This is a genomic window from Mesorhizobium temperatum, from assembly GCF_002284575.1.
In the GTDB taxonomy this organism is placed as follows: Bacteria; Pseudomonadota; Alphaproteobacteria; order Rhizobiales; family Rhizobiaceae; genus Mesorhizobium; species Mesorhizobium temperatum.
Genome location: NZ_NPKJ01000068.1, coordinates 219816 through 277486 on the forward strand (window position 1 = coordinate 219816; position 57671 = coordinate 277486).

51 protein-coding genes and 1 tRNA gene (2 of these 52 cut by a window edge) are annotated in these 57671 nt (G+C 63.5%); 29 read left to right on the plus strand and 23 right to left on the minus strand.

All coding sequences use genetic code 11. From position 1 onward, the window contains the following. Positions 1–1175 carry the 5' portion of a primosomal protein N' gene (locus tag CIT26_RS27465; RefSeq protein ID WP_095495465.1) on the minus strand. 1009 nt of this gene lie to the left of the window's left edge, so only the first 1175 of its 2184 coding nucleotides appear in the window; the start codon lies at positions 1173–1175; its stop codon lies off the left edge, out of view. A gap of 90 nt (positions 1176–1265) precedes the next feature. On the opposite strand from CIT26_RS27465, the gene fsa reads away from it, so the two are divergent. After that, positions 1266–1919, plus strand: a complete 654-nt coding sequence (fsa, locus tag CIT26_RS27470) for a fructose-6-phosphate aldolase (protein WP_095495771.1) — start codon at positions 1266–1268, stop codon at positions 1917–1919. 92 nt (positions 1920–2011) lie between these two features. Here fsa and lptE read toward each other — a convergent pair whose 3' ends face one another. Together lptE and leuS are read right to left on the minus strand one after the other, a co-directional pair. Beyond that, positions 2012–2599, minus strand: coding sequence for an LPS assembly lipoprotein LptE (lptE, locus tag CIT26_RS27475; protein ID WP_095495466.1), 588 nt, complete (start codon positions 2597–2599; stop codon positions 2012–2014). Next, positions 2586–5210 (minus strand): leucine--tRNA ligase, encoded by a 2625-nt coding sequence (gene leuS / locus CIT26_RS27480; RefSeq protein ID WP_095495467.1) that lies wholly within the window; start codon positions 5208–5210, stop codon positions 2586–2588. The genes lptE and leuS overlap by 14 nt, the downstream gene beginning before the upstream one ends. 145 nt (positions 5211–5355) lie before the next feature. Between leuS and CIT26_RS27485 the strand changes: the two genes are divergently transcribed. Together CIT26_RS27485 and CIT26_RS27490 are read left to right on the plus strand one after the other, a co-directional pair. Next, positions 5356–6036 carry a YggS family pyridoxal phosphate-dependent enzyme gene (locus CIT26_RS27485; protein ID WP_095495772.1) on the plus strand — a complete coding sequence of 227 codons (681 nt, stop codon included), beginning with the start codon at positions 5356–5358 and terminating at the stop codon, positions 6034–6036. A 123-nt stretch (positions 6037–6159) separates the two neighbouring features. Then, a complete protein-coding gene (locus CIT26_RS27490) occupies positions 6160–7209 on the plus strand; it encodes an aldo/keto reductase (protein WP_095495468.1) in 1050 nt (349 codons plus the stop codon). A 54-nt stretch (positions 7210–7263) separates the two neighbouring features. Here CIT26_RS27490 and CIT26_RS27495 read toward each other — a convergent pair whose 3' ends face one another. Then, the gene (locus CIT26_RS27495; RefSeq protein ID WP_095495469.1) at positions 7264–8172 is read right to left on the minus strand and encodes a LysR family transcriptional regulator; all 909 of its coding nucleotides are present in this window, start codon (positions 8170–8172) and stop codon (positions 7264–7266) included. Positions 8173–8310: 138 nt separating this feature from the next. Between CIT26_RS27495 and CIT26_RS27500 the strand changes: the two genes are divergently transcribed. Further along, positions 8311–9492 carry an MFS transporter gene (locus CIT26_RS27500; RefSeq protein WP_095495470.1) on the plus strand — a complete coding sequence of 394 codons (1182 nt, stop codon included), beginning with the start codon at positions 8311–8313 and terminating at the stop codon, positions 9490–9492. 46 nt (positions 9493–9538) lie between these two features. After that, complete coding sequence (locus CIT26_RS27505; protein ID WP_095495471.1) at positions 9539–10573, plus strand: aldo/keto reductase; 1035 nt, start codon at positions 9539–9541, stop codon at positions 10571–10573. A gap of 248 nt (positions 10574–10821) precedes the next feature. On the opposite strand, the gene CIT26_RS27515 is transcribed toward CIT26_RS27505, so the two are convergent. Continuing rightward, complete coding sequence (locus CIT26_RS27515; protein WP_065011174.1) at positions 10822–11094, minus strand: usg protein; 273 nt, start codon at positions 11092–11094, stop codon at positions 10822–10824. Positions 11095–11399: 305 nt separating this feature from the next. Between CIT26_RS27515 and acs the strand changes: the two genes are divergently transcribed. Further along, positions 11400–13355 carry an acetate--CoA ligase gene (acs, locus tag CIT26_RS27520; protein WP_095495773.1) on the plus strand — a complete coding sequence of 652 codons (1956 nt, stop codon included), beginning with the start codon at positions 11400–11402 and terminating at the stop codon, positions 13353–13355. A 59-nt stretch (positions 13356–13414) separates the two neighbouring features. Here acs and CIT26_RS27525 read toward each other — a convergent pair whose 3' ends face one another. From CIT26_RS27525 to CIT26_RS27535, 3 genes are all read right to left on the minus strand, one after another. Continuing rightward, a complete protein-coding gene (locus CIT26_RS27525) occupies positions 13415–14683 on the minus strand; it encodes an SAM-dependent methyltransferase (RefSeq protein ID WP_095495473.1) in 1269 nt (422 codons plus the stop codon). A gap of 432 nt (positions 14684–15115) precedes the next feature. Continuing rightward, a complete protein-coding gene (locus CIT26_RS27530) occupies positions 15116–16477 on the minus strand; it encodes a pilus assembly protein (protein WP_095495474.1) in 1362 nt (453 codons plus the stop codon). Positions 16478–16820: 343 nt separating this feature from the next. Then, positions 16821–17690: a transglutaminase-like domain-containing protein gene (locus CIT26_RS27535; RefSeq protein WP_095495475.1), complete on the minus strand. Its 870-nt coding sequence runs from the start codon at positions 17688–17690 to the stop codon at positions 16821–16823. 173 nt (positions 17691–17863) lie between these two features. Between CIT26_RS27535 and CIT26_RS27540 the strand changes: the two genes are divergently transcribed. Beyond that, the gene (locus tag CIT26_RS27540; protein ID WP_095495476.1) at positions 17864–18529 is read left to right on the plus strand and encodes an HAD-IA family hydrolase; all 666 of its coding nucleotides are present in this window, start codon (positions 17864–17866) and stop codon (positions 18527–18529) included. A 142-nt stretch (positions 18530–18671) separates the two neighbouring features. On the opposite strand, the gene CIT26_RS27545 is transcribed toward CIT26_RS27540, so the two are convergent. Continuing rightward, entirely contained in the window at positions 18672–18911 is a 240-nt protein-coding gene (locus CIT26_RS27545) for a DUF1674 domain-containing protein (RefSeq protein ID WP_095495477.1), read from the minus strand. Positions 18912–19035: 124 nt separating this feature from the next. On the opposite strand from CIT26_RS27545, the gene htpX reads away from it, so the two are divergent. The 4 genes from htpX (at position 19036) to purH (ending at position 25148) form a co-directional block, all read left to right on the plus strand. Beyond that, positions 19036–20052, plus strand: coding sequence for a zinc metalloprotease HtpX (htpX, locus tag CIT26_RS27550; protein WP_095495478.1), 1017 nt, complete (start codon positions 19036–19038; stop codon positions 20050–20052). Positions 20053–20102: 50 nt separating this feature from the next. Continuing rightward, complete coding sequence (locus tag CIT26_RS27555) at positions 20103–21437, plus strand: RsmB/NOP family class I SAM-dependent RNA methyltransferase (RefSeq protein WP_167391547.1); 1335 nt, start codon at positions 20103–20105, stop codon at positions 21435–21437. Between the two features lie 138 nt (positions 21438–21575). Beyond that, positions 21576–23300 carry a heparinase II/III family protein gene (locus CIT26_RS27560; protein ID WP_095495480.1) on the plus strand — a complete coding sequence of 575 codons (1725 nt, stop codon included), beginning with the start codon at positions 21576–21578 and terminating at the stop codon, positions 23298–23300. Positions 23301–23531: 231 nt separating this feature from the next. Then, a complete protein-coding gene (purH, locus tag CIT26_RS27565; protein ID WP_095495481.1) occupies positions 23532–25148 on the plus strand; it encodes a bifunctional phosphoribosylaminoimidazolecarboxamide formyltransferase/IMP cyclohydrolase in 1617 nt (538 codons plus the stop codon). A gap of 44 nt (positions 25149–25192) precedes the next feature. Here the strand turns inward: purH and CIT26_RS27570 are convergent, their stop codons facing one another. Beyond that, a complete protein-coding gene (locus tag CIT26_RS27570) occupies positions 25193–26572 on the minus strand; it encodes an MFS transporter (protein WP_095495482.1) in 1380 nt (459 codons plus the stop codon). A gap of 91 nt (positions 26573–26663) precedes the next feature. Then, positions 26664–31448 (minus strand): NAD-glutamate dehydrogenase, encoded by a 4785-nt coding sequence (locus CIT26_RS27575; RefSeq protein ID WP_095495483.1) that lies wholly within the window; start codon positions 31446–31448, stop codon positions 26664–26666. 135 nt (positions 31449–31583) lie between these two features. Between CIT26_RS27575 and CIT26_RS27580 the strand changes: the two genes are divergently transcribed. The 3 genes from CIT26_RS27580 (at position 31584) to CIT26_RS27590 (ending at position 33032) form a co-directional block, all read left to right on the plus strand. Continuing rightward, on the plus strand, positions 31584–32147 hold the full coding sequence (locus CIT26_RS27580; protein ID WP_095495484.1) for a peroxidase-related enzyme: 564 nt from the start codon (positions 31584–31586) through the stop codon (positions 32145–32147). A gap of 113 nt (positions 32148–32260) precedes the next feature. Further along, positions 32261–32590 carry a hypothetical protein gene (locus CIT26_RS27585; protein ID WP_206072821.1) on the plus strand — a complete coding sequence of 110 codons (330 nt, stop codon included), beginning with the start codon at positions 32261–32263 and terminating at the stop codon, positions 32588–32590. Positions 32591–32708: 118 nt separating this feature from the next. Next, on the plus strand, positions 32709–33032 hold the full coding sequence (locus CIT26_RS27590) for a YciI family protein (RefSeq protein WP_095495485.1): 324 nt from the start codon (positions 32709–32711) through the stop codon (positions 33030–33032). A 9-nt stretch (positions 33033–33041) separates the two neighbouring features. On the opposite strand, the gene CIT26_RS27595 is transcribed toward CIT26_RS27590, so the two are convergent. Then, complete coding sequence (locus CIT26_RS27595; RefSeq protein ID WP_095495486.1) at positions 33042–33656, minus strand: LysE family translocator; 615 nt, start codon at positions 33654–33656, stop codon at positions 33042–33044. A 396-nt stretch (positions 33657–34052) separates the two neighbouring features. Between CIT26_RS27595 and CIT26_RS27600 the strand changes: the two genes are divergently transcribed. Beyond that, positions 34053–34721, plus strand: coding sequence for a DUF1062 domain-containing protein (locus CIT26_RS27600; RefSeq protein WP_095495487.1), 669 nt, complete (start codon positions 34053–34055; stop codon positions 34719–34721). Between the two features lie 18 nt (positions 34722–34739). Here CIT26_RS27600 and typA read toward each other — a convergent pair whose 3' ends face one another. After that, positions 34740–36569, minus strand: coding sequence for a translational GTPase TypA (typA, locus tag CIT26_RS27605; RefSeq protein ID WP_095495488.1), 1830 nt, complete (start codon positions 36567–36569; stop codon positions 34740–34742). Positions 36570–36769: 200 nt separating this feature from the next. Between typA and CIT26_RS27610 the strand changes: the two genes are divergently transcribed. Then, complete coding sequence (locus CIT26_RS27610) at positions 36770–37048, plus strand: hypothetical protein (RefSeq protein ID WP_095495489.1); 279 nt, start codon at positions 36770–36772, stop codon at positions 37046–37048. A gap of 274 nt (positions 37049–37322) precedes the next feature. Here CIT26_RS27610 and CIT26_RS27615 read toward each other — a convergent pair whose 3' ends face one another. Next, positions 37323–38897, minus strand: coding sequence for an alkaline phosphatase D family protein (locus CIT26_RS27615; RefSeq protein WP_095495774.1), 1575 nt, complete (start codon positions 38895–38897; stop codon positions 37323–37325). A 279-nt stretch (positions 38898–39176) separates the two neighbouring features. Beyond that, the gene (locus CIT26_RS27625) at positions 39177–40460 is read right to left on the minus strand and encodes an MFS transporter (protein WP_095495491.1); all 1284 of its coding nucleotides are present in this window, start codon (positions 40458–40460) and stop codon (positions 39177–39179) included. A gap of 82 nt (positions 40461–40542) precedes the next feature. Between CIT26_RS27625 and CIT26_RS27630 the strand changes: the two genes are divergently transcribed. Further along, positions 40543–41148, plus strand: coding sequence for a TetR/AcrR family transcriptional regulator (locus tag CIT26_RS27630; protein ID WP_206072825.1), 606 nt, complete (start codon positions 40543–40545; stop codon positions 41146–41148). A gap of 45 nt (positions 41149–41193) precedes the next feature. Further along, a complete protein-coding gene (locus CIT26_RS27635; RefSeq protein ID WP_095495775.1) occupies positions 41194–41787 on the plus strand; it encodes a hypothetical protein in 594 nt (197 codons plus the stop codon). 263 nt (positions 41788–42050) lie between these two features. Here the strand turns inward: CIT26_RS27635 and ppa are convergent, their stop codons facing one another. The 6 genes from ppa to CIT26_RS27675 form a co-directional block, all read right to left on the minus strand. Further along, on the minus strand, positions 42051–42584 hold the full coding sequence (ppa, locus tag CIT26_RS27645; protein WP_095495493.1) for an inorganic diphosphatase: 534 nt from the start codon (positions 42582–42584) through the stop codon (positions 42051–42053). A 314-nt stretch (positions 42585–42898) separates the two neighbouring features. Beyond that, the gene (locus CIT26_RS27650) at positions 42899–43405 is read right to left on the minus strand and encodes a GNAT family N-acetyltransferase (protein WP_095495494.1); all 507 of its coding nucleotides are present in this window, start codon (positions 43403–43405) and stop codon (positions 42899–42901) included. A 117-nt stretch (positions 43406–43522) separates the two neighbouring features. Then, complete coding sequence (locus CIT26_RS27655) at positions 43523–44161, minus strand: TPM domain-containing protein (protein WP_095495495.1); 639 nt, start codon at positions 44159–44161, stop codon at positions 43523–43525. An 8-nt stretch (positions 44162–44169) separates the two neighbouring features. Further along, positions 44170–45051 carry a TPM domain-containing protein gene (locus CIT26_RS27660; protein ID WP_095495496.1) on the minus strand — a complete coding sequence of 294 codons (882 nt, stop codon included), beginning with the start codon at positions 45049–45051 and terminating at the stop codon, positions 44170–44172. A gap of 4 nt (positions 45052–45055) precedes the next feature. Then, complete coding sequence (locus CIT26_RS27665) at positions 45056–45847, minus strand: TPM domain-containing protein (protein WP_095495776.1); 792 nt, start codon at positions 45845–45847, stop codon at positions 45056–45058. A gap of 216 nt (positions 45848–46063) precedes the next feature. Then, positions 46064–46696 (minus strand): LemA family protein, encoded by a 633-nt coding sequence (locus CIT26_RS27675; RefSeq protein ID WP_095495497.1) that lies wholly within the window; start codon positions 46694–46696, stop codon positions 46064–46066. Between the two features lie 164 nt (positions 46697–46860). Here CIT26_RS27675 and CIT26_RS27680 point away from each other — a divergent pair, with 164 nt between their 5' ends. From CIT26_RS27680 to CIT26_RS27705, 6 genes are all read left to right on the plus strand, one after another. Then, a complete protein-coding gene (locus tag CIT26_RS27680; RefSeq protein WP_095495498.1) occupies positions 46861–47109 on the plus strand; it encodes a hypothetical protein in 249 nt (82 codons plus the stop codon). 7 nt (positions 47110–47116) lie between these two features. Beyond that, complete coding sequence (gene pdxY / locus CIT26_RS27685) at positions 47117–48001, plus strand: pyridoxal kinase PdxY (RefSeq protein ID WP_095495499.1); 885 nt, start codon at positions 47117–47119, stop codon at positions 47999–48001. Then, positions 47998–48753 carry a DUF429 domain-containing protein gene (locus CIT26_RS27690; RefSeq protein ID WP_095495500.1) on the plus strand — a complete coding sequence of 252 codons (756 nt, stop codon included), beginning with the start codon at positions 47998–48000 and terminating at the stop codon, positions 48751–48753. The genes pdxY and CIT26_RS27690 overlap by 4 nt, the downstream gene beginning before the upstream one ends. 275 nt (positions 48754–49028) lie before the next feature. Beyond that, complete coding sequence (locus tag CIT26_RS27695) at positions 49029–49673, plus strand: carbonic anhydrase (RefSeq protein WP_095495501.1); 645 nt, start codon at positions 49029–49031, stop codon at positions 49671–49673. Positions 49674–49682: 9 nt separating this feature from the next. Beyond that, positions 49683–50093, plus strand: a complete 411-nt coding sequence (locus CIT26_RS27700; protein WP_095495502.1) for a hypothetical protein — start codon at positions 49683–49685, stop codon at positions 50091–50093. Between the two features lie 84 nt (positions 50094–50177). Further along, the gene (locus CIT26_RS27705) at positions 50178–52232 is read left to right on the plus strand and encodes a M3 family metallopeptidase (protein WP_095495777.1); all 2055 of its coding nucleotides are present in this window, start codon (positions 50178–50180) and stop codon (positions 52230–52232) included. Positions 52233–52559: 327 nt separating this feature from the next. Here the strand turns inward: CIT26_RS27705 and CIT26_RS27715 are convergent, their stop codons facing one another. Both CIT26_RS27715 and CIT26_RS27720 read right to left on the minus strand, forming a co-directional pair. Beyond that, a complete protein-coding gene (locus CIT26_RS27715) occupies positions 52560–52874 on the minus strand; it encodes a DUF167 family protein (protein ID WP_095495503.1) in 315 nt (104 codons plus the stop codon). Between the two features lie 11 nt (positions 52875–52885). Continuing rightward, positions 52886–53176 (minus strand): YggT family protein, encoded by a 291-nt coding sequence (locus CIT26_RS27720; protein ID WP_023800489.1) that lies wholly within the window; start codon positions 53174–53176, stop codon positions 52886–52888. Between the two features lie 164 nt (positions 53177–53340). On the opposite strand from CIT26_RS27720, the gene CIT26_RS27725 reads away from it, so the two are divergent. The 5 genes from CIT26_RS27725 to CIT26_RS27745 all read left to right on the plus strand — a co-directional run. Next, positions 53341–53416 (plus strand) — tRNA-Ala (locus CIT26_RS27725). A 539-nt stretch (positions 53417–53955) separates the two neighbouring features. Beyond that, positions 53956–54738 carry an SDR family oxidoreductase gene (locus CIT26_RS27730; protein ID WP_095495779.1) on the plus strand — a complete coding sequence of 261 codons (783 nt, stop codon included), beginning with the start codon at positions 53956–53958 and terminating at the stop codon, positions 54736–54738. Between the two features lie 343 nt (positions 54739–55081). Beyond that, positions 55082–55996, plus strand: coding sequence for a sugar phosphate isomerase/epimerase family protein (locus tag CIT26_RS27735; protein WP_095495504.1), 915 nt, complete (start codon positions 55082–55084; stop codon positions 55994–55996). Between the two features lie 45 nt (positions 55997–56041). Then, positions 56042–57076: an ABC transporter substrate-binding protein gene (locus CIT26_RS27740; RefSeq protein WP_095495505.1), complete on the plus strand. Its 1035-nt coding sequence runs from the start codon at positions 56042–56044 to the stop codon at positions 57074–57076. Between the two features lie 267 nt (positions 57077–57343). After that, a protein-coding gene (locus CIT26_RS27745; RefSeq protein ID WP_095495506.1) for a sugar ABC transporter ATP-binding protein crosses the window boundary here: on the plus strand, positions 57344–57671 show its 5' portion. Its footprint extends 1211 nt past the window's final position; the window shows 328 of its 1539 coding nt (coding positions 1–328); its start codon is at positions 57344–57346; the stop codon falls past the right edge of the window.

The following is a 57671-nucleotide window of genomic DNA, read 5'->3' on the forward strand; positions in this document are numbered from 1 at the left end:
CGCATGTCGATCGTCTTCAGGTCGGGAAGCGCCGCCTCGGCGAAGCGCGCCGAAAGCACCGCCCGATGATAGCGGCCCTGGCTCGCATTGACCCGGCTTTCGACCGACGGCGTCGCCGAGGCGAGCACCACCGGAAAGCCGCCGATATGGCCACGCACCACCGCCATGTCGCGGGCATTGTAGAAGACGCGGTCCTCCTGCTTGTAGGCCGGGTCGTGCTCCTCGTCGACGACGATCAGCCCGAGTTCCCTGAACGGCAGAAACAGCGCCGAACGCGCGCCGGCTACCGCGCGCACGCCACCTTCCGCCACTTGCCGCCAGACACGCTCGCGCATCCTTGGCGGCAGGTCCGAATGCCATTCCGCCGGCTTCGCGCCGAACCGTTCCTGGAAGCGATCGAGGAAGGCGTGGGTCAGCGCGATCTCCGGCAGCAGGATCAGCACCTGCTTGCCACGGGCGAGCGCCGCCGCGACCGCCTCGAAATAGACCTCCGTCTTGCCCGATCCGGTCACCCCGTCGAGCAGCGTGACGCCGAATGTGCCGGCCGCGACATTGGTGCGCAGCATCTCGGCCGCATCGCTCTGGTCCGGCATCAGCGAAGACTGGGCGTAGCCCGGATCGGGTGCTGCGACCACCGGTCGCGGCGGGATCATGACCGTCTCGAACACGCCTTGCGCTTTCAGCCCGTCGATGACCGTCGACGACACGCCGGCCGCATGCGCCAGCCCGGACCGCGTCCAGGCGAGCCCGCCTTCGGCCGTTTCCAGCACGCGCATCCTCGCACCCGTCATCCGGTCGGGTTTGGCGAAGGTGCGTTGCAGCCCTTCGATCCACGGTTCCGGGTCGAAGGCCTCTGGCGCCCGCAGCAGCATGCGCGCCACCATGCCGGGCGGCGACAGCGTGTATTGCGCGATCCAGTCGACGAAGCGGCGCATAGCGCGGTCTATAGGCGGGCAGTCGAAGACCTGCTCGATCGGGCGCAGCTTTTTTGCGTCGACCTTTTCGCCGGTGCCGTCCCAGACGATCCCGGCAACCTGGCGCGGACCGAGCGGCACGCGCACGATCGAGCCCGGCACCACGCACATGCCGGCGGGCACGGCATAGGTGTAGGGCCGCTCGGCGGGCATCGGCACCAGCACCGATGCGGCCGCGACAAAGGGCGAATCTTCCATCATGAGGCGTGACCTTGCCCTGACTTTCGTCTAGATCAAAGTCCGACCCCAAATGTGCATGACACGCACATGAAAAATCTTCAGGAGACCGTCATGAAATTTTTTGTCGACACCGCCGATGTCAAGGAAATCCGTGAGCTGAACGATTTGGGGCTGCTCGACGGCGTCACCACCAATCCCTCGCTGATCCTCAAATCCGGCGGCAAGATCGCCGACGTCACCAGAGAGATCTGCGAGATCGTCAAGGGCCCGGTCTCGGCCGAAGTCGTCGCCACCGAATACAAGGACATGATGGCGGAGGCCAAGATCCTGGCCAGGATCGCCGACAATGTCTGCATCAAGGTGCCGCTGACCCTCGACGGCCTGAGGGCCTGCAAGGCCATCCGGTCGGACGGCCGCATGGTCAATGTCACGCTGTGCTTCTCGGCCACCCAGGCGCTGCTCGCCGCCAAGGCCGGCGCCTCCTTCATCTCGCCCTTCGTCGGCCGCATCGACGACAGCGGCTGGGACGGCATGGAGCTGATTGCGGATATCCGCACTATCTACGACAATTATGATTTCCAGACCGAGATCCTGACCGCCTCGGTGCGCACGGTGAACCATGTCAAGCAGGCCGCACTGATCGGCGCCGACGTCATCACCGCCCCGCCGGCGACGCTGAAGGCGCTGGTCAAGCACCCGCTAACCGACAAGGGCCTGGAGCAGTTCCTCGCCGACTGGGCCAAGACTGGCCAGAAGATCGGCTGAAATCAAGACGTCGCGTTCCGGCAGAAAAGGCCGAGCAATCGGCCTTTTCTGCGCCAGGGATAACCGGAACGTCTCGATCCAGGCCGAAAAGTTTAACCCGCCACCGTCTTGCCGTGCTTGACCAGATTCTGGGCGATCGACAGGCGCAGCAGGTCCGCCAGTTCGCGCGCCGCGCGGTTTTCGGCGTCGATTTGCGCCCGGTAGGAGGCAAACTCCTGACGAGGCCTGTCGAAGGACGATGCTATCGAGCGCCTGCCGGTCGCGATCGTCGTGCCGGTCTTGGCGTCGGTCAGCACATAGTTTGCGGTCAGTGTCACGGTGCCCGCTGTTGGCTCGTCGTCATCGGTCGTGACCTGCACGGTTGCAGCGGATTCAACAAGTTCGGTAACGCCGAGATCGAGCGAATAGGCGGGCGAAGCCGGCTCGCCCGCACCCTGGCCGAGCGCGAAGATCAGATTGTTGCGAACCTGCTGGGCGTAGCGGGTGTTGACCGGCTTGACCGAGATGGACCCGAGTTCGGCGGCAGCCCCGACTTGCGAGCCGGCCGACAGCGGCGCGCTCGAATAGAGCGGGCGCACCGTGCAGGCCGAAACCAGCGCAACCGAAGCGACCAGGCCATACAGCGCGATACGGCGCAGCAAATGCGTCACTTCTATCTTCCTCGGATCAGGCAACGACATTGACGATCCTCTGCGGGACGATGATCACCTTGCGCGGTGCCTTACCTTCGAGCGCTTTCTGCACGAAGTCGAGAGCCAGAACCGCTTTTTCGACGGCACCTTGGTCCGCGTCGCGGGCAATTGTCAAATCGCCGCGCTTCTTGCCGTTGACCTGGACCGGCAGCACGATCTCGCTGTCGACGACAAGCGACGGATCATAGACTGGCCAGGGCCGTTCGGCGACCAGAAAGGTGCCGCCGAGCGTCTGCCAGCATTCCTCGGCCAGATGCGGCATCACCGGCGCAATCAGATGCACGAGGATGTCGACGGCTTGCCGGCACGCAGCCTTGAGCGCCGGATCGGCCTTGCCTTCAGCCGCCTCGTTGAGCGGCGTGGTAAGCGCATTGGCGAGCTCGTAGATGCGGGCGATGGCGCGGTTGAAGGCCAGCTTTTCGATATCCTCGCCGACTGATTTCAACGCCTTGTGCGCGGCCTTGGAAACAGTCCCTGCCTCGCCCTCCTTCGCCGCTGCCGGCTGGACTGCAGCAAGCGATTCGGCAGCCGTCGACACCAGGCGCCAGATACGCTGGATGAAGCGGTGCGCGCCGGCAGCACCCTCGTCGGTCCATTCGACGTCACGCTCGGGTGGCGAGTCCGACAGCATGAACCAGCGCGCGGTATCGGCGCCGTAGCCGTCGGTAATCTCTTCCGGGCTCACCGTGTTCTTCTTCGACTTCGACATTTTTTCGAGCGGGCCGATCACCGCCTCTTCGCCGGTCGCGATTTCGTGGGCGCGGCGTTTGCCGTCGACGTCCTCCAGCCGAACCTCGCTGGGCGCAAGCCAGCGGCCGTTCGAGCCACTGCCGACCCGATAGGTCTCGTGCACCACCATGCCTTGCGTAAACAGGCCCTTGAATGGCTCGGCCAGATCGACATGTCCGGTCTCGCGCATGGCGCGGGTAAAGAAGCGCGAATAGAGAAGGTGCAAAATGGCGTGCTCGATGCCGCCTATATACTGGTCGACCGGCAGCCATTCGGTAGCTGCCTTGGGATCGGTCGGGTCGTTCGCCCAGGGCGCGGTAAAGCGCGCGAAATACCAGGACGAATCGACGAACGTGTCCATCGTGTCGGTTTCGCGGCGTGCATCCTTGCCGCATTGCGGACATTTGACATGCCGCCATGTCGGATGGCGGTCGAGCGGATTGCCCGGCCGGTCGAACTCGATATCGTCCGGCAGCCTGACCGGCAGGTCCGCCTTTGGCACCGGCACCACGCCGCAATCCTCGCAATGGATCATCGGGATCGGGCAGCCCCAGTAGCGCTGGCGCGAAATGCCCCAGTCGCGCAGGCGGAAGTTGACCTTGCGCTCGGCCATCGGCCGATTGCCGATGATCTTTTGTTCCAGCAGCTTGGCCACCTCGTCGAATGCCTGATCAGGCTTCATGCCGTCGAGGAAGCGCGAATTGATCATCACGCCATCGCCGACATAGGCCTCGTCGATGATCTGGAAGTTTCCCTGATTCTCGCCTTCCGGCATCACCACCGGAATGACCGGCAGGCCATATCGGTTAGCGAAGTCGAGGTCGCGCTGGTCACCGGACGGGCAGCCGAAGATGGCGCCGGTGCCGTACTCCATCAGCACGAAATTGGCGACATAGACAGGCAGCGTCCAGTTCGCGTCGAACGGGTGGACGACGCGGATGCCGGTATCGAAACCCCTCTTCTCGGCTGTCTCCAGTGCCGCCACTGAAGTGCCCATATGGCGAACCTCGTCGATGAACTTGGCCAGCGCCGGATTGCTTTCGGCCGCCTTCTTCGCCACCGGATGATCAGCTGCGACCGCCATGAAGGAGGCGCCGAAGATGGTGTCGGGCCGCGTCGTGTAGACCTCCAGCTCATCTTCGCCATCGACTGGAGTGGCCAGCGGCCAGCGGATCAGCAGGCCTTCCGAACGGCCGATCCAGTTCGCCTGCATCAGCTTCACTTTTTCCGGCCATTCGTCGAGGCCTTCCAGCGAGTCCAGCAGATCCTGCGCATAGTCGGTGATCTTGAAGAACCACTGCGTCAGCTCGCGCTGTTCGACCAGCGCGCCCGAGCGCCAGCCGCGTCCGTCGATGACCTGCTCGTTGGCAAGCACGGTCATGTCCTCCGGATCCCAGTTGACCTTGGAGGATTTGCGCGTCACCAGCCCCTTCTCGACAAAATCGAGGAACAGCATCTGCTGGCGGTGGTAGTAGTCGACATCGCAGGTGGCGAATTCGCGTGCCCAATCGAGCGACAGGCCCATGACCTTGAGCTGCTCGCGCATGGCGGCGATGTTCTGATAGGTCCAGTCCTTGGGATGCACCTTGTTCTGCATCGCCGCGTTCTCGGCCGGCATGCCGAAGGCGTCCCAGCCCATCGGGTGCAGCACGTTGAAACCCTTGGCTCGCTTGTAGCGCGCCACCACGTCGCCCATCGTGTAGTTGCGGGTATGGCCGATATGGATGCGTCCCGAGGGATAGGGGAACATCTCCAGCACGTAGTATTTCGGACGCGGGTCGTCGTTATCAGCCTCGAACAGCTTCTTGGCGTCCCAGGCCTTCTGCCATTTGGGCTCTGACGCGCGCGGATTGTATCGTTCGGTTGCCATCGGGTGTTTTTCACTTAAAAGCATGCGCGAACAGCCGGACATGCCCGGCGGCTCAGGAAATGTCGTCGCGGTGTTCACCATGGATTGCCGGACCCGTCAACTGCGACGCCCCGGCCAGGACAAAAACCAGAGTCAGGATATAGGCATGGCGAGCGCCGTCGAACAGTTTTTCACGGTCAAGGCTAAGATCGCCGCCGCCGAGCGCGAGGCGGGACGGAAAGCCGGCGCGGTGACGCTGGTCGCGGTCTCGAAGACCTTCGACGCCGCCGATATCCGCCCGGTCATTGACGCCGGCCAGCGCGTCTTCGGCGAGAACCGCGTCCAGGAAGCACAAGCCAAATGGCCGACGCTGAAAGAGGACTTCCCCGACATCGAGCTGCACCTGATCGGTCCCCTGCAATCGAACAAGGCGAAGGAAGCGGTCGCGCTGTTCGACGTCATCGAGACGGTCGATCGCGAGAAGATCGCGGCCGAACTCGCCAAGGAAATCGCCAGACAAGGCCAGTCACCAAAACTCTACGTTCAGGTTAACACCGGCTCGGAACCGCAAAAGGCCGGCATCGAACCGCGCGAGGCCGTCGCCTTCGTCACCCGCTGCCGTTCGGTTCACGGCCTCGCCATCGAAGGTCTGATGTGCATTCCGCCGGTCGACGAGAATCCCGGTCCGCATTTCGCGCTGCTGGAAAAGCTCAGGACGGAGGCCGGCGTCGAAAAGCTCTCGATGGGCATGTCCGGCGATTACGAGACGGCGATCGCCTTCGGCGCAACCGGTGTCAGGGTCGGCTCGGCGATCTTCGGCAGCAGGGACTACGCGACCGCGTCATAGCACCCGCATTGCGAGGCCGGCACCGGCTTTCTGCTAGCCGAAATTCGATGCACCAGAGGACTTGAAACGAAACGTTCCGTTCCTATTTGCCAGATGTCACCACCAAATTTCTGGAGCCGCACCATGCGCTATAATCAACTTGGAAACACGGGGATGTTCGTCTCCGAACTTTGCCTCGGCACCATGACCTTCGGCGCCGCCGGCGAAAAAGCCCAATGGGGCCTGATCGCCAGCCTTGACCAGAAGGGCGTCGACGAGATCGTCGCCCGCTCGCTCGCCGCCGGCGTCAATTTCTTCGACACGGCCGATGTCTATTCCTTCGGCGCATCGGAACGGCTTCTCGGCCAGTCGCTGCGGAACCTCGGCGTCAACCGGCAGGACGTGATCATCGCCACCAAGGTCTATGGCGCCATGGGCGACGGCCCCAACCAGCGCGGTTCCTCGCGCGGCCACATCATGGATGCGGTCGAGGGCAGTCTCGAGCGGCTGCAGCTCGACCATATCGATCTCTATCAGCTTCACGGCACCGACACGGTGACGCCGATTGATGAGACACTCAGGGCGCTCGACGATCTGGTTGCCAGCGGCAAGGTCCGCTATATCGGCGTTTCGAACTGGGCGGCCTGGCGCATCGCCAAGGCGCTCGGCATCGCCGAACGCAAGGGCTTCGCCCGTTTTGAGACGGTCCAGTCCTACTATTCGATCGCCGGCCGTGATCTGGAGCGCGAGATCGTTCCGCTGCTCAACGAGGAGAAGCTTGGGCTGATGGTCTGGTCGCCGATGGCGGGCGGTCTGCTCTCCGGCAAATACGGACCCGGCGCGCCCGGCAATGGCGAGGGCCGTCGCGCCAGCTTCAATTTCCCGCCGGTCAATGAAGACCGCGCCTGGGCTGCCGTTGCCGTCATGCGCGAGATCGCCGCCAAGCACGGCGTCAGCGTCGCCTCGGTGGCACTTGGCTATGTCTTGGCAAAACCCTTCGTGATGAGCGTGATCATCGGCGCCAGCCGCATGGAGCAGCTCGAACAGAACCTCGCCGCCACCGAGTTGAAGCTCGACACCGACGATCTTGCTCGTCTCGACGAGGTCAGCGCGCTGCCGGCCGAATATCCGGGCTGGATGCTCGAGCGTCAGGCGGCCGGCCGGCGGCCGGCGCCCTTTGCGCCGAAAAAGTAATTCAATCTCATCTTCGATTTTCGGGAGCCGGCCGGCTCCCGATCTTCTTTAGGCTCAGGTCAGCCGGACCGTCTCGACCAGAAAATCGAGAAAGGCCCGCACCCGCGCCGGCAAATGCTTGCCCTGCCCGACATAGACGGCGTGGGTAAGCTCCTCGTCGCCGGGGTTAAAATCCTCCAGAAGCGGCACCAGCCGCCCGGCGGCGATGTCGGGTTCCACATGCCAGCGCGCCAGCCGGGCGATGCCAGTCCCGGAGAGCGCCATCAGCCGCATCGCCTCACCGTCGCTGACCAGCGCATTTCCGGTGATCGGGACGACAACGGCCTCGCCGGCCGCGTCGACGAAAGGCCAGCCGTCGATGTGCCGCACGAAGCAGAAACCCATCCGGTTGTGACGATCGAGATCGGCCGGCGTTCGGGGCATGCCATGCGTCCCGAGGTAGGATGGCGCGGCAACGACGACCACACGGCTCTGCCCGAGCTTGCGCGCCACCAAACGTGATTCGCCGAGCGGCCCGGCGCGGATGGCGACATCGGCGCGCTCCTCCATCAGGTCGATGACGTGATCGGTCAAAACCAGATCGATGGTGATTTCCGGATAGCGTTCGAGGAACCGCGGCAAAAGCGGGATCAGCCGGTGCTGCCCGAACGGCACGTAGCTGTTGACGCGCAGCCGCCCACGCGGCGCGGCACCGGCCGCCGCCTCGCGCTCCGCTGCCGTCATGTCGGCCAGGATGCGCACGCCGCTGTCGAAGAAGGCCGCGCCTTCTGGAGTCAATTGGAGCTTGCGGGTCGAACGGCTGATCAGCCGCGCGCCAAGACGGGCCTCCAGCCGCGCGATCAGCTTGCTCACCGCCGACGGCGTCATCCGCAGCGCGCGTGCGGCGGCCGAAAAGCTGCCCGCCTCAACGACGCGGACAAACACTTCGATCTCGCCGGAGCGGTTGATATCGGGTCTCGCCATTCGTGAATCTATTTCACAGACAATGTGCCCTGCGCAAGGCTGGTTCACAGCACGCCGCGACACGATCTTCCGGGACGGGGCGCGGGAGGACACGGCGTCCCGTCTTCAACACTGGCTGTCATCGAAGTGGGAACCGCCATGCCTCTTGCTCTTTACGCCCTCGCCGCCGGTGCCTTCGGCATCGGTGTCACCGAATTCGTCATCATGGGCCTGCTGCTCGACGTCAGCACCGATCTCGGAGTCTCGATCTCGGCCGCCGGCCAGTTGATCTCGGGCTATGCGCTCGGCGTCGTCATCGGCGCGCCGCTGTTGACGATCGCCACCGGCCGCTGGCCGCGCAAGACGGTGCTTCTGGCGCTGATGGCGATCTTCACGCTGGGCAACCTCGCCTGTGCGCTGGCCCCCGACTACTGGACGCTGATGGCTGCCCGCGTGCTCACCGCCTTTGCCCACGGCACGTTCTTCGGCGTTGGTTCGGTCGTGGCGACCGGGCTGGTGGCGCCCAACAAGAAGGCTTCGGCGATCGCCCTGATGTTCACTGGCCTGACCATCGCAAACATCCTCGGCGTGCCGTTCGGCACCTGGCTCGGCCAGGCCTTCGGCTGGCGCGCGACCTTCTGGGCGGTAACCCTGGTCGGCATCGTCGCCTTCGCCATCATTCTCCTGCTGGTGCCGCGCAGCCAGGCGGCGCTGGAAAAGAGCGACCTGCGCGGCGATCTCGCCGTGCTCGGCCGCGCACCGGTTCTGCTCGGCTTCGCCACCACCGTGCTTGGCTATGCCGGCGTCTTCGCCGTCTTCACCTACATCGCCCCCCTGCTGACCGAGATCACCGGTTTTGGGGAAGCAGCCGTATCGCCGATCCTGCTGGTCTTCGGCGGCGGCCTCATCGCCGGCAATCTCGCCGGCGGCAAGTTCGCCGACCGCTGGCTGGTGCCTTCGGTTCTCGGCAGTCTCGTTGTGCTGGCGCTGGTGCTCGGCACGATGACCTTTGCCCTGCACAACCAGACGATGGCCGTCATCTATGTCGGCCTGCTCGGCGCCGCCGCCTTCGCCACCGTGGCACCGCTGCAGATGTGGGTGCTGGAAAAGGCTGAAGGCGCCGGACAGAGCCTCGCCTCGTCCTTCAACATCGCCGCCTTCAATCTCGGCAACGCCGCCGGCGCGTGGCTCGGCGGCGTGGCCATAGCCCATGGCCCCGGCCTCGGCGCCGTCACTTGGGTCGCCGCCCTGCTGCCGCTCTCGGCACTGGGAGTGGCAGGATTAGCGCTGCGCCTCGACCGCAGTTCGGTGCTCGGCACACCGGCATCCGTCCGGTCGTGACGATCCCAAACAAATCCAACCACCCTTCGATACAAGGAGCAAAACCATGGATTATCGACGTCTTGGCGCCTCGGGCCTGAAGGTCCCGGCGCTCTCGTTCGGCGCTGGAACCTTCGGCGGTTCGGGGCCGCTGTTCGGCGCCTGGGGCAATAGCGATGCGACGGAAGCGCGGCGGCTGGTCGACATCTGCCTAGAGGCCGGCGTCAATCTATTCGACACCGCCGACGTCTATTCGAACGGCGCTTCCGAAGAAGTGCTTGGTGCGGCCATCAAGGGCCGCCGCGATGCCGTGCTGATCTCGACCAAGACCTCGCTGCCGATGGGCGACGGTCCCAACGATGCCGGCTCCTCCCGTTCGCGCCTCATCAAGGCCGTCGAGGACGCGCTGAAGCGTCTCGGCACCGAATACATTGATCTGCTGCAACTGCACGCTTTCGACGCCGGAACGCCGATCGAGGAGGTGCTGTCGACGCTGGACAGTCTCGTGCGTGCCGGCAAGCTGCGCTATATCGGCGTTTCCAACTTTTCCGGCTGGCAAGTGATGAAATCGCTCGGCCTGGCGGACAGGTACGGCTATCCGCGCTACGTCGCCCACCAGGTCTATTATTCGCTGGTCGGGCGCGACTATGAATGGGAACTGATGCCGCTCGGCCTCGACCAGGGCGTTGGCGCGCTGGTGTGGAGCCCGCTCGGCTGGGGCCGCCTGACCGGCAAGATCCGCCGCGGCGACCCACTGCCCGAAAAAAGCCGGTTGCACGACACTGCAAGGTTCGGGCCACCGGTCGAGGACGAGCAGCTCTACAGGGTTGTCGATGCGCTCGACACTGTCGCCAAGGAAATCGGCAAGACCGTGCCGCAGATCGCCATCAACTGGTTGCTGCAGCGGCCGACCGTCGCCTCCGTCATTGTCGGCGCTCGCAACGAGGAGCAGCTGCGCCAGAACCTAGGCGCCGTCGGTTGGTCATTGACATCAGACCAGATAAAGAAGCTCGACGCGGCAAGCGCGGTCACCGCACCCTATCCGTATTTCCCCTATCGCCGGCAGGAGGGTTTTGCCCGGCTGAGCCCGCCCGCGGTTTAATTGCGCGCGGGCCGACAGGCCGCGGGACAGCGCCCCCTCTGTCCTGCCGGACATCTCCCCCACGAGGGGGGAGATTGGATGTTGCAACGGCTTTCGCCAGATCTCCAACGTTGTGAAAGAATGGCACGGTCAGCGAAGCTGCCGATCTCCCCCCTTGTGGGGGAGATGTCCGGCAGGACAGAGGGGGCGCCGTAAAGCGCCGACCTCAGCAGCCAATACGATTGCAAGCTAACGTCCTGCGCCGTTGCCTAATGCAGCACGAACTCGCCGTCCACCTTGTGCCATTCGTTAGGCGCGATAAGCTTCTGGTGCGTATAGCTCACCGAATGCAGCGGGCCATCGAGCTTGGTCTGCCAGAACTCGATGAACCGGATCAGCACCGGAAATTTCGGAGCGATGTCGTAGTCCTGCCAGATAAAGCTCTGCAGCAGATGCGGATGATCGGGAAAATGATAAAGAATCTTGGCCGTCGTCAAGCCGTAGCCCTTGAGCATCAGGTCCATTTCGGAATGGTCGCGCATCGCGGTCCCCTGGTTGATTCTCCTTTCCTCCCAATTTGAAATTGTGCGCGCAATTTGCTTAATCGTCTATTGATATTTCGTGATTGCGGCAGATTTTACGACGCAAAATCATGCAGTTAGCAGCGATCCTACCTGAGTGCTGACAGCAGCAACGAAAACGTCTGCGGAATCCCGCCGCGCAAATCCAACGTCTAATGTTGCCGTCGCCGCGGAACTGTTAATAATGCGCGCGAATTCGCGGCCGCTTCGCCGTGATGCCGCCGGCGGTCAAGCCGGGCGCCTGGTTTCGGGAGGAAAGTGAAAATATGTCCGAGGATCATGTCCATCGCGTCCAGCCGGCGTGGAAGAAGAATGCGCTGATCGACAATGACACCTATTTGAAATGGTACACCGACAGCGTGAAGAACCCGGACAAGTTCTGGGGCAAGCACGGCAAGCGCATCGACTGGTTCAAGCCCTACAGCAAGGTCAAGAACACCGCCTTCGACGGCAAGGTCTCGATCAAATGGTTCGAGGACGGCGAGACCAATGTTTCCTGGAATTGCATCGACCGGCATCTGAAGAAGCGCGGCGACCAGACCGCCATCATCTGGGAGGGCGACAACCCCTACGACGACAGGAAGATCACCTATAACGAGCTCTACGCGCATGTCTGCCGGCTCGCCAATGTGATGAAGAAGCACGGCGTCAAGAAGGGCGACCGCGTCACCATCTACATGCCGATGATTCCCGAAACGGCCTATGCGATGCTCGCCTGCACGCGGATCGGCGCCATCCACTCGGTGGTCTTCGGCGGCTTCTCACCGGACGCCCTAGCCGGTCGCATCGACGACTGCAAATCGACCTTCGTCATCACCGCCGACGAGGGCCTGCGCGGCGGCAAGCCGATCCCGCTGAAGGACAACACCGACAAGGCGATCGAGATCGCCGCCAACGCCGGAACGAAAGTCGAAAAGGTCGTCGTCGTGCGCCGCACCGGCGGTAAGACCGGCTGGGTGGCCGGACGCGACGTCTGGTACCACGACGAGGTCGCGACGGTTAAGGCGGAGTGCAAGCCGGAGAAGATGAAGGCCGAGGACCCGCTGTTCATCCTTTACACCTCGGGTTCAACCGGCAAGCCGAAGGGCGTGCTGCACACCACGGCCGGCTATCTCGTCTATGTCTCGATGACCCACCAATATGTCTTCGACTACCATGACGGCGACATCTACTGGTGCACCGCCGATGTCGGCTGGGTCACCGGCCACAGCTATATCGTCTACGGGCCGCTCGCCAACGGCGCCACCACGCTGATGTTCGAAGGCGTACCTAACTATCCGTCGCAATCCCGCTTCTGGGAGGTCATCGACAAGCACAAGGTCAACATCTTCTACACCGCGCCAACGGCGTTGCGCGCCTTGATGGGCGCCGGCGACAGCCATGTCACCAAGACGTCGCGCAAATCGCTGCGCGTGCTCGGCACGGTCGGCGAGCCGATCAACCCAGAAGCCTGGGAGTGGTATTTCAACGTCGTCGGCAACGGCAAGGTGCCGATCGTCGACACCTGGTGGCAGACAGAGACCGGCGGCATCCTGATCACGCCGCTGCCCGGCGCCACCGACCTGAAGGCAGGTTCCGCGACGCGGCCGTTCTTCGGCGTCAAGCCGCAACTTGTCGACGGCGACGGCAAGGTGCTGGAAGGTGTTGCAAGCGGCAGCCTCTGCATCACCGATTCGTGGCCGGGCCAGATGCGCACCGTCTATGGCGACCACGAGCGCTTCGTGCAGACCTATTTTTCCACCTACAAGGGCAAGTATTTTACCGGCGACGGCTGCCGCCGCGACGCCGATGGCTACTACTGGATCACCGGCCGCGTCGACGACGTCATCAACGTTTCCGGTCACCGCATGGGCACGGCCGAGGTCGAATCCGCGCTGGTTTCGCACGAGAAAGTCTCGGAAGCCGCCGTCGTCGGCTATCCGCACGACATCAAGGGCCAGGGCATCTACTGCTACGTCACATTGATGGCCGGCGAGAAGCCGGACGAGGAGTTGCGCAAGGAACTCGTCGCCCATGTCCGTAAGGACATCGGCGCCATCGCCACGCCCGACAAGATCCAGTTCGCTCCCGGCCTGCCGAAAACCCGTTCCGGCAAGATCATGCGGCGCATCCTGCGCAAGATCGCAGAGGACGATTTTGCCGCACTCGGCGACACCTCGACCCTGGCCGACCCGGCGGTCGTCGACGACCTCGTCGCCAACCGGCAGAACAAGAGGGCATAAGAGACTTCCGATCGACGGTCGGCAGAAATCCAATTGGATGAGATCCGCTTGTCCCCGCGCTACCGATAAAGATCCGCCCGCGTCGGCGGCAGGCCGCTCGGGCCCCGCGCGCGCTTGGTGACGACGGTTTGGAAAATCTGCGCCGAGGCGCGTTCGAAAGTGATCGAACAGCCGGTGAGATAAAGCAGCCAGAGGCGCGCCTTGGCTTCGCCGACCTCGGCGATCGCCTCGTCGAAGCGTGCGTGGAGACGCTCGGCCCACAAACGGCAGGTGCGGGCGTAGTGCTCTCGCAAATTCTCGACATCGTAGACGAGGAAGCCGTGCGCTTCGAGATTACCGAGCGTCATGCCGATCGTATCGAGCTCACCGCCGGGAAAGATGTATTTGATTAGCGCCTTGAATTCCGGGCCCTTGCGCAACGTCTTCTTGATGCTGCCCTTGTCGCGCCGGGTGATGGCGTGGTGCAGATAGATGCCGCCCGGTTTGAGCAGCCGATGGATGGTCGAGAAATAGGCGGCGTGGTTGGCGAGCCCCAGATGCTCGAACATGCCGATCGACGATATCTTGTCGAAGGAGCCGGACAGCTCGGCGTAGGATTTTATCTCGATGGTGATGCGGTCCTCCAGCCCCTCAGCGCGGATGCGCTCGCGGGCGAGCTGAGTCTGGGCTTCCGACAGCGATACGCCGTGGCCGACGACGCCGTAATTTTTCGCGGCATGGATGAGCATGGCTCCCCAACCGCAGCCGATGTCGAGCAGCCTTTCGCCCGGCTTCAGCCGGAGCTTGCGGCAGATATGGTCGAGCTTGTCCTTCTGCGCCTGGTCGATGCCGTTGGCGAAATCGGTGAAATAGCCGCAGCTATAGACCATGCGTTCGTCGAGGAAGAGCCGGTAGAAGGCGTTCGAAATGTCGTAGTGGTGCTGGATCGCTTGCCTGTTCGAGCCGCTGACGAAGGGGTTGCGCCCGGAAAGGTCGGTCCGCGCCGTCATCTGTTTTCTCGAAAACAGCACGGCCGGCAGGTCGCGCAGGACCGCGAGCTTGGGCAACGACTTGAGCTTCGTCCTGAGCTTGCCGTGCGCAGGCAGAGCGTAGAAATCGAACAGCGATCCGCCTTCCACGTCGATGGTCTTGGAAATCCACATTTCGATCAGCGTCGAGAGGTTGGGCCGGCGCATCACCTGCCAGACGATGTCCTGGTCGTTGATGGTGACCACGGGGCCGGTGGCGGGGCCGATCCGCTCGCCGTTCCACAGCTTGACCGCGAAACCCGGCTTCAACGTCTCGATAACCATTCGAACGATCCGTGCGGCTCTGTCGGCTGCCTCCATCCCCGTCCTCCCTGCTCAGCCCGCTGGCGGTCCGACAGCGACTTTGCCTGTCCGATTGGATAGCCGCAAGCAGTTAGCGGCAAACGCGCACCGCATTTTCACCACGGCGCCTTGCCATTTGCGGATCGACACCCCATCATGAGGGCATCTTCAACAAATCGAAAGGAGGTGATCCGATGTCGAGTGATTTCGTTTTCCAGAACGTGGCCTCAGCGGATTGCACTTTCGGGAAGCAGTCTTCCCGTTAAGGCGCGAGATGCGCGGCTGGCGACGCCTGGAGCGCCGCGCGTCCTTTGGACGCGCAAAGGACGCTCCAGCACTTTAAGTCACGTCGCCGCCATGAGCCGCGCCATGGACGGAAACACGGAAGGCCGCCGGCTTCGAAAGAAGCGGCGGCCTTTTCCTTGTCCGGATCCTGTCTGGTCAACGCCCCTATTTGGTCAATGCCAGGCTTTCGATGTTGCGCGCTATGTCCTGGAAAGCCTGGTTGAGTTCCGTCCCGTTCGCGGCGTGATAGAAGTGCTTGATCTTGCCGGTATCCGGGCTCGCGCAATTCTGCAGGGTCGCCTGGGCATTCTCCTCGCTGAGATCGAAACCGATGGTGAAGATTTCGATGCCCTTGTCGCGCATGGCGGTACAGAGGGTCTTGGCTGCCGTGCGGGTCGGTTCCTTGCCGGCATCATTGTAGACCTCACCGACAGTGCCGGCATCGAAATAGGATAGGTTGAACTCGCCGTCGGTCATCAGGATCGCGATTTTGGCGACCTTGTTCGGATCCGCCTTGGCCGGCCGCTGCGAAGCATTCATCACGCTGCCCCAATTTTCCGAAAGCATGTACCAGGTCCACTGCACGCCGATATGGCCCGCGGTGCCGCCCGATGCGACAAAGTTCTTGATGACGTTCTTGAGCGCCGCGGCGTCCGCCGTCAGCGGCTTCAACGCGGCAGCCGGGCAGGCAGCCGTGCCGGTCCGCCAGGCGAAGGACGACAACAGGTAATCGCGATTGACCATGCTGATGTCGGGACCTACGTCCGAATATTGATAGGTGCCCTTGCGCTCGGTGGCGCAATTGTCCGGACGCGTTAAGCCGGAGACGTACTGTACGGCGCTATTGCCTGGCGCCTGCTTGCGCTGGCTGGTCGAGGTTTCGCCATAGACGCTGCTGGCGGCAAGCGCGCCGGCATTCACCGAATTGGCGTAGGGCACGATGGAGACACGCACCCGGGGGTTGGAGGAGTCCTGGCCGTTCAGGAAGCTGTCGACCGCGTTCGCTGCGGCCGTCCTCAGGTCGATGATTTTCTGGCCGGCCATCGACCCTGTGACGTCGAGCATCATCGCCACTTCGATCGTCTTGTCCGAATAGAGCGCTGTCGTCGATGCGGCAACGCGCTTCATGTCACCTATGCTGAAAAGCGGAAAATAAAGGCCGAGATCGACATGGACGTCCGCCTGAACCGTCTTGGCGGTCCTGTCGATGGTCAATTTGTCAAGGACGATCCGATCAGCCTGCAGGATGCCCGCTCGGCTGTTGGCATCGAGAAACGCCTGCACCGACTTGTTGGCATCGGCCTCCTTGATGACGCCGGTGGTCAGGTCGCGTGCCGTCGAGGTCACCGCCGCGTCTATCACGCCTTGCAAGCTGGACTTGGCGTTGTAGAGTTGGGAAACGTTGACGGCAAAGCCGACGCCCAGCGCCAGCACCGACGCAACCATGCCGAACGGAACCGCTAAATTTCCGCTGCGATCCCCGGCAACGCTGCCGATTGCGTGAAAAAGACCCCCAAAATGCCGCATGCTTCCGCCTCCATTCGCCACGACCTCAAAGCCGTGTGAAGGCGCATTGCAGGATTCCGGCCGGATGGCGCCGCGAAGCGACCAACAGCTACCGGCTCATTGTCAAACCGTTGTTTCTGCTTGGTTTCGAAAATGCGGGAAGGTGAACAGCCGGTAAACGACAAGCCGCTGCGGCAGTTTCGTTTACGAAGCGCTTACCATGATCCCGCTGTCTGCCGTGGAGCACAAGAACTCGATCCCGATCCGGCACAGGGGTTCTGTGCCGGATCGGATCAGGCGCATCGGATCAGTAGGACAGCCCGGATGATCGCAACGGCGGGACGCACGCCGTTCGCGCCTGAGCTTATGCCAGCATCTGCGCGCTGGCGGTCCTGTCGACGCCGCGATGGGGCGGGTTGAACAGATTGCTTTCCTGCTCGTAGGTCCAGACCTTGAATAGGCTGAGCCGGTGCGGGCCGAAACTGTGCAGCAGCGGCACGTCGGTCGCGTCGCGACCGCGCGCGATGACGACCCGGCCGATCCTCGGCATGTTATGGCGGGGATCGAACGTGTACCATTTGCCGTCGAGGAACACTTCCAGCCACGCCGAAAAATCCATCGGTGCCGGGTCGACCGGCACGCCGATGTCGCCGAGATAGCCGTTTGCGTAGCGGGCGGGAATGTTCATGCAGCGGCAGAGCGTGATCGCCAGATGAGCGAAGTCGCGGCAGACGCCGACGCGCTCCTCATGCGCCTGAGCCGCCGTGCGGGTTGGGCGCGCATAGCCGTAACCGAACGACAGACGGTTGTGGACATAGTCGACGATCGCCTGCACCCGCGGCCAGCCAGGTGGAACAGGGCCGAAAAGCTGCCAGGCCAGACCACTGAGATGATCGGTCTCGCAATAGCGGCTGCCGAGCAGATAGCAGAGCACATCGTCGGGCAACTCTGCCACCGGCACTTCCCTGGCCAGCGTGTTGACCTCGTCGGTCTCGCCACTGTCCTCGACAACGGCATCGTAAAGAATGCGAAAGCCGCCGTCAGGCGCCGTAAAGCGGCGGCAGGTGTTGCCATAAAGATCGTGATAGAGCCTGGTTGGGACGGAAGGCGAGGTCAGCACGCGCGTCTGCCGCTTGATGTCGGCTTGGCGCTCCTTGTGGATCTCGAGCAGCGAAATCACCGGGGTGGCTCCAGCGCAGTCAATGGCGATTTCATAGCCGAGCCGAATCAGCATCGCGGTTCCCCCTTTTGAGCATCGTGGAAGACAGTTGGGTCAACGCGAGACGGCTCGCTGTGGTTCCGTGGTATTGTCGAAAAGGCGATCTCGCGCCTTCCCATGCAGCCGACGCGACGTTACGGTCGATCGACAGGCTTTTGGTCCCTCCGAAACAACCCCCAGGATAGCAGATGTTCGCAGGCAAAAAATTCGCAGCCTTCCTGTTCGACATGGACGGAACGGTGGTCAATTCGATTGCCGCGGCAGAAAGGGTCTGGGCAGATTGGGCACGACGGCAAGGTCTCGACGTTGCCGCATTCCTGCCGACGATCCACGGCGTGCGGGCAATTGAGACAATCGCGCGGCTGGCGCTTCCAGGCGTCGACCCGATGCGCGAAGCCGATGCGCTTCTGCAGGCCGAGGCGGCCGATATCGACGGCATCCTTCCGATCGCCGGCGCAGCGGCATTTCTGGCGTCGCTGCCGCCCGAGCGTTGGGCCATCGTCACTTCGGCGCCGCGCGAGCTGGCTCTCCTGCGCATCGCCGCCGCCGGCATCCCGCTTCCCGCCATCCTTATCGCGGCCGAGGACGTTTCCCGCGGCAAGCCGGCGCCGGATTGCTTCCGACTGGCGGCCGAGCGGCTGGGCGTCGATGCGCGCGACTGCCTCGTTTTCGAAGATGCGCCCGCCGGCATATCGGCGGCCGAGGCCGCAGGAGCTACGGTCGTGGTGATCAGCGCCACCCACCAGCATCCGTTGCAAACGCCGCATGCTGCGATCGCCTCTTATGCCGGGCTAGGCATCACGGTCGACGACCGCGGTTGGATTGTCCTCGCGGCGGAGCGGGCTGCGGCTTAAGGTATGTTGAGATTCAGGTCAGGCCGAGCCGAGAATAGTCGGTTCCGAGAGCCGGAACGGAGCGGACTTTCAGGTCCGTGAGTACCGGAAGCGCAGGAATCCGCTATTCGCAGGCCGGCATCACCTGGATATCAACATACCCTTAGAAATCGCTGGTCAAGCCCTTCACTTCCCAGTCGCCATAGCGGCCGGGCTCCTTGCCGCCACGGCCGCCGATCTCCTGGGGCATCGCGGCTTCCTGCTGGCGATAGTGTTCGCGCCGTGCTTCCGCTTCCGCCAAAGCGCGGCGGGCTGCCGGCGTCAGCGTCTTTTGCGGCGCATCGTGGCCGGGACCGGCAGTTGTTTCACTGATTTCGCCTGTTTTACTGGCTTCGTCGATCATGCGATATTCCCGGCCGATTGAAACGGGCCCGGATTGAAACAGGGCCACACGTTTCCCATCATATAGCGATGAGCCGACAGGGATCGACCCCTTTTACGCAGCGCCGGCAGAAACGGAGCAGACAATGAACACACTTCGCACCGCCATGCTTTTGGCAGCGATGACCGCGCTGTTCATGGGCGTCGGCTATCTGATCGGCGGATCGGGCGGCATGGTGATCGCCTTGCTGATTGCCGCCGCCATGAACCTGTTCAGCTATTGGAACGCCGACAAGATGGTGCTGGCGATGAACCGCGCCGTCGAGGTCGACGAAAGGAACGCGCCGGAATATTACGCCATCGTGCAGAGCCTCGCCAGGCAGGCCGGGCTGCCGATGCCGAAAACCTATCTGATCGACAACCCGCAGCCCAACGCCTTCGCCACCGGCCGCAACCCGCAGAATGCTGCGGTCGCCGCCACCACCGGATTGCTGCAGCAACTATCGCACGAAGAGGTCGCGGCTGTCATGGCGCATGAACTCGCCCATGTGCAGCACCGCGACACGCTGACCATGACAATCGTCGCCACGCTTGCCGGCGCGATCTCGATGCTCGGCAATTTCGCCTTCTTTTTCGGCGGCAACCGCGACAACAACAATTCTCTCGGTATTATCGGTGTGCTGGTGGCGATGATTGTAGCGCCGTTTGCCGCCATGATCGTGCAGATGGCGATCAGCCGTACCCGCGAATACGAGGCCGACCGGCGCGGCGCCGAGATCTGTGGACAGCCGCTTTGGCTTGCCTCGGCCCTTGACAAGATCGCCCGTGGCGCCGAACGCATCCGCAACCCGGATGCCGAACGCAATCCGGCGACCGCCCACCTCTTCATCATCAATCCTCTTTCCGGCGAGCGCATGGACAGCCTGTTTTCCACCCACCCGAGCACCGACAACCGCATCGCCGCCCTGCAAGCGATGGCGCAGGACATGGCCGGTGGCGCATCCGCCTCCGCGCGGCCGCAAACGCCGATGCCGCGGCAGGCCGACGAACAGCGGCCATCGGGCCCGTGGGAGAAAGCTGAGCAGCCGGCTGAACCGGCCAGGCCGAAATCCAATCCCTGGGGCCGCAATCCGACCGGATCATCCAAAGGCCCGTGGTCGTGAGTGGCGCGACGCGCCGACACGGAACTTCAGGCGATCGTGAAGACAATGCAATGAGCCCCGGCGAGCCCGTTGCCGGTCTCGCCGCGCGCAAGGCGGCTGCCCGGCTGCTCGCCGCCGTCATCGATGCCAAAACGCCGCTTGACGGGCTGACCGACCACGAGAACGGCCATCCGCAGTACAAGGCGCTCGACCTGCGCGACCGGGCGCTGGTGCGCGCCATACTGGTCACTGCGCTGCGCTTCCGCGTGACCATATCTGGGTTGCTGGCCCGCCGCCTGGAAAAGCCGTTGCCGCACAATGCCACCGTGCTTTCGCACATTCTGCATGTGGCGGCGGCGCAGATCCTGTTCCTGGACATTCCCGACAGCGCCGCCGTCGACCTTGCCGTGACCCACGCCAAGTCCGATCCGCGCACAGTGCGCTTCTCCGGTCTCGTCAACGGCGTGCTGCGCACGCTGGCGCGGTCCAAGCAGGCCGAGATGGCTGCGGCGCTTGCCGCCACCGACGAAGCGCCGAGATGGTTTTCCGACCGCCTGAAAGCCGCCTATGGCGTCGACAAGGCCAGGCAAATTCTCGCGGCCCATCGGCACGAGGCGCCGGTCGATTTCACCGTCAAGTCAGATCCTGCGCTGTGGGCCGAGCGGCTCGGCGGCATCGTGCTGCCGACCGGCACGGTGCGCGTGGAAAAGCTCAGCGCCTCCGTTACCGAACTGCCCGGATTCGAAGACGGCGCCTGGTGGGTTCAGGATGCCGCCGCCAGCCTTCCGGCCCGGCTCTTCGGCGACATCAGAGGTTTGCGCGTCGCCGACCTCTGCGCCGCCCCTGGCGGCAAGACCGCTCAGCTCATTCTCGGCGGCGCCAAGGTCACCGCCGTCGATACCTCGAAGAGCCGATTGGCGCGGCTCTCGCAGAATCTCGAACGGCTCGGTCTGTCCGCAGAGATCGTCCAGGCCGATCTGCTCAAATACGAGCCGGAACAACTGTTCGACGCCGTTCTTCTCGATGCACCGTGCTCTTCGACCGGCACGGTGCGGCGGCACCCCGACGTGCCCTGGACGAAGACGACGGCGGACATCGAAAAGCTCGCCGATCTGCAGCGAAGGCTGCTCGCCCGCGCCGTCACTCTGGTCAAGCCCGGCGGGCGCGTCGTCTTTTCCAACTGTTCGCTCGACCCGCTCGAAGGCGAGGCGCTTCACCGCGCCTTCCTCGCCGGGACGGCTGATATCGTCGACGACCCGGTCCGCCCGGGCGAGATCGCCGGCATCGATCCCTTCCTGACGCCGCAAGGCACGCTGCGCACCACGCCCGCCGATCTCGAGCTCGGCTCACCGGAACGGTCCGGCCTGGACGGCTTCTTCGCCGCCCGCATGCGCAGAGCCGGCTAACGCTGAAAATTTGTCGAGTATTTTAGCAAGAATCCTGCGGAAAACAGGCTGAACGCCAAGGCCTCCATGGAATTCGCCTTCGCATAAGTTCTTGAATCATATAACTTGTCTTTGGGTTGAGGGGTATGAGGAGGGCTTTTGGCGATCGCTGCCGGCAGCACGACGCGTCTATGGACGCTTGTCGCGAAGGAGTTCTGGCGCAAGACGCGCCGGCGCCTGCGTGCCGGGCCGCTCTATCGCTGGCGCTACTCCGGCCGGACGCCGGAACGCGTGTTGATCGCTCCGCCAGACCTGCGCCTGGCCGACCCGCAGATTGCGCTCGAGATCTACTATGGCCGCTATCCGCTGTCGGGACATATGGTCGAGACCGGCGGCAAGTCGCCCTTCCAGATCGCCGTGTCCAATCCCGGCTGGCAAAAGGCCCTGCACGGCTTTCGCTGGCTGCGCCATATGCGCGCCGCCGGCACCGAGCTTGCCGCCGCCAATGCCCGGGCGCTGGTCTCCGACTGGATCGCCATGCATGGCAGCAATATTGCCGGTGTCGCCTGGGAGCCTGGCACGACGGCCAAGCGCGTCATTGCCTGGCTGCAGCATTCCTCGGTGGTGCTGCAGGGCGCTGAATTTCCCTTCTACCGGGCCTTCCTGAAATCGCTTGCCATGCAGATCCGCTATCTCAGGGCGATGGCACGCGAGATGCCGAACGGCAAGGACAGGCTGCGCGCCCGCATCGCGCTGGCTTTTGCCGCTCTGTCGCTGCCAGCGCCGGCATCGGCGCTGCGCGGTGCGACCCGCAACCTCGCCGATGAGCTCGATCGCCAGATTCTGCCGGATGGCGGCCATGTTTCCCGCAATCCGATAACCGTTCTTGAAATCCTCGCCGACCTTCTGCCGCTGCGCCAGACCTATGCCAATCAAGCCGAAACTCCGCCGGCGGCGCTGATGGGCGCCATCGACCGTATGCTGCCGGCGCTGCGCTTCTTTCGCCACCAGGACGGCAGCGTCGCCCGCTTCAATGGCATGGGCGCGACCATCCACGACCGCATCGCCACCATTCTGCGCCACGACGACACCGCCGGCGCGCCGTTGCTGCACGCGCCGCATTCAGGCTACGAGCGCCTCTCAATGGGCGGCGTCACCGTGATCGCCGATACCGGCCCGCCGCCCCCAATCGACGTCTCCAACGCGGCGCACGCCGGATGCCTGGCTTTCGAATTGTCCTCCGGCCGCCAGCATTATGTCGTCAATGCCGGCGTCGACACCTATGGCGCCGCCGAATTTCGGCCGCTTGCCCGCGCCACGGCCGCCCACTCGACCGCCACCCTCAACGACACTTCCTCGGCGCGTTTCAGCCATTCGCTGCGCGTCAACGATCTGCTCGGCACGCCGTTGATCGGCGGCCCGCAGCATGTGCCTTGCAAGCGCACCGACCAGCAGGGTAGCCAGGGTTTTCTGGCCCGTCACGACGGCTATGTCGCGCGCTTCGGCCTGCTGCATGAGCGCGAGCTGAAATTGTCGACGAACGGCAATGTGCTCGCCGGCAGGGATCGCTTTCTGCGGCCGGGCAATGCTGCGATCCGCAACAACGGCCGCGATTTCGTCACGGTGCGCTTCCATATCCATCCCGCCATAGGCCTGCTCCAGGACGAGCACGGCCGCCTGGTGCTGACCGCCGAACAGGCCGACACATGGGTGTTCACCTGCGCCGAGGTGGCGCCCGAGGTCGAGGAATCCATCTATTTCGCTGGCCTTGGCGGCCCGCGCCGCAGCCGACAGATCGTGCTGGCCTTTAGGGCATCGGAGGTTTCCGAAGTCCACTGGCAACTGACGCGGACGGCCATCGCCGGTCATTCGGCAAAAAGCTGAGACTGCAGTTGGCAGCGGCGAATGGTCCGGGCCTGGAGCAAAGGATGCTGTAGCGCATCGGCCCGAAAATCGGAATCGATTTTCGGAAAGCACGATGCGTAGATCAAAAAGTGTTAGAGCGTACTCTGTGCGTCCAAGTGGACGCACGTCGCTCAAACGGCTTGATTTCCAGGCCTCATGTGCTACGGCGCGCGGACACTTTCCCAACCAGCCGTGAAAGGCCGCCAGCCCATGGCCGTCGCCGCCAAGAACATTCCCGCGCCCGACCTCGTTCCCGTTCGTCGCGCGCTGATTTCCGTTTTCGACAAGACCGGGCTCATCGATTTCGCCAGGGCGCTGGCCGCGGCCGGTGTCGAGCTGGTCTCCACCGGCGGCACGGCAAAGGCGATCGCTGAGGCAGGCATGGTCGTGCGCGATGTCTCCGATCTTACCGGCTTTCCCGAGATCATGGACGGCCGCGTCAAGACGCTGCATCCGTCCGTGCATGGCGCGCTGCTCGGCGTGCGCGACGATCCCGAACACGCCGCGGCGATGCGCGATCATGGCATCGAGCCTATCGATCTCGTCGTCTCCAATCTCTACCCTTTCGAGGATGTCCGCCGCTCCGGCGCCGCTTACGCCTCGATCGTCGAGAACATCGACATAGGCGGCCCGGCGATGATCCGCGCCTCGGCCAAGAACCACGCCTATGTCGCCATCGTCACCGATCCCGAGGACTATGCCTCGGTGCTCAACGCACTGGAGATGAATTTCGGCTCGCTCTCGCTGGATTTCCGCAAGAAGCTGGCGGCCAAGGCCTTCGCCCGCACCGCCACCTATGATGCGGCGATTTCCGGCTGGTTCGCCGAAGCGCTGGAGATCGAGCATCCCACCTGGCGCGCCTTCGGCGGCAGGCTGGACCAGGTGATGCGCTACGGCGAGAACCCGCACCAAAGCGCCGGCTTCTACGTCGACGGCGACAAGCGGCCGGGCGTCGCGACGGCGCGCCAGCTTCAGGGCAAGCAGCTTTCCTACAACAACATCAACGACACCGACGCCGCCTTCGAACTGGTCGGCGAGTTCGATCCGGCCCGCTCCGCCGCCGTCGCCATCATCAAGCATGCCAACCCGTGCGGGGTCGCCGAAGGCGCCTCGCTGAAGGCGGCCTACGCCAAGGCGCTTGCCTGCGATCCGGTGTCGGCCTTTGGCGGCATTGTCGCGATGAACCGGATCCTCGATGCCGAGGCCGCAGAGGAGATCGTCAAAACCTTCACCGAGGTCATCATCGCGCCGGGCGCCTCGGAAGAAGCTATCCGCATCGTCGCCGTCAAGAAGAACCTGCGTCTGCTGGTCACCGGCGGCCTGCCCGATCCGCGCGCCGCCGGTACCACCGTCAAATCCGTTTCCGGCGGATTGCTCGTCCAGGGCCGTGACAACGCGGTGGTCGATGACCTCGACCTGAAAGTGGTGACCAGGCGCGCGCCGACGCCTGCCGAGATGGCCGATCTCAAATTCGCTTTTCGCATCGCCAAGCACGTCAAGTCGAACGCCATCGTCTATGTCAGAGATGGCGCTACGGTCGGCATCGGCGCCGGCCAGATGAGCCGGGTCGATTCCTCACGCATCGCTGCGCGCAAGGCGCTCGACGCGGCCGAGGCTGCCGGTCTGGCCGTGCCACTGACCAAGGGTTCTGTTGTCGCGTCCGACGCGTTCTTTCCCTTCGCCGACGGGCTTTTGTCTGCGATCGAAGCCGGTGCTACCGCCGTCATCCAGCCGGGCGGCTCGATGCGCGACGACGATGTCATCGCCGCCGCCGACGCCCACGGCATCGCCATGGTATTTACCGGCGTGAGGCATTTCAGGCATTGATCAGTTATCCTTCTCCCCTTCTTGTGGGAGAAGGAAGGAAGAGGCTACTCCGCCTGCCGATTGTCCGCCGGATAAGGCGTGCGGATCAGGATCGCCATGCCGATAGCCAGGAACAGGATGATAGCCGCCATGCCGAGGCGCGCCGATCCGCTGGCGGCGGTGATGGTCGCCACCATGAATGGGGCGAGGAAACTCGTAGCCCGTCCGGCCAGCGCATAGATGCCGAAATAGCGTCCCGACTCGGCTGGGGTGACGCTGCGCGCCATGTAGGAGCGTGACGACGCCTGCACCGGTCCGAAGGCCAGTCCGATCAGCAAGCCGTAAAGAATGTAGGCCTTTTCCGCCGCCGTGCCGAACATGCCGCCCGAATCGACGGTGGACAGCGGCAGCGCTCCGAACAGCGTGAAGCCTGGCCCGGTCGAGACGATGCCGATAGTAGCGACCGACAACATGACAAGCGCGATCATGACCACACCCTTGGAGCCGAGCACCGTGTCGAGACGGGCGGCAACCAGACAGCCGATGATGGCAACGACATTGAGGATGATACCGAACAGGCCGATCTCGGTGATCGACCAGTGGAACATCGCCGCCGCAAAGGCACCGCCCAGCGTAAGCAACGCAATGACGCCGTCTTGATAGATCATGCGGGCGACGAGAAAGCGGAAGATGCCGCTGCGCTGGCGCACTTCAGCCAGCGTCGATTTAAGTTCCGACAGCCCCTCGCGCACCGCCGGGCCAAGGGGAATGCCCTTCACCGCATCCGGTGTGAAAAAGAACATTGGCAGGATGAACAGGAGATACCAGGCCGCCGACAGGGGCCCTGTCGCCCGCGCGTCCTCGCCGAGTTTCGGATCGAGCCCGAGGACCGGGTCGAGGCCGAGGATCGTCTTGCCGGTTTCCGGCGAACCGGCCATGAATAAGACCACGAAGATCAGCGCGATCATGCCGCCGAGATAGCCAAGGCCCATCGCGATGTTGGAGATGCGGCCGATCTCGCTCTTCGGCATCAGGCGCGGCATCATCGAATCGTTGAACACCGTCGAGAATTCCGCCGCTACCGAAGCCAGCGAGAAGAACAGCACGACCAGGAAAACGTTCGAACCGGGGGCGGCGAACCACAGCATGCACAGGCTGGCGATCTGGATCACTGCGAAAAAGCCGATCCAAGGTTTGCGCGGGCCGGTCTGGTCGGCGATCGAGCCGAGGATCGGCGACAGCACAGCTATGACTAGTCCAGCGGCGGCAATGCCATAGCCCCAGGCTGCCTGGCCCATGACTGGATCGCTTGCCATACGCGAGACGAAATAGGGGCCGAAGATAAAAGTGGTGATGACCGTGAAGAGCGGCTGTGCCGCCCAGTCGAACAGCATCCATCCCCAGATGCCGCGTCCCGACGTCCGCTGCACTGCTATTTCGGCCATATGCCCTCCCACGAACGGTACCCCGAACCAGGAAACCGCTTCGCTCTATAGCGCAGTTCTTGCCGGCAATCCCGCGCGATGTGGAAAACCGTCACAGCGCCGTCAGGTCGCTGATCAGCCCCGATGCCACCGACAGCCGCGACACGGTGATGTCGCCGCCCTCGGTCAGCGCCTGCAGCCGCTCGCGGATGCGCCCGACCCTCTCGCCGCCGGCCTCCAGCCACGCCGCCACCGGGTCCGCCGCCTTGGCATGGCCGGTGAGCGCCGCCACCGCGATGCCGCGCCTGGCCGCGCCGATTGTATCGGTGGCGCGGGAAAGAGCCAATTGATCGTAGTAGTCGGACGGCGCGATTCCGCGCGCCGCGTCCTCGACGCGCGGAATACGGAAGGCATCGCTGACCGCGAAAAACGCCTTCGCAGCGACGACGATGTCGGCATTCGCCGTTCGGGCCGTCAGCGCAATGTCAGGGACGACGCCCGCCACATCGGTCAGCGCCAGCTGTTCTGCCAGCTTTTCGGGCGCGCCACCCTTGGACAGACCATGCCGCCGCTCCTCGATCCGCTCGCGCGAGAAGGTCGGCAGCAGCGAAACGAGCTTCGGCTCCAGTGCCTTGCGCGCGTCCAGCAACTCGGCGATCCGTTGGCCGAGCGGTGCGGTGCTGGTATCGTTCTTGAGATACCAGCCTGTGGCCACATAGGTGAGCCGGCTAACGGTCTGATAGAGGTCGAGCTGCACCTGTCCGTCGATCTGGTTGTCGAGCGCGTCGATCTGGCGATAGAGCGCTGGCAACCCAAACCCGTCGCGAACCACGGCGAAGGTCCGGACCACGTCGGCCGCGCTGCGGCCGGTCGCTTCCTGCAGCCTGTTGACGAAGGATGGGCCGCCGCGATTAACCAGATCGTTGGCGACGACACGGGCGATGATTTCGCGGCGCAGGCGATGGCCATGGATCTCGGCCGCGTATTTCTTCGCCATACGGTCCGGAAAATAGCCCATCAGGTCACGGTCGAAATGCGGATCGTCCGGCACGTCGCTGGCGACGATGTCGGAAAACAGCACGATCTTGGCATAGGCCAACAGCACGCCGAGCTCGGCCCTGGTCAACGGCTCGCCGCGCGCCTCGCGCTCGGCAAGGGCTGCCGGCGACGGCAGAGCTTCGACATTGCGGTCGAGCAGGCCGCGCGCCTCGAGCGCTGCCATGAAACGGCTCTGATGGGCGATGTCGGCAAGGCAGCGCTTGCGGGCAAGGGACAGCGCCAGCGTCTGCTCGTAATTGTTGGACAGCACCAGCGCGCTCACCTCGTCGGTCATCTCGGCAAGAAGCTTGTTGCGCGCTGGGCGGGTCAGCGCCCCCTTGCGCATGGCGGAAGCCAGCGCGATCTTGATGTTGACCTCGACATCGGAGCAGTTGACGCCACCCGAATTGTCGATGGCGTCGGAATTGCAGCGCCCGCCATTCAGCCCGAACTCGATGCGGGCCCGCTGCGTCACGCCGAGATTGGCGCCTTCGCCGATGACTTTGGCTCGCACTTCGAGCGCGGTTACCCGAATAGCATCGTTGGCGCGGTCGCCGACATCCTGGTTGGTTTCCGTCGATGCCCTGAGATACGTGCCGATGCCGCCGAACCATAAAAGGTCGACCGGCGCCTTGAGGATGGCATTCATGATCTCGACCGGCGAGGCGGTCGTCTTGCCGAGGCCGATCGCCGCGGCCGCGGCCGGCGGCAGCGTGATCGACTTCTGGCTGCGCGAGACGATGACGCCGCCTTCGGACAGTTTTGTCTTGTCGTAGTCCTGCCAGCTCGAACGGGCGAGGGCGAACATGCGCCGGCGCTCGGCCATCGAAGCCGCCATGTCTGGAGCGGGATCGATGAAGATGTCGCGATGGTCGAAGGCGGCGATCAGCCGGGTCTGCTCGGACAGCAGCATGCCGTTGCCGAACACGTCGCCTGACATGTCGCCAACACCGACGACGGTGAAGGGCGTGGTCTGGATATCGCGGTTCATCTCGCGGAAATGCCGCTTGACTGCTTCCCAGGCGCCCTTGGCGGTGATGCCCATCTTCTTATGGTCGTAGCCGGCCGAGCCGCCGCTGGCGAAAGCGTCGTCGAGCCAGAAGCCATGCTTCTCGCTGATGGCGTTGGCGGTGTCGGAGAAGGTCGCCGTGCCTTTGTCGGCGGCAACGACGAAATAGGGATCGTCCTGGTCACGCCTGATCACACCGGCTGGCGGAATGACGCTGTCCAGGCCGATATTGTCGGTGATCGACAACAGGCTGGAGACGTAATTCTTGTAGGCAGACGCGCCGGCTTCGAAGATGGCGTCGCGGCCGGCGCCCATCGGCAGCTTCTTCGGATAGAAGCCGCCCTTGGCGCCGACCGGCACGATCACCGCGTTCTTGACCTGCTGCGCCTTGACCAGGCCGAGCACCTCGGTGCGGTAGTCCTGGGCGCGGTCCGACCAGCGCAGGCCGCCGCGGGCGACCGGGCCGAAGCGCAGATGCACGCCCTCGACCTCGGAACCGTAGACGAAGATCTCCCGCCACGGCCGCGGCGCCGGCAGACCGTCGACCGCCTGCGAGTCGAGCTTGATCGCCAGCGACTGGCCCTTCTCCTTCGTATCGGCAACGAAATGATTGGAGCGTAGCGAGGCTTCGATCAGGTTGAGGTAACGACGGATGATGGTATCGTCATCGATGTTGGGAACCTCTTCCAACGCATCCCTGATCTTGGCCTTGAGGTGCTTGGCCGCGACCACCCCTTCCGTCTCCGCCGTCGGTCCGAGGCGGGCGACGAACAGCTCATGCAGGCCACGCGCTATCTCCGGATAGCGGTTGAGCGCGGCGGCAAGGAAATCCTGGCTCTGCGGGATCCCGGCCTGCTGCAGATAGCGGCCATAGGCACGCAGGATGGTGACCTCGCTCGACCACAGCCCGGCGGTCTGGGCAAGGCCGTTATAGCCGTCATTGTCGATGTCGCCGCGCCAGACGGAAAGAAACGCGTCCTCGAACAGCGCGCCGCGGTCGCCAAGGTCGATCGGCTTGCCGTAGCTGTTTTCGAGCTCCATGTCATGGATGAAGACCATGCCGGAAGCCTCGTCGCCGACCTCGAAGGTGCGCTCGCTGATCACGCGGAAACCGATGTTCTCCAGCACCGGCACCCGCCGCGACAGCGCCACCGGGCTGCCATGGTGATAGATCTTCAGCGCCGCCTGATGCGGTTCCTGGTTGGCATGACGGTAGTAGTCGATGGCGATCGGATTGGCCGCGCTGATCTTGGCGATGCGTCCGGCATCGGCCAACGCCTCCGCCGGCGAGAAGCTGTCGCGATAGCTTCCCGAGAAGCGCGAGGCGATCGCCGTGAGCGCCGCATCGGCGCCGGTCTCGGCCGCGGTCTCGCGCAAAATGTCGTCCCAGGTCCGCACGATGGCGCGGATCGCTGCCTCGATCGTCGCCTGGTCGACCTTCGGCGTCCTGCCGCCGGAACGGCCGATGATGAAATGGACACGAGCCAGCCCGCCTTCCGGAAAGGCGGGGTAGTAGGCCGACAGCCGGCCTTGGAACACCGTCTTCAGATAGGTGCCGATCTTCTCGCGTACGACGCTGTCGTAGCGGTCGCGCGGCACGAAGACGAGGATCGAGACGAAGCGGTCGAACTGATCGGCGCGCACCAGCGCTCTGACGCGCGGCCGCTCGATCAGCCCCAAAATGGCTTCGGCGTGCTTGCGCAGGATCGGCACCGGAACCTGGAACAGCTCGTCGCGCGGATAGCTCTCCAGCACGTTGATCAGTGCCTTGCCGGAGTGATCTTCAGGGTTGAAACCGGATTTGGCGATGATGGTTTCGGCTTTCGACCTGAGATAAGGGATCTTCATCACCGAGCGCGTGTAGGCAGTCGAGGTGAACAGGCCGACAATGCGCAGCTCGCCGGCAAGCACGCCCTTGGCGGTGTACGTCTTGACGCCGATGTAATCGAGATAGATGCGGCGGTGCACCGACGATTTGGCATTGGCCTTGGTGACGATCAGCGGTTCCGGCCCGTGCAGGAAGGCGCGGATTTCCGGCGTCGTCGACACCGCTTCGGTGCCGCGCCGCAGCACCAGCACGTCGGGATCGGAGAGGATGCCGAGGCCGGGCTTGTCGGTGCGCTCCAGCATGCCGCTCTTCTCGCCGCCGGTGTATTTGAACTCGCGCATGCCGAGGAAGGTGAAATTGTCGTCGCGCAGCCATTCGAGAAAGGCGATCGCTTCAGTGACATGGGCCTTGTCGAGCGGCACCGGAGCGTAGCGGAACTCCGAGATTGCCTGGTCGAGGCGGGCCAGCATCGGCTTCCAGTCGGTGACAGCGGCGCGCACCTGGCCTAATATTTTCTTCAGCCGCTCGGCCAATGCGTCGGCCTGATCGGCCGAAAGACGGGCGATATGGACGTGGATGACGCTCAGCCGCTCATGACTGTGATCGCCCTTGGCAAAGCCGCCATCGCCGAGGATTTCGTCGACGCCGCTCTTGCCGTGCCTGACGACGATGACCGGGTGAGTAACCAGCAGCGGTTCGCCGGCGCTCTCGGTGATCTCGCCGAGGATGGAATCGAACAGGAACGGCATGTTGTCGTTGACGACGGTGATCACCGTCATCGGCCTGCCCTGGCGGACGACACCGGAATCGACCTCTATGGCGACGACGCAATCGCCCTTCTTGTGCCTGGCGACGGCGCGTCCGGCGAGATCGGCTGCGCGTTCGAGGGCGGTGACCTCATAGGCGGCGACATCTTCGGCCGGCGCACGGGCCAGCAGGTAATCGGCAAGCCTGCCGGGTTTCTCGCTGCCCTTGGCCGTGCTCATCTTTTTCAACTGGCTTGCAGATTTCAGGCCGGCCATGTCGCTAATCCCTCCCGTCATATGTTTTGCGACTATGGTAGCAGATGACCGATATTTGGCGACAAAGGTTTGACCGCTTGCGACGAAATGTCGGGATTCGCCGGTGGGTCACCGAAAATGAGGAGAAAATCCGCCATGAAAGACAAGATCACCGCACTTGACCTCGCGCCCGCGGAACTGAGCGAAGCGACGAAGGCCTATTTCGCCAAATGCGAGGAGAAGCTCGGCCTCGTTCCCAATGTGCTTTTGGCCTACGCTTTCGACGAGACGAAGCTGCGTGCCTTCACCGATATGTACAACGATCTGATGCTGGGCCAATCCGGCCTGTCGAAGCTGGAGCGCGAGATGATCGCGGTCGCCGTCTCCTCCATCAATCATTGCTATTATTGCCTCGCCGCCCATGGCGCGGCGGTGCGCCAGCTTTCCGGCGACCCGGCCTTTGGCGAGATGATGGTGATGAACTTCCGCGCCGCCGACCTTTCCGCGAGACAGAAGCCGATGCTTGAATTCGCGGTGAAGCTGACCGAGCAGCCGGACAAGATCGTCGAGGCCGATCGTGCAGCGCTGCGTGAGGCCGGCTTTTCGGATCGCGACATCTGGGACATCGCCTCGACCGCCGCCTTCTTCAACATGTCGAACCGGGTGGCGGCGGCGGTCGACATGCGGCCGAACGATGAATACCACGCGATGGCAAGGTGACGGGATGACAGTAGACACGTCGCGCAAGTGGTGGGTGGGCAGCGAGCCGAGCGATATTGCGGAATTCCTGAAAGCCTACGCCTCCGAAGGAGCTGAAGTCGACGAGTTCCGGCTTGCCCGATGCGGATGCGGATCGACGTCGTTTCTCCTTGATGCCTGACGATGAAGGCGTGGCGCGGCGAACATCCACGGTCTGTGCGACCGAACATTTTATCTGCGACAGTCAGGACTACTGGGACGAATCCGAGCCGGAACGCCTGGTGTGCATCGAATGCGAATCCGAAGTCGCAAATGTCGGCGTCGGGTTTTCTATTTATCCAGCACGTGGTGGCGTTCGCTGGCTTTATGTCGGGTATCGATGCTCGGCTTGTGGCGTATTGGGATGTTTCGCCGGTTGGAAGGTGGGCACTTTGGATAGCATGATCCTATTGGACAACGTCTAGTGACTACGTCGAATATTAGTTGTCGCTCATTCTCGTTGCGTCTTTGCCGGTTTGGTCCGATGATCGCTCTGCGGCGTGACCGCATGCCGGTTGATGCCGCCGATCAACGGAGGAGAACATGGCGAAATTTCTCTATGTGTATCACGGCTCGGGCAAGATGCCGACCGAGGAGGCCGAACGGCAAGCAGCGATGGATGCCTGGAACGGATGGTACGGCAAGCTTGGCGCGGCCGTGGTCGACGGTGGCAATCCGGTCGGCATGTCGAAGACCGTGCTGCCCGGCGGTAAGGTCGAGAACAATGGCGGCAGCAATCCGACCGCCGGTTACACAATCATCGAAGCGAAAGATATCGACGATGCCGTCGATAAGGCCAAGGACTGTCCTATCCTGAAGGACCCGGGTTTCAGTGTCGAGATCGCGCCGATAATCGAAATGGGTTGACGCACCGGCTCAGGATCGAGCCGCGATCGCCGCTGCGGCGCCGGCCATGGTGCCGGCGCTGACACGGTTGGCGATCTTCATCGCCCGCTTGCTCTTCAGCAGTTTTCGCGCCTGCGCTGCCGCAAGCACCCAGGCCAGATCGATGGCGACCAGAACCACGGCCATGGTCAGCGTCAGCTCGATCCAGCCGACGACCGTCACCGAGGCGAGATCGATGATGGTCGGCAGCAGCGCCAGGTAGAACATCATGATCTTGGGATTGCCGAGCGTCACCGCCATGCCGGCAAAGAACAGTTTGACGGCCGACTCCTCGCGCGGCATCTCGCCCTCGCGCGCCTCGACCGGGGCCGTCCACATCTTCCAGGCGAGGTAGGCGAGATAGGCGACGCCGACCCATTTCAGCACGACGAAGGCGAGATGGAAGGTCTGCGCCACCACCGCCAGCCCGAACACCGCCAGTGACAGCCAGATGCCCTCGCCGATCCACATGGCGAGCAGGAATGGGAATACGTCGCGAAAGCCCTTTGCGATGACCCGCGCCACCAGAGCGGCGATCGAGGGGCCGGGCGAGCCAGCGGCGACGAAAAGGGCGGCGGCGAAGATCAGAAGCGAGGTGAAGTGCATGACCGGGATCTTTGCTCGGGACGTTGATCGCTCGATTGTAGCGCAAGTGTTCCACCGGCGGTAGCACCGATCAAGGAAGAGGCTTACCGGCTCGACACCTCGCGGCTAGAACTTCCATCCCGACACAATTTCGAGCTTCACTTTGCCTACGTAACCGCCGGTCTCGTCAACTCCCCCGACACAATGCATGGCGCCGCTTTTCGCGACGTCTGTTTCATATCATGTGTTCCTCAGGGTGGCGGTTCGAGACCGGTTTGGCACTGCTGAACCGCTGTCGCGCACAATCCCCCGCGACACCTGATTTCCGACCACCGCAGCCTCTCGCCACGCCGTGCCCGCATGGGCATCTCGACATCGCCGATCTGACGAACTTCCCGACGGGAAGGGCTTTTCGGCATGTCTTCTATACTGCGTATCCGCTGGGCGATCGCGCCCAAAACCGCACCTCGACCTCACATCAACTGCAATCGCTGCGGCGGCCTGAAGCCTTACCACTGCCGCGGGAAATTCCGCGTCAACGCCAACGGCAAACGCATCGACGCGTGGCTGATCTACCGATGCATCGATTGCGACAATTCCTGGAATTTCGGCATTCTGGAGCGGTGCAACCGCCGCGAGATCGAGCCTGCGTTGCTGCAGGCACTCGAAAGCAACGACCCGGCCCTGGCGCGGCGCCATGCATTCGATGTTGTCGCACTGCGAAGCAGGATCGGACGCGTCGAGGAATTTCCCGAAGCCGCCGTCCACAAGGAGATGCTCGGCGACAGGCCGGAAAACATCGCCGCTCTCGAGCTCCAGCTCGGGCTTGAGGTGCCGACAGCGCTGCGGCTCGACCGGTTGCTCGCCAGCGAACTCGGCATCTCGCGATCGCGGCTTCAGGCCTGGGCAGAGAAGCGATCGCTGGTCGTTGGTCCGGACGGGGCCAAAGCCTTGCGCAAGCCGGCCCGAGCGGGAACGGCGATCCGCATCGATCTGGCCGGTGAGCCCGATCGCGACGGCATTATCGCGGCTGCCGGCGGGCAAAGTAAAAAGGGAGGGAGCACGCGCGTGCTCCCTCCCTCATAACCGCTGAGAAGAAAAGGCTTACGCGGCGCCGACCACTTTGGCCGACTTCTCAAAACGCTTGCGCTCGTTCGGATCGAGATAGAGCTTGCGCAGCCGGATGGTCTTCGGCGTCACCTCGACCAGTTCGTCGTCCTGGATCCAGGCCAGCGCGCGTTCCAGCGTCATGCGGATCGGCGGCGTCAGCTTCACCGCCTCGTCCTTGCCGGCGGCGCGGATGTTGGTCAGCTTCTTGCCCTTCAGCACGTTCACTTCGAGGTCGTTGTCGCGTGAATGGATGCCGATGATCATGCCCTGATAGACCTTGACGCCCGGATCGATGACCATCGGACCTCGGTCTTCCAGGTTCCACATGGCATAAGCCACCGATTCACCCTGTTCGTTGGAGATCAGCACGCCGTTGGTGCGGCCCGGCAGCTCACCCTTATAGGGTTCGTAGGCATGGAACAGCCGATTCATGACAGCGGTGCCGCGCGTGTCGGTCAGCAGTTCCGACTGGTAGCCGATCAGGCCGCGCGTCGGAGCGTGGAAAACGATGCGCTGGCGGTTGCCGCCTGACGGGCGCAATTCGACCATCTCGGCCTTGCGCTCCGACATCTTCTGCACGACGACGCCGGCATGCTCCTCGTCGACGTCGATAACGACTTCCTCGACCGGCTCGAGCAATTCGCCGTTTTCGCCCTGCTGCATGACGACGCGCGGACGCGACACGGCGATCTCAAAACCTTCGCGGCGCATCGTCTCGATCAGAACGGCAAGCTGCAATTCGCCGCGGCCGGAGACGAAGAACGAGTCCTTGTCCGGCGATTCCTCGATCTTCAGCGCGACATTGCCTTCGGCCTCGCGCAGCAGGCGGTCGCGAATGACACGGCTGGTCACCTTGTCGCCCTCGGTGCCGGCCAGCGGGCTATCGTTGACGAGGAACGACATCGTCACGGTCGGCGGATCGATCGGCTGCGCATGCAGCGGCTCGGTCACCGACGCGTCGCAGAACGTGTCGGCGACAGTGCCCTTCGACAGGCCGGCAATGGCGACGATGTCGCCCGCCTGCGCCTCGTCGATCGGCTGGCGCTCGAGCCCGCGGAAAGCCAGGATCTTCGAGATGCGGCCGGTTTCGACCTGGGTGCCGTCATGATGCAGCACCTTGACCGCCTGGTTGGATTTCAGCGTGCCGGATTCGATGCGGCCGGTGATGATGCGGCCAAGGAACGGATTGGCTTCCAGGATGGTGCCGATCATCCGGAACGGGCCGGGATGGACGGTCGGCGCCGGCACATGCTTGATGACGAGATCGAACAGCGGCGCCAGACCCTGGTCCTTCGGACCTTCGGGGTTTTCCGAGACCCAGCCGTCGCGGCCCGAGCCGTAAAGGATCGGGAAGTCGAGCTGCTCGTCGGTCGCATCGAGCGCCGCAAACAGGTCGAACACTTCGTTGACCACCTCGACGTGGCGGGCATCCGGCCGGTCGATCTTGTTGATGACGACGATCGGCTTCAATCCGACCTTGAGCGCCTTGCCGACGACAAACTTGGTCTGTGGCATCGGCCCTTCGGCGGCGTCGACCAGCACGATGGCCGAATCCACCATCGACAGGATGCGCTCGACTTCACCGCCGAAATCGGCGTGGCCGGGAGTGTCGACGATGTTGATGCGGGTGTCCTTCCAGTCGACCGAAGTCGCCTTGGCCAGGATGGTGATGCCGCGTTCCTTTTCCAAGTCGTTCGAATCCATGGCGCGTTCGGCAACGCGCTGGTTGTCGCGGAACGAGCCGGACTGTTTCAGGAGCTGGTCGACGAGGGTGGTTTTTCCATGGTCGACGTGCGCGATGATCGCGATATTACGAATTTTCATGTTGTGGTCTCGGGAGCGTTGCAGGCAGCAGGCCAAAAGGCGCTGCCTCTTTCGGTTGGGCGGCTCATACAGGGTTTTTCGCAATTGCGAAAGAGGAGGCGTGCCACCAAATACATGGTCACCAAATCTTAAGCGTCTTGGTGTGAAATGGAGTTATTAACCAAAGCGGAACCTTTCGCGGTCGGGACAGTTCAAATTTCATGAGCAATACGGGCATCAAATACCGGCCAATCGCATGGGCTGCCCTCGCCGTCCTCCTTGCGGCAGGCGCGGCACAATCGGCCGCGTCGTTGAAGGACACACGGCCTGCCCTGCCGTCCGACACACGAACGGCGGAGCAGTTGTTTGCCGATGCTCCCGATGGCGTCGACCCGGTGGTGACCGGGCCGGTTAGTGCCGCCTTCAAGCAGAGGCAGGAGGCTGCCAACTGCGACAGCGCTGTTTGGCCCAAAATTCCCACCGTTTGCTATCCAGATTAGGGCTGCTTTCGGCACATTGTTGAAAAGATCGGATCGGCCCTTCCTGAAATCTTGCCAACGCCGGCGCGGCCCCTCATCCGCCTGCCGGCACCTTCTCCCCGTAAACGGGGAGAAGCCCGCTGCGCGAAATGTCGGCTCTCCTTCTGCAACGTTCGCGATTAGCGAAATCTTCGATGCGGGCCACTTTCTCCCCGTTTACGGGGAGAAATGCCCGGCAGGGCAATCAGGGGCAGCACGACGTCACCCAGGCTTGATACAAGGTGACCCAGTCCCCTCACGCCGACTGCACCGGATCGAGCGTGACCTTGTAGAGTTCATTGTCGTCGCGATCCATCAGCCGCACCGTCATCTGTTCAGAGGCGCCGTCGATGTCGACAAGGCCGAAGAACTGCAGGCCGGCCGAGGGTGGCAGGTTCTGCCCCTGCTCGGCGGTTGGCGCCTTGATGAATTTCAGCTCCGGGCCGAAGGTCATGTCGAAATCATTGGGTCCATACGTACCGGCATGGAGCGGACCAGAGACGAATTCCCAGAACGGATTGAAGTCCTGGAACTGCGCCTTATCAGGATTGTAGTAATGCGCCGCCGTGTAGTGCACGTCGGCGGTCAGCCAGACGGTGTTGGTGATACCGGCATTCTTTATATAGCGAAGGAGGTCGGCAATTTCCAGCTCGCGGCCCTTGGCCGGGCCATTGTCGCCATTGCTGATGGCCTCGGCGCCGGCCTTCTTGGTGGCGTCGTTCCAGACGACGAGACCGAGCGGCATGTCGGCGGCGATGATTTTCCAGGTCGCGTTGGAGGTTGCCAGTTCGCGCTTCAGCCACTTCGTCTGCTGTTCGCCGAGGATGCGCGATTGCGACGTCACCGTATCCTGCATGCCGGGGCCGTTGGCGCCGCGATAGGAACGCATGTCGAGGAAGAACACTTCGAGCAGCGGCCCGTAGGCGATCTTGCGATAGACGCGCCCCGGTTCCGACGGCTCGTAGCGGATCGTCGTCATCTCGTGGAAGGCGCGCGCGGCGCGTGCCGCCAGCACATGGATGTTTTTTTCCGAGTAGCGGTCGTCGGCGCTCAGGTCCTTCGAATCCGACCAGTTGTTCACCACCTCGTGGTCGTCCCACTGGTAGAAGGTCGGGCAGATGGCGTTGAGCCCCAGCACATGTCCGTCCATCAAATTGTACTTCCACTGGCCGCGGTACTCGTCCAGCGTCTCGGCAACCTTGCGCTTTTCGTCGATGAGGACGTTGTTCTTCCACTTGCTGCCACCGGGAAGGTCGACCTCGTCCTTCATCGGGCCATCGGCATAGATGGTGTCGCCGGAATGCAGGAAGAAGTCGGGCGTATGCTTGCCGATCGTGGCGTAGGTCTTCATGCCGGTGTCGTCGATGCCCCAGCCCTGGCCGGCGGTATCGCCCGACCAAGCGAACCGGATATCACGCTTCGAGGCCGGTGCCGTGCGGAAGCGGCCGACGATCGGCTCGGAGACGGCGTTGATGTCGGCGAGATCGGCCGCGATCATGCGGTAGAAGATGTCCTGGTCGGAGGCGAGGTCGGTGAGCAGCCGCTTTACCGTGTAATCGCTGGCCGGCGACGTATCGAGCGGCGCAAGGCGCAAGGCGTTGGCGAAATTCTCCGTCGACGACACTTCGAACATGACACGCGAAGGGCGGTCGGTGCGAGTCCACACCACGCCGCTGGTTGCGTCGACATCGCCCGACTGGATGCCATGGGTGAAGGCGGGCCGCTGATTGGCGCGCGAATAATAGGGAAGCGCGAGGCCCGATACGCCGACGAGGCCGGCGGCGCTCACGGACGTGACGAAGGCGCGCCGGGTCATCGAAATCTTGTTCATGGCTGTCTCCTGGATGGCGTTGAACGGCGCCGCCAAGGTCCAGCCTCAATGTTTCAGGCACATCTCGAAACCATGAAGGTTTTCTGACGATCAACAGGCTGGCGAATCTCCCCCCTCGAGGGGGAGATGTCGCCGAAGGCGACAGAGGGGGTCGTCTCGCGTGGAGCGCCGACCTCCTGTATCTGCGATAAGGGGCCGAGCCCGGTCGGACCGACCCCCTCTGGCCGCTTCGCGGCCATCTCCCCCTCAAGGGGGAGATTAGCGCTCAGCCGTCACAGCTCAAGCCGCCTGCGGTTCCGGCTCGAAGGCCGGACGGCTGGTGTTGATCAACAGCGAGATGCAGGCTGCGGCTATTGCCGTCATGCCGGCGATGAGGAAGGCAAGTTCGTAATTGCCCTGCAATTCACGCATGGTGCCGCCGAAGAAAGCGGCCGCCGCCGCACCCACCTGATGGCCGGCGACGATCCAGCCGAAGACGATCGGCCCGCTGCGGTCGCCGAACGCCTCGTTCGACAGCCTGAGCGTCGGCGGCACGGTGGCGATCCAGTCCAATCCGTAGAGCACGGCGAAGATGATCAGGCTGGTCGACGAAAAGCCGGAATAAGGCAGATAGATCAGCGACAAGCCGCGGATGCCATAATAGACGCCGAGCAGCTTGCGCGGGTCGAAACGGTCGGTGAGCCAGCCCGACAGCGTCGTGCCGATCAGGTCGAAGATGCCCATCAGCGACAGCAGGCCGGCGGCTTGCACTTGGCCGATGCCCATATCGCCGCAAAACGCGATCAGGTGCGTGCCGACCAGTCCATTGGTGGTGAAGCCGCAGATGAAGAAGGTGGCGAACAGATACCAGAACACGCGCGTGCCGACGGCACGGCGCAGCGTGCTGAACGTGTGCGTGAGAAAATTGCCCTGCGAGGCCGGTGGAACCGGCGGCACGTCGTCGGCGTCAGCACCATAGCGCACCATGCCGATCGAAGCCGGACGCTCCGGCACCAGCAGCCAGACCAGCGGCACCAGGCAGGCGGTGGCGGCCGCAATGGCGATGGCGACAGGCTTCCAGCCGCCCGACTGGGCGAGCGCGGCGAGCAGCGGCAGGAACACCAGCAGGCCGGTGGCTGCGGAGGCCGACATCAGGCCCATCACCAGGCCGCGATTGGTCTTGAACCAGCGATTGACGATGGTGGCACCGAGCACCGTGGCGACCGCGCCGGAACCGACGCCCGAGAATACGCCCCAGGTGAGAAGCAGGTGCCAGGGCTCGGTCATCAACAGGCTGAGCGCCGTCGAACCCGACATCACCACCAGTGACGCCAGCAGCGTGCGGCGCAGCCCGATCCGCTCCATCAGTGCCGCGGCAAACGGCCCGGTCAGGCCGTAGAGGAAGATGCCGATGGCCGCGGCGAGCGAGACGACGTCGCGCCGCCAGCCGAAACTCTCCTCCAGCGGCAGCATCATGACGGCCGGCGCCGACCGCAGGCCCGCCGCAATCAGCAGGCACAGGAAAATGACGGCGACCACGACGAAAGCGTAGCGCTGGCCAAACGGGCGGGATTGGACTATCATGTTACTGACCGGTACGTTGCTATTGCACCGAGGTATACGTACCGATCGGTAACATTGTCAAGCAGGCAACACCGTGTCGAGAATCAAAAGCATTGAACCAGCGATCAAAGCGGATGAAGTAGTCCCGCCCCGCGCCGGCGAAAAAATCCTTCGCGTTGCCCGCGACCTGTTCTACCGGCAAGGCATCAGGGCGATCGGCGTCGACGAGATCGTGCGGCGTGCCGGCGTCACCAAGCCCAGCCTCTATCGCAGCTTTCCCTCCAAGGACGAATTGGCCGCCTCCTATCTGCGGCAATACGACCTCGAGTTCTGGGCCCGCTTTGACGAGGCGGTGGCTGCCCATCCCGGCGATCCGCGCGCGCAGATCGCCGCCTTCCTGACCCGCATCGGCAAACGCACGCAAAAACCCGACTATCGCGGCTGCGGCATGACCAACGCGGCCGTCGAATATCCCGAACGTGGCCACCCGGCCCGCGTCGTGAGCGAGGCCAACAAGCAGGAATTGCGCCGACGCCTGCGCGCCATGGCGGCGGCGATGGGTGCCGGCGACGCCGATACGCTGGGCGACGGGCTGCTGCTCCTGATCGAAGGCGCCTATATCACTGGCCAGCTGTTCGGTGCCGGCGGACCGGCGAAGTCTGTGGCACGCAACGCCGACCTGCTGATCGAAGCGAGCTTGAAGAAATAGCGTTTAACGATACCGTGCGGCAGCCCCGAAACGGAGTTGTTCGCGATGCGTCGCCTTGTTCTGATCCCGCTTGCCCTCGCCGGCCTCTGCCAGGCCGCCCAGGCCGGTGACATTTCCAGCACCTACACCGATCTCGACGGGAAGAAGGACTGCGTGACCTATGCGCAGGCGGAGGAAGGCGACGGCGACTGGGCCAGTCTTGTTTGCTCGGGCTATCGCGGCTACCCGGTACTGATTTCCTACGACGATGCCCGGGAATCGCTGTTCTATGGTTTTCCGCCCAGCGACATGACCGCGGTCTGGGAAAGTTTTATCGGACTTAATTCGGCTGCACCCAAACTCGAGTGGCGCATTGAGACGAACGGCGATCTCGCCATTCCTTTCGCTGTCATCCACCGTCGCTCGATCAGCAATCCCGAGGGGGAGAACAAACCGACCGAGGTGCTGATCGTCGCCAAGGTCGCCCAGCCGGAGAACTATGAGGGCTGCACCGTCGGCCTGGTGCTGGCCACCGGCAATCCGGCGGCCAACGACGAGGCGCGCAAGCTCGCCGACGAGAAAGCGCGGACCTTTGCCTGCGGCAAGGGCAAGCGCGTGGTGATCGGCAACACGCCCGATTTCGGCCGTGTCGATAATTAGGAGCGCGCATTGAAACGACCTCAGCGCGTCAATCAAGTATCGTCGGTCCGCGCTGCCCCTCATTGCCCTGCCGGGCATTTCTCCCCGTATAGTGACGGGGAGAAAGACGCCGCCATGAATGGTTTCGCCAATTACCAGCGTTGCTGAATGGGCGCCAAGGTCGAGGTCAGCGGGCTTCTCCCCGTTCACGGGGAGAAGGTGCCGGCAGGCGGATGAGGGGCGGCGCTACGCCAGGAGTTTGCTCGCAAACTTCAGGCGTTCGGCTACTTGTTTGCCTTGGCCCGCTCGATCGCCTCGACGATCATCTTCTTGGCGTAGGCGGCGTCGTGCCAGCCCTCGATCTTGACCCATTTGCCGGGTTCGAGATCCTTGTAGTGCTCGAAGAAATGCTGCACCTGCTGGCGGGTGATGTCGGGCAGGTGCGTGTATTCGGTGACGTTCTCGTAGCGCAGCGTCAGCTTGGGCGAAGGCACCGCGATGATCTTTTCGTCCAGACCGGAATTATCCTCCATCACCAGCACGCCGATCGGCCGCACATTGATGACGCAGCCCGGCACCAGCGCGCGCGTGTTGCAGACCAGCACGTCGATCGGGTCGCCGTCACCCGACAACGTGTGCGGCACGAAGCCGTAATTTCCGGGATAGCGCATCGAGGTGTGCAGGAAGCGGTCGACGAACAGCGTGCCGGCCTCCTTGTCCATCTCGTACTTGATCGGCTCGCCGCCGATCGGCACCTCGATGATGACGTTGATGTCCTCCGGCGGGTTCTTTCCGATGGCGATGGCTTCGATACGCATGGCTTTTGTCCCTCTTTCGATTGGAGACCGATAGCGGGCAGCGGCGCATGGTGCAATGCGGCGAATGGTACTGAGGACATCATGACTTCGTCATCCCAGGGCGGAGCGAACGCGAAGCGGAGCGCAGACCCTGGGATCCATTCCGTGAAATCAGCCGAAGAATGCAGCGGCGCAGAATGAAAGCCGCGATCCTCTCCGCCCTGTTCGGCATCAGAGGTTCTGCACCGTCGCTACGCTCTAAAGTTACGGCATGGATCCCAGGGTCTCCGCGACGTCGCTTCGCTCCTGCTCCGCCCTGGGATGACGAGGCTAAGTCATTCCCAGACGAAGGCGACCTTCTTCAGAGCCTTCTGCTCGAAGACCTCGACGCCCTCGGCGACGTCGCGGCCGCCGGCGCCGGCATAGAAGGTGAGCGCGCTCTGGTTGTCCTCCAACGCCCACACCACCATGCCTTTCAGCCCGTGGTCTGCCAGTCGCGCCCGTGCGGCCGAGAATAGCCGGCTGCCGAGCCCGATGCCCTGATATTCCGGGCGCACGTAAAGTTCGTAGATCTCGCCCTGCTGCTTGAGCTCGCGGGCGCGGTTCTTGCCGATCGTGGCGTAGCCGGCGACCTTGCCGCCGATCTCGACGACCAGAACGGTGGCGGCACGACGGATGGCGTTCGCCCACCAGTCGGCGCCGCGGCGATTGATCATCGATGTCAGCGTGCGATGCGGGATGATGCCGGAGTAGGCGCCGCGCCAGGCCAGCAGGTGCACGTCGGCGATGGCGCTTGCGTCGCGCGGCTCGGCTTTCCTGATGTCGATGCTCAGCGTCTTCATGATTGGTTAACCATAAACCCGCATCGCCCGATTGCAAGAGTCCGGTCAGCGGCTCCCAAGCTTTCGCACAGACGATAGACGTGCCGTTGAATGCTGAAAGAAGCCGTTCGTAACGACTCAGATTTCGACCAGATGGTCGTCCAGCTCGTTGGCGTCGCCGGTAGAAACCGGGAAATGCTCGGCCAGCACCGCACCCGTCGCTTCGATCGCCTTGATGAAGCCATCGGCGAGACGATCGTCGCGGGCATGCGCGGTAAGGTCGCGGACGACGCCGTCCCAGACATCCTGGCCGACACGGCTGTCGATGCCGCTGTCGGCGATCACTTCGGCGTAGTGTTCGGCAATCGAAACGAAGACCAGCACGCCGGTGCGCGCCGTGGTGCGATGGACGTTGTGGGCGAGGAACTGCTTTATCGCATTGCCATGCGCGGCCTGGTAACGCAGCCGTCTCGGCACCAGGTGGATGCGCAAGCCGGGCAGCGCCCACAACAGGACAAGCACCGAGGCCAGCGCCAGAAGCTGCGCAATAACGAAATGCGGCACGCGGATCGACAGCCACCACGCTTCCAGCCCGTAACTGACGGCGAGGCTGACAACGAGCATGGCCAGCGTCGCCATGAAGGCCGCCGGAAAGAAATAGCCGTCGCTGGCATGGGCCACCACGCAGTAGATTTCGCCATCGGTTTGTGATTCGGCAGCGCGGATCGCTTTGGCGATGCGGTCATGATCCTCGGGGCTGATCGGTCGTGTTGCCATGTTGTGTCTCACCAGCTTCCTGAGGAACCGCCACCACCGGACGAGCCGCCGCCGCCCGAAAACCCTCCGCCACCACCGCCCGACGACCAGCCGCCGCCGGAACGGCCCGATGACCAGCCGCTGCCGGTGCCGGTTGTCCAGACGCCGCCCGAGGACGCGGAACCCGACCTTTGGCCATAGCGAAACGTCATGCCGAGCCACTTATACACGCCCGGCGACAGCTTCGTGCCGAAGATCGGCGGCAGGAACGCCATCGCCAGGCCGCCTAAAAACAGCGTCGCCCACACGATGATGAACAGCGCGACGATGGGATCGACGGCATTGCTTTCGGCCGGATTGCGGGTCCCGCGCGCCTCCAGTTCTTCCGGATTGCCTTCCAGCACCATGACCATGTCGTCGACGGCCTTGGCTATGCCGCCGGAGAAGTCGCCGGCGCGGAAGGCCGGCACCATGTCGTTTTCGATGATTAGCTTGGTGTGCAGATCGGTCAGCGTGCCTTCCAGCCCGTAGCCGACCTCGATGCGCATCTTGCGGTCGTCCTTGGCGACCAGCAAAAGCACGCCATTGTCCTCGCCAGCCTGGCCGAGATTCCAGGCGCGGAACAGACGATTGGCGTAGGGCTCGATTTCCTCGCCGTCGAGGCTAGGAACCGTCGCGACGACGATCTGGTCAGAGCCCTTGGCTTCGAAATCGGCAAGCTTCCGGGTCAGCGCCGCTTCGGTCGCGGCGTCGATGATACCGGCATTGTCGACGACCCGTCCGGTCAGAACAGGCAATTCAGCGGCGAGAGCGGTGAAGCCGACCAGCAGCACCGCCATGGCCGCCAAGGCAGCGCCGATCGTCGCTGCGAAACGGCCGGAAGCTGGTGAGCGGATGGCGCATCTTGTCATGCCGTCACCAGCTTCCCGATGAGCCGCCGCCGCCGGACGAGCCACCGCCGCCGGAAAAGCCGCCGCCGCTTGAACCCGACGACCATCCCCCGCCAGAACTTCCCGACCAGCCGCCAGATGATCGCCGGCCCGGCTCGAAGGTCATGCCCAGCCAGCGATAGCGGCCGGGGCCGAGTTTCCGGCCGAAGATCGGCGGCAGGATGGAGGCGGCGATGCTGCCGAAGAAGATGATCGCCCAGATGCTTATGAAGATCGCAAAGAACAGATCGTCGGTGTTGAATGGCGGCTGCTGGTTGCGTTCGCCGCGCGCTTCCAGTTCTTCAGGATTGCCTTCCAGCACCATGACCATGTCGTCGACGGCCTTGGCTATGCCGCCGGAGAAGTCGCCGGCGCGGAAGGCTGGCACCATGTCGTTTTCGATGATCAGCCTGGTGTGCAGGTCGGTCAGCGTGCCTTCCAGTCCGTAGCCGACCTCGATGCGCATCTTGCGATCGTTGTTGGCGACCAGCAGAAGCACGCCATTGTCCTCGCCGGCCTGGCCGAGTTTCCAGGCGCGAAACAGACGATTGGCGTAGGGCTCGATCTCCTCGCCGTCGAGGCTATTGATTGTCGCGACGACGATCTGGTCCGAGCTCTTGGCTTCGAAATCGGCAAGCTTCCGGGTCAGCGCCGCCTCGGTCGCGGCGTCGATGATAGCGGCATTGTCGACGACCCGCCCGGTCAGGGCAGGCAATTCGGCGGCAAAGGCGGTGAGGGGGAGAAAGAGAAGGCTTAGGACGATGAACAGGAATGCCAGGTTGGCGTTCCTTCGCGCCCCCCTCTGTCCTGCCGGACATCTCCCCCACTTGGGGGGAGATCGACTATCGCGGCCGTTTTCGCCAACTCCTGAAGCTGGTGAATGGTCGCCTTCGCAAGCACTGCCAATCTCCCCCCTCGTGGGGGAGATGTCCGGCAGGACAGAGGGGGGCGCGAAAAAGTGCAAGGTCAACAGGAGACCAGATCTAATGAGCGATCACCCGCCCTGCTGCGTGCCGAAATCGACCTTCGGCGTCTGCATCTTGTCTTCCTCGATGGTGAAGTTGGCGAACGGCTGATTGTCGCGGAACCACAGGGTCGCCCAAATCACCGACGGGAAGGTCCTCAACGTCAGATTGTACTCCCGCACCGCCTGGATATAGTCGCGGCGGGCGACCGCGATGCGGTTTTCGGTGCCTTCGAGCTGCGCCTGCAGCGCCAGGAAATTCTGATTGGCCTTGAGATCGGGATAATTCTCCACCACCGCCAGCAACCGCGACAGCGCGCTGGTCAGGCCGGCTTGACTGTCCTGGAATCTCTTGACGGCTTCCGGATCGCTTAGCGTTTCCGGCGTCACCGTCACCTGCGTCGCCTTGGCGCGCGCCTCGACCACGGCATCGAGCGTATCCTTCTCGTGCGCGGCATAACCCTTGACCGTCTCGACCAGATTGGGAATGAGGTCGGCGCGGCGCTGGTACTGGTTCAGCACCTGGCTCCATGCGGCCTTGGCGTTTTCCTCCGCCGTCGGGATGGTGTTGTAGCCGCAGCCGGCCAGTAGCGGCAGCACGATCGCCATCATCAGCAAAGCAGGCAGATTGCGGAAGACGAAAGGGGAGGAAAGGGCAAGCATGGAAAGATCCCTCAATGAGACTAATCGGCGAAGCATTACCACAATCCGTGCGCGAGAACATGACCTCCGCTGGGAGCCCTTACTGGTCCTTTCATCATTCACCGCCAGGCCCTGTGATTGGCCGGGCGAACGGGTTAAAGTCGCCGTGAAAGCAGGGCATTGCCATGGCGGAACGCCAGGACAGCGACGACGAATCGCGCCGCATCATCGAGCGCGTGGCACGTGAAACCGACCCGGGCGGCACCTCGTTCATTGCGCGGACCGCGAAGGGCGCGCGCGATCACGTCACTGCTGCAGACGCCGACCAGTCGGACCCGATCGAATATTGGGGCACGCGCATTGGCCGGGCGCTGGGGTTCGTTATCGCCATTGGCCTGTTGATCTGGCTCGTGGTTTTCGTCAGCCAAAGTTAGGAACCTCGTGAGCACTGAAGAACACGACGCGCCGCGCGCGGTCATCGTCATTTCCAGCCATGTCGCGCGCGGCTCGGTCGGCAACCGCGCCGCGGTCTTTGCGCTGGAGACGCTAGGCTTTCCGGTGTGGGCGGTGCCGACCGTCATCCTGCCCTGGCATCCGGGCCATGGACGGGCGACGCGCATCGTGCCGCCGCTCGATCAATTCAAGGCGCTGATGGCCGATCTCGAGCGCGCGCCATGGCTGGGCGAGGTCGGCGCGGTGCTGTCCGGCTACCTCGGCGAAGGCGGCCAGGCCGACGCCGTCGCCTCGCTGGTCGGCGCGGTCAAGGCGAAGACGCCGGACGCCGTCTATATCTGCGATCCGGTGATGGGCGATTCGGGCGGGCTCTTTGTGCCGGAGACCACCGCCATTGCCATGCGCGACCGGCTGATGCCGATCGCCGACATCGCCACGCCCAATCGCTACGAGCTGGAATGGATGGCGGAAGCGCCGCTGCCCGACCTGAAAGCGGTGATGGCGGCCGCCCTTCATGCCGGGCCGTCGACCATGCTGGTCACTTCCGCGCCGGCGATGATGGCCGGCGGCACCGGCAATCTGCTGCTCAACGGCAACCAGGCGCTGCTCGCCGAACATCGCCTCATCGACAACCCGCCCAATGGCCTCGGCGACCTGACGGCGGCCGTCTATCTGGCGCGCATCCTGTCCGGTCAGCCGGCGATCAAGGCACTGCAGTCGACCACGGCGGCGGTCTACGAGATCCTGGCGCGCACCGCCAAGCGCGGCGGCGACGAATTGCAGCTCGAAACCGACGCACAGAGCTTGTCGCACCCGATGGCGATGGTGCAGCTTCGCCATCTCCTGCATCCGGGGCGGGACAAAAGAGCGTGACTGTTGTCGGCGTCGATGGCTGCAAGGCCGGCTGGATCGCCGTTCGCCGCGATCCGGGCGCAGCACCTTCGGTAGCCGTTTTTCCCAGCTTCGCAGCACTGCTCGACGCATTGCCCGCCGATGCGACAGTCGCTGTCGACATGCCGATCGGCCTGCCCGATCTTTCGCAAAACGGCGGACGCGGGCCTGAAGCGCTGGTGCGGCCGCTGCTTGGTAACAGGCAATCCAGTGTCTTCGCCATCCCCTCGCGTGCGGCGCTTTACGCGCATACAGATGGCTTCACCACGATCGGGGCCTGGTATGCCGCACATCGCCAGGCAAGCGAAGTGGCCAAGGCGACCTCCGATCCGCCGCGCGGCGTCTCGATCCAGGCTTTTGGCATCTTTGCCAAGATCCGCGAGATCGATGCGGTGCTGATCGCGCGTCCCGAACTGCGCAGCCGCGTCTTCGAATCGCACCCGGAAGTCGCGTTCTGCCGGCTGAACAACGATCAGGCAATGCACTTGCCGAAGAAGATCAAGGGCGCCGTCAACCCGGCCGGCATGACGGAACGCAAGGCGCTGCTTTGCCGGCACGGTTATAGCAGGGGCTTTCTCGACCGGACGCCGCCGCGAGGCGCTGCTGCCGACGACTTTCTTGACGCCGCAGTGATGATGCTGATCGCCGGCCGTATCGCCAGCGGCGAGGCAAGGCCGTTTCCGGATCCGCCGCTCGCCGACCGTTTTGGCATCCCTGTGGCAATCTGGGCATGAATTTCTTCGTCCCATCTATCGGCGAGACAATCGCATTGGGCGAAGGCCCCCTCATCCGGCCCTTTCGGGGCACCGTCTCCCCAGCTGGGCTAGCGTGCGCACACATTTGCGTCTTGGGGAGAAGGTCGCCGTAGCGAGGCCGGATGAGGGGGCCTTCCAGCATGGCAATTGCAGCCATCCGCGATTCGGCATTGCTCGCGACCGGCTTTTGCCGCTAGAGCCTTCCTGACTTAAAAGAGCTGCCGCCTAACCCGGAAAGGCTCCAGACGCCGCCAATGCCTCATCTCCCTGACCATCTGCTCACCGGTTACCGCAATTTTATGAGTGGCCGCTATCTCGCCGAAAGCGGACGCTATCGCTCGCTCGCTCGCGAGGGCCAGGCCCCCGAAACGATGATCATTGCTTGCTGCGACTCGCGCGCGGCTCCCGAGGCGATCTTCGAGGCTGGCCCCGGCGAACTCTTCGTGCTGCGCAATGTCGGCAATCTGGTGCCGCCCTATGCGCCCGACGACCAGTTCCACTCGACCTCGGCGGCGCTCGAATTCGCCGTGCAGAGCCTCAAGGTGAAGAACATCGTGGTGATGGGCCATGGCCGCTGTGGCGGCATCCGCGCGGCACTCGACAGTACGGCAGCGCCCCTGTCGCCCGGCGACTTCATCGGCAAGTGGATGAGCCTGATTGCGCCGGCAGCCGAGACCGTGTCGTCCAGCACCTTCATGACGGCGACCGAGCGGCAGACCGCGCTCGAGCGCATTTCGATCCGCTATTCGATCGCCAATCTCAGGACCTTTCCCTGCGTCTCGATTCTGGAAGGCAAGGGACGGCTGTCGCTGCACGGCGCCTGGTTCGACATCTCGACCGGCGAACTCTGGGTGATGAACAAGGACACCGGTGACTTCGAGCGGCCGGAGATGACGTAGGAGGGTTGCATGGTATGCCGTTCGATCACCTTGGCCGCAGCGGCGCTGCTGTTTTCAGTCATGTCCGCCCGCGCCGATGACGGCGCGCTCATCGACCGCTGGTACGCGGCGCTGCTGGTCGCCGATCGCACGGAATTGTCGGATCTGCTTGCCGACGACGTCCGGATAAAACTCGACGATCTCGGCGTCGTCCAGACCAAGCAGGAATTCATCGCCTCCATCGACGACTGGCAAGGCGCTGTCGCCGGGGCTGAAATCCGGCATCGGATCGAGAAGACCGAAGGCGGCGTCACCACCGTCATCGCCTGCTATGATTTCCCCAACAACGACATGCTGATGCAGGAAACCTTCGCGATCGCCGATAACCGCATCACCGCCAGTTCGCAGGCGGCGATCGCGGAAAACTGCGACGGCTACTGACCGGCCGCGATATTGCGTGCGGCAAGCCAGCGCCTTACATCGGTGATGGTCCCGCCTTGCCTCATCCCGCCACTCAGCGAAAGTTTGCCCATGCCGTCCGCCGTCGACCTCGCCGCCCATCCTCTGACCGCCTGGCAAGGGCCGCTCGGCCTGCCCGATTTCACCCGCATCGGCGACGGCGATTTTTTCGGGGTTTTCGGTGCGGCATTAACGGCGCATGAGGCCGAAATCGAGGCGATAGCAGGCAATACCGAGACGCCGACCATCGAGAATACGCTTGCAGCACTCGAGCTCGGCGGCGAGGCGCTCGACCATGTCTCGTCGATCTTCTGGTGCCGGGCCGGCGCCCACACCAACGAGGCGATCCAGGCGCTGGAGCGCGACATCTCGCCAAAGATGTCGCGGCATTTCTCGGCGATCTCGATGAACGAGAGGCTGTTTGCCCGCATCGACGATCTCTACCAGCGCCGCGAGGCCCTGAAGCTCGATGCCGAAACGCTGCGGGTGCTGGAAAAGACCTGGAAAAATTTCGTCCGCTCCGGCGCCAAGCTCAACGCCGAGGGCAAAAAGCGGCTGGCGGCGATCAATGAGGAACTGTCGTCGCTCGGCACCACTTTCGGCCAGAACCTGCTCGCCGACGAGCGCGACTGGGCGCTGTTCCTCGACGAGGCCGACCTTGCCGGCCTGCCGGAATTCCTGAAAAGCGCGATGGCCGAGGCCGCCGAGATGCGCGGCCAGAAGGGCCGCTATGTCGTCACCCTGTCGCGCTCGATCTACGAGCCATTCTCGACCTTCTCTGAGCGCCGTGACCTGCGCGAGATTGCCTTCCGCGCCTTCACCATGCGCGGCCAGAACGGCGGCGCCACCGACAACACCGCCGTGGTGCGCGATATGCTGCGTCTCCGCGCCGAAAAGGCGAAGCTGCTCGGCTACGCTTCCTACGCCGCCCTGAAGCTCGACGACACCATGGCAAAGACGCCGGAGGCGGTGCATACGCTGCTCGACCCGGTCTGGGAAAAGGCGCTGGAAAAGGCCGCAAGCGACCAGATCGAATTGCAGCGGCTGGCGGCCGAGGCCGGCAGCAATGAAGAATTCGCCGCCTGGGACTGGCGCTTCTATCAGGAGAAGCTGCGCGCCGAGAAGTTTGCCTTCGACGAGGCCGAGCTGAAGCCCTATCTGCAGCTCGACCGCATCATCGACGCCTGTTTCGACGTGGCGACAAAATTGTTCCGCACCACCTTCGAGGAAAAGAGAGGCATTGCCACCTGGCATCCGGACGCACGTGTTTTCGTCGTCAGGAATGCCGACGGCAGCGAGCGCGGTCTGTTCTTGGCCGACTATTTCGCGCGGCCCTCAAAGCGCTCCGGCGCCTGGATGAGCGCGCTGAAGTCCGGCTACAAGCTTGGCCATGGCTCCAAGCCGGTCATCTACAACATCATGAATTTCGCCAAGCCGCCGGAAGGCGAAGCAGCACTTTTGTCGGTTGATGAGGCAAAGACCCTGTTCCACGAATTCGGTCATGCGCTGCATGGCATGCTGACCGACGTCACCTGGCCATCGGTCGCGGGCACCTCGGTCAGCCGCGATTTCGTCGAACTGCCCTCGCAACTCTACGAGCACTGGCTGACGGTGCCGGCGGTGCTGGAAAAGCATGCGCTGCATGTGACGACCGGCAAACCGATGCCGAAGGCGCTGGTCGACAAGATGCTCGCGGCGCGCACCTTCGGCGCCGGCTTCGCCACGGTCGAGTTCACCGCCTCAGCACTGGTCGACATGGCCTACCACGCGCGGCCGGATGCGCCGGAGGAGCCGCTTCGTTTCGAATCCGAAACGCTCGAAAAGCTCAACATGCCCGACACCATCGCCATGCGCCATCGCACACCGCATTTCGGCCACATATTTTCCGGCGACGGCTATTCGGCAGGCTACTATTCCTACATGTGGTCGGAGGTGCTCGACGCCGACGCCTTCGCCGCCTTCGAGGAGACGGGCGACCCGTTCAATCCGGCGCTGGCCGAGCGGCTCAGGAAAAACATCTATGCCGCCGGCGGTTCCAAGGACCCGGAAGAACTCTACACCGCCTTCCGCGGCAAGATGCCGTCGCCCGAAGCGATGATGGTCAAGCGCGGGCTGGTCTGAACAGCGAAGCTGCCAATCTCCCCCCTTGGGGCAGGGCAATCGCATTTGGATTCTTGCGAAGGTGGACCCCCACCCTAACCCTCCCCACAAGGGGGAGGGAAAGCTGCCGCGCGCCTTTACTTTCCCCTTGGCGCCGAAAGGCAGGCAATTTGCCGAGGTCAGCGCCACCGGAAGTCTCCCTCCCCCTTGTGGGGAGGGGTTAGGGGTGGGGGTACATCGTAGAGCGAAAGCCTCGGCTTTCCACCTGCGATAGCCCTGCCCTTGTGGGGGAGATGCCAAGTCTTGGCAAAGAGGGCAGGACAGAGGGGGGCGAAGGAATGGGACGGTTCAATCGCCACCCAGCGCCTCGATGGCTTTCGCCAGCGCAGCCGGATCGCCGAGGATGCGCAGCGTTTTCAGCCGGGCCGTGCCGCCGGCGACGACCGAGACGGCCGATCGCGGCACTCCCAGCGCCTTGGCGACCAGCCGTTCGAGCGCTTGATTGGCGGCGCCGTTTTCCGGCACGGCGCGGACGCGCGCCTTCAGATGGCTTCGCCCGTCTGCCGAGGTCTCAATGCCTTCGAGCCTGTCCATCGCCGCTTTCGGCGTCAGCCGGACGAACAGGTCGACGCCGTCGTTACGCATGCGAAACGACGCGCTCATGGAATGCCGGATCAAACGACCAGCGGCGCCACCGTGGTGAGCAGGAACTGCCGCAGGAAGAACAGGATCAGAAGCAGGATGATCGGTGAAATGTCGATTCCGCCGAGGTCGGGCAAGAAGCGGCGGATAGGCCGCAGCGCCGGCTCGGTCAGCCGGAAGAGCATGTTGCTGACGCTATCGACGAACTGGTTGCGCGAGTTGACGACGTTGAAGGCGTAGAGCCATGAGAAAATCGCCGAAGCGATGATGATCCACCAATAAATGTCAAGCGCCAGGACAATGGTCTGAATGAGGGCTATCATGCCGGTCTCCGATTGGTTGCCGACATGTAGCCATTGCGGGCGAAGGCGGCAAGAGCAGCCATGTGCCGCACGCCAGGAGGATGACATTCTGCGCCGCTTTTTGGGCAAAACGCAGTCTTGACAGGAAACCGCCGCGCCCGATAAATGCGCCCATTCCGCTGGACGGGGCTGTAGCTCAGCTGGGAGAGCGCGTCGTTCGCAATGACGAGGTCAGGAGTTCGATCCTCCTCAGCTCCACCAGCGGAAATTTACCCCTAATAAAATCAATAAGATAGCTGTACCGGCGCACCCCGAACACGCTCTTGCGGAAGGCCGCTTTGAGCTTGGGGCTTAAACCTGGCCATCAAGCCATTCTCGCAGATCGCGGTCCTCGTGACCTTCAGCGATAGGTGGGGATGGTCTCGTCCTAACGTACCAGATCACGACAAATCCACCGGCCGCCCACGCGCCAGCAAACACGTCTACGATGATGTCCGTCACTTCAAACCCCTAAGCCCAACCCACATTTCGCTCGACCGAAATCGCTCCACAGGAGCAAAATCAGGTCGTTGCCGGAGTGGGCTGGCGCCCCGCCTGGGGGAGTCATGCTGTTGTCAGATGCCCAAATCAGCCGCATCTTTGCAGCGGCCCAACGCAATCTGCATTTTCTCAACGGCGTGGTCGGCGCCTCGCAGGCCTCGCTCGGCCGCATCGACAATGGCCTCGACATCGCTTCGAGCGCATGGTTGATCTGCTGGCTTCCATATCTGAAAAAACGAAGCGTTGTGCCGGGAGGAGGAATGGAGCTTCGGCTGGACAACAAGGTGGTGCTGGTCACCGGAGCGACGCAAGGCATTGGCCGGGCGATCGCCGAGGCGCTGGCGCGTTCTGGTGCCGGCGGCCTGCTGGTCACCGGCCGCGAGCCCGTGCGCGGCAGCGAAGTGGCGACGTCGCTCTCCCAGGCAGGCACGCCAACCGCATTCTTCGCCGCCGATCTGGCGGATACCACGGCGCCGGCGCGGCTGGTGGAGGAATGCGTCGGCCGCTTCGGCCGTATCGACGCGCTGGTCAACGCCGCCGGCCTGACCAACCGCGCCTCGTTTCTCGATGCCGACCTCGACGATTGGGCGGCGCTGTTCGCCGTCAATGCGCGGGCGCCGTTTTTTCTCATGCAGGCAGCCATCACGCAGATGCGCAAGCAGGGTCAAGGCGGCGCCATCGTCAACATCCTGTCGATCAACGCGCATTGCGGCTCGCCCGAACTCGCCGTCTATTCGGCCACCAAGGGCGCGTTAGCCACACTCACCCGCAACGCCGCCAACGCGCATCGTTTCGACCGCATCCGCGTCAACGGCATCAATGTCGGCTGGACCGACACGCCGGCCGAACGCATCATGCAGGCCGAGACGCTGGGGCATGGCCCGGGCTGGATCGACGCCGCCAACGCGTCGCAGCCTTTCGGACGCCTGCTGGCGGCCGACGAGGTGGCCAACCTCACCGTCTTCCTGCTCTCCGACGCCTCCGGGCCGATGACCGGCGCGCTGATCGACCAGGAGCAATGGGTCGTCGGGGCGAACCGGTGACGGCTTCCGCATCGCCCGAAACGCTAGGCCCGCACTGCTTAGCCGGCTTCCTCCCGCCGTCCAAAAGCCGTCCTACGACCGGACGGCGCTGGCCCCGGGCATCGCCCATATCGGCGTCGGCGCCTCACACCGCTGCTTTGCCGGGTGGCGCGGCCTGGCGGACTGGATCGCCGCCAACGATGATTTCCGCACGGCTGTCACGGCCAGTCACGACGGCTTGCTCTGCGACGATCCGATGGCGTTCGTCGGACAGGTTTGCGCATTGCCGGCTGCCACACGGTTGAAGCGGCCCGCACAATCGGCATAGTAGATCGGTCGTGGATCACGACCAGGGGAGGGCAATATGAAGCTCGGACTGCTCACCGCACCGTTTGCCGACACCCCGCTCGGCGAGGTCGCCGATTGGGCAAGTTCTGCCGGTTTTGAGGCGTTGGAGATCGCCTGCTGGCCGAAATCCTCGGGTGCTGCCCGGCGCTATGCCGGCACCAGCCATATCGACGCCGCCTCGACCTCGGCCTCGCAGGCGAAGGAAATCGCGGCCGCACTGGCGGAAGAGAACCTGTCGATCTCGGGCCTCGGCTTCTATCCCAATCCGCTGCATCCCGATGCCGCCCACCGCAAGGCCGTCATCGATCATTTGAAGAAGGTGATCGTGCTGGCGAGCCATATGGGCGTGCCTGTCGTCAACACCTTCTGCGGCGGCGACGCTGCAAAAACCATCGACGCCAACTGGCAAGAGGCGCTCAAACTGTGGCCCGCCGTCATCGCCCATGCGCGCGACAACGGCGTCAAGCTGGCCTTTGAGAACTGCCCGATGATCTTCAGCTATGACGAATGGCCGGGCGGCCACAACATCGCCTATTCGCCCCATATCTGGCGCCGCATTCTAGAGGCGTGGGGCGGCGACGTCGGCATGAATTTCGACCCGTCGCATCTAGTCTGGCAGATGATCGACCAAGCCCGCTTCATCAGGGAATTCGGCCCGTACATGCTGCATGTCCATGCCAAGGACCTGATGATCGATCATGATGGACTTTACGAGCGCGGCATCCTCTCGGCCGGCATGGGCTGGCAGGTGCCGCGCATGCCGGGGCTTGGCGATGTCGACTGGAATGTGATCTTCTCCGGCCTCTATCGCATCGGCTACGACGGACCCATCATCATCGAGCACGAAGACCGGCGGTTTGAGGGGAGCGATGAACAGGTCAAGCGAGGCTTTCTGCTGGCCCGCGACGTGCTGCGCCCCTTCGTGAAATGACACCCTTTTCGAACTGAACTGAGATCAACGTGGAGGAAGACTGAAATGAAAAAATATCTGGCAATGGTCCCGCTGCTCGCCGGCGCGGCGTTTCTGGCTTCGGTGGGCGTCTCGTCCGCTGAAGCCAAATACACGATCGGCGTCTCCAACACGGTGCAGGGCAATGGCTGGCGCGAGGAGATGATCTGCGCCATCAAGGCGCAGGCGCTCGCCTCCGGCCAGGTCACCAAGCTCAACATCGCCCATCGCAACACCGACGCCGCCGGCCAGCTCGAGGACATCCGCAACCTGATCAGCGCCAAGGTCAACGCCATCGTCGTCAACCCGGCCGATCCGGCCGGCATCAAGTCAGCCCTCGAGGAAGCCACCAAGGCCGGCATCGTCGTCGTCGCCGTCGACCAGGCGGTCACCGAGCCCTCGGCCTACATCATCTCCAACAACCAGGAGCAATACGCCTATCTCGGCGCCAAATGGCTGTTCCAGCAGATCGGCGGCAAGGGCGACGTCGTCTACATGCGCGGCGCCGCCGGCGCCTCGGCCGACAGCGACCGCGACAAGGGCTTCAAGAAGGCGCTTGCCGAATTCCCCGACGTGAAGGTCGTGCACGAGGTCTTCACCGGCTGGCAGCAGGACCAGGGCAAGCAGCAGATCCTCGATTTCATCGCCACCGGATCGCCGTTCAACGGCATCTGGACCTCGGGCATCGACAATGTGATCGTCGACGCGCTGGTCGAGTCGCAGACGCCGCTGGTACCGGTGGTCGGCGCCGACAATGCCGGCTTCGTCGGCCAGCTGAATTCGGTCGAAGGCCTGGTCGGCGCGGCGGTGACCAACCCCGGTTCGATCGGCGGCGCCGGCGTGACGCTGGCGCTGCAGATCCTGAACGGCAAGAAGCCGGCGGAGCAGACCGTGCTGGTCGAGCCGCAGCTCTGGGAGAACGCCACCGAAGAGGGCAAGGCCAAGCTGAAGAGCGTAGCCGATCCGTCGCTGAGCCCGGAATGGCCGGTCTCGATCTCCATTCCGGAGTGGACCACCTACACCAAGGACCAGATCATCGCCTGCAAGGGCCCGGGCGAGTAATGATCGCTTCGAGCCGCGCTTCTGCCTTCTCCCCTTGTGGGAGAAGGTGGATCGGCGCGCAGCGCCGAGACGGAAGAGGGGTGTTGGAAGGAATGAGACGTTGGTGTTCCCTGGAACACCCCTCATCCGACCTCGCTTCGCGAGGCCACCTTCTCCCACAAGGGGAGAAGGCAGAAGCGCCGACTCGGCCGGCACCGTCAACCGTAGACGGCCAACCGATCATGGCTCCATAACATTTGGAAAGCTTGGAACGAGAGCAACGCGATTTTGACCACCAACCCCCTCCTGGACGCCACCGGCGTCGTGAAGACTTACGGCGCCGTGGTGGCGTTGCGCAACGCGTCGCTGTCGGTTCTGCCGGGCGAGGTTCACGCCCTGATGGGCGCCAATGGCGCCGGCAAATCGACGCTCGTAAAAATCCTGACCGGCGCCATCCGCGCCGATGCCGGGCATATCCTGATCCGCGGCGAAGCCCGCGAAGTGCGCTCGCCTGCCGATGCGCGCCGCGCCGGCCTGCTTCCCGTCTATCAGGAACCATCGCTCATCCCCGATCTCGACGTCGCCTCCAACCTTCGCCTGACCGGCACGCCGGTCG

What these genes read in the sequence shown, in the direction of transcription:
- fsa (WP_095495771.1), top strand. Translation starts at nt 1,266, where the DNA reads ATGAAATTTTTTGTCGACACCGCCGATGTCAAGGAAATCCGTGAGCTG.
- lptE (WP_095495466.1), bottom strand. Translation starts at nt 2,599, where the DNA reads ATGTCGTTGCCTGATCCGAGGAAGATAGAAGTGACGCATTTGCTGCGC.
- leuS (WP_095495467.1), bottom strand. Translation starts at nt 5,210, where the DNA reads ATGGCAACCGAACGATACAATCCGCGCGCGTCAGAGCCCAAATGGCAG.
- CIT26_RS27485 (WP_095495772.1), top strand. Translation starts at nt 5,356, where the DNA reads ATGGCGAGCGCCGTCGAACAGTTTTTCACGGTCAAGGCTAAGATCGCC.
- CIT26_RS27490 (WP_095495468.1), top strand. Translation starts at nt 6,160, where the DNA reads ATGCGCTATAATCAACTTGGAAACACGGGGATGTTCGTCTCCGAACTT.
- CIT26_RS27495 (WP_095495469.1), bottom strand. Translation starts at nt 8,172, where the DNA reads ATGGCGAGACCCGATATCAACCGCTCCGGCGAGATCGAAGTGTTTGTC.
- CIT26_RS27500 (WP_095495470.1), top strand. Translation starts at nt 8,311, where the DNA reads ATGCCTCTTGCTCTTTACGCCCTCGCCGCCGGTGCCTTCGGCATCGGT.
- CIT26_RS27505 (WP_095495471.1), top strand. Translation starts at nt 9,539, where the DNA reads ATGGATTATCGACGTCTTGGCGCCTCGGGCCTGAAGGTCCCGGCGCTC.
- CIT26_RS27515 (WP_065011174.1), bottom strand. Translation starts at nt 11,094, where the DNA reads ATGCGCGACCATTCCGAAATGGACCTGATGCTCAAGGGCTACGGCTTG.
- acs (WP_095495773.1), top strand. Translation starts at nt 11,400, where the DNA reads ATGTCCGAGGATCATGTCCATCGCGTCCAGCCGGCGTGGAAGAAGAAT.
- CIT26_RS27525 (WP_095495473.1), bottom strand. Translation starts at nt 14,683, where the DNA reads ATGGAGGCAGCCGACAGAGCCGCACGGATCGTTCGAATGGTTATCGAG.
- CIT26_RS27530 (WP_095495474.1), bottom strand. Translation starts at nt 16,477, where the DNA reads ATGCGGCATTTTGGGGGTCTTTTTCACGCAATCGGCAGCGTTGCCGGG.
- CIT26_RS27535 (WP_095495475.1), bottom strand. Translation starts at nt 17,690, where the DNA reads ATGCTGATTCGGCTCGGCTATGAAATCGCCATTGACTGCGCTGGAGCC.
- CIT26_RS27540 (WP_095495476.1), top strand. Translation starts at nt 17,864, where the DNA reads ATGTTCGCAGGCAAAAAATTCGCAGCCTTCCTGTTCGACATGGACGGA.
- CIT26_RS27545 (WP_095495477.1), bottom strand. Translation starts at nt 18,911, where the DNA reads ATGATCGACGAAGCCAGTAAAACAGGCGAAATCAGTGAAACAACTGCC.
- htpX (WP_095495478.1), top strand. Translation starts at nt 19,036, where the DNA reads ATGAACACACTTCGCACCGCCATGCTTTTGGCAGCGATGACCGCGCTG.
- CIT26_RS27555 (WP_167391547.1), top strand. Translation starts at nt 20,103, where the DNA reads ATGAGCCCCGGCGAGCCCGTTGCCGGTCTCGCCGCGCGCAAGGCGGCT.
- purH (WP_095495481.1), top strand. Translation starts at nt 23,532, where the DNA reads ATGGCCGTCGCCGCCAAGAACATTCCCGCGCCCGACCTCGTTCCCGTT.
- CIT26_RS27570 (WP_095495482.1), bottom strand. Translation starts at nt 26,572, where the DNA reads ATGGCCGAAATAGCAGTGCAGCGGACGTCGGGACGCGGCATCTGGGGA.
- CIT26_RS27575 (WP_095495483.1), bottom strand. Translation starts at nt 31,448, where the DNA reads ATGGCCGGCCTGAAATCTGCAAGCCAGTTGAAAAAGATGAGCACGGCC.
- CIT26_RS27580 (WP_095495484.1), top strand. Translation starts at nt 31,584, where the DNA reads ATGAAAGACAAGATCACCGCACTTGACCTCGCGCCCGCGGAACTGAGC.
- CIT26_RS27590 (WP_095495485.1), top strand. Translation starts at nt 32,709, where the DNA reads ATGGCGAAATTTCTCTATGTGTATCACGGCTCGGGCAAGATGCCGACC.
- CIT26_RS27595 (WP_095495486.1), bottom strand. Translation starts at nt 33,656, where the DNA reads ATGCACTTCACCTCGCTTCTGATCTTCGCCGCCGCCCTTTTCGTCGCC.
- CIT26_RS27600 (WP_095495487.1), top strand. Translation starts at nt 34,053, where the DNA reads ATGTCTTCTATACTGCGTATCCGCTGGGCGATCGCGCCCAAAACCGCA.
- typA (WP_095495488.1), bottom strand. Translation starts at nt 36,569, where the DNA reads ATGAAAATTCGTAATATCGCGATCATCGCGCACGTCGACCATGGAAAA.
- CIT26_RS27610 (WP_095495489.1), top strand. Translation starts at nt 36,770, where the DNA reads ATGAGCAATACGGGCATCAAATACCGGCCAATCGCATGGGCTGCCCTC.
- CIT26_RS27615 (WP_095495774.1), bottom strand. Translation starts at nt 38,897, where the DNA reads ATGAACAAGATTTCGATGACCCGGCGCGCCTTCGTCACGTCCGTGAGC.
- CIT26_RS27625 (WP_095495491.1), bottom strand. Translation starts at nt 40,460, where the DNA reads ATGATAGTCCAATCCCGCCCGTTTGGCCAGCGCTACGCTTTCGTCGTG.
- CIT26_RS27635 (WP_095495775.1), top strand. Translation starts at nt 41,194, where the DNA reads ATGCGTCGCCTTGTTCTGATCCCGCTTGCCCTCGCCGGCCTCTGCCAG.
- ppa (WP_095495493.1), bottom strand. Translation starts at nt 42,584, where the DNA reads ATGCGTATCGAAGCCATCGCCATCGGAAAGAACCCGCCGGAGGACATC.
- CIT26_RS27650 (WP_095495494.1), bottom strand. Translation starts at nt 43,405, where the DNA reads ATGAAGACGCTGAGCATCGACATCAGGAAAGCCGAGCCGCGCGACGCA.
- CIT26_RS27655 (WP_095495495.1), bottom strand. Translation starts at nt 44,161, where the DNA reads ATGGCAACACGACCGATCAGCCCCGAGGATCATGACCGCATCGCCAAA.
- CIT26_RS27660 (WP_095495496.1), bottom strand. Translation starts at nt 45,051, where the DNA reads ATGACAAGATGCGCCATCCGCTCACCAGCTTCCGGCCGTTTCGCAGCG.
- CIT26_RS27675 (WP_095495497.1), bottom strand. Translation starts at nt 46,696, where the DNA reads ATGCTTGCCCTTTCCTCCCCTTTCGTCTTCCGCAATCTGCCTGCTTTG.
- CIT26_RS27680 (WP_095495498.1), top strand. Translation starts at nt 46,861, where the DNA reads ATGGCGGAACGCCAGGACAGCGACGACGAATCGCGCCGCATCATCGAG.
- CIT26_RS27695 (WP_095495501.1), top strand. Translation starts at nt 49,029, where the DNA reads ATGCCTCATCTCCCTGACCATCTGCTCACCGGTTACCGCAATTTTATG.
- CIT26_RS27700 (WP_095495502.1), top strand. Translation starts at nt 49,683, where the DNA reads ATGGTATGCCGTTCGATCACCTTGGCCGCAGCGGCGCTGCTGTTTTCA.
- CIT26_RS27715 (WP_095495503.1), bottom strand. Translation starts at nt 52,874, where the DNA reads ATGAGCGCGTCGTTTCGCATGCGTAACGACGGCGTCGACCTGTTCGTC.
- CIT26_RS27720 (WP_023800489.1), bottom strand. Translation starts at nt 53,176, where the DNA reads ATGATAGCCCTCATTCAGACCATTGTCCTGGCGCTTGACATTTATTGG.
- CIT26_RS27730 (WP_095495779.1), top strand. Translation starts at nt 53,956, where the DNA reads ATGGAGCTTCGGCTGGACAACAAGGTGGTGCTGGTCACCGGAGCGACG.
- CIT26_RS27735 (WP_095495504.1), top strand. Translation starts at nt 55,082, where the DNA reads ATGAAGCTCGGACTGCTCACCGCACCGTTTGCCGACACCCCGCTCGGC.
- CIT26_RS27740 (WP_095495505.1), top strand. Translation starts at nt 56,042, where the DNA reads ATGAAAAAATATCTGGCAATGGTCCCGCTGCTCGCCGGCGCGGCGTTT.